General features: G+C 66.7%; 40 protein-coding genes, 3 tRNA genes and 1 pseudogene. 31 read left to right on the top strand and 13 right to left on the bottom strand.

Annotation, left to right across the window (positions count from 1 at the left end; genetic code table 11):
- From BM252_RS31270 to BM252_RS27805, 16 genes and pseudogenes are all read left to right on the top strand, one after another.
- Positions 1 to 417 (top strand): annotated as a pseudogene (locus BM252_RS31270) (hypothetical protein); the annotation flags it as partial.
- A 547-nt stretch (positions 418 to 964) separates the two neighbouring features.
- The gene (locus tag BM252_RS27875) at positions 965 to 1,303 is read left to right on the top strand and encodes a hypothetical protein (RefSeq protein WP_093390947.1); all 339 of its coding nucleotides are present in this window, start codon (positions 965 to 967) and stop codon (positions 1,301 to 1,303) included.
- Positions 1,304 to 1,377: 74 nt separating this feature from the next.
- Positions 1,378 to 2,124, top strand: coding sequence for an SDR family NAD(P)-dependent oxidoreductase (locus BM252_RS27870; RefSeq protein ID WP_093390945.1), 747 nt, complete (start codon positions 1,378 to 1,380; stop codon positions 2,122 to 2,124).
- Positions 2,125 to 2,420: 296 nt separating this feature from the next.
- On the top strand, positions 2,421 to 2,864 hold the full coding sequence (gene ybgC, locus BM252_RS27865; RefSeq protein ID WP_425442385.1) for a tol-pal system-associated acyl-CoA thioesterase: 444 nt from the start codon (positions 2,421 to 2,423) through the stop codon (positions 2,862 to 2,864).
- 40 nt (positions 2,865 to 2,904) lie between these two features.
- Positions 2,905 to 3,594, top strand: coding sequence for a protein TolQ (tolQ, locus tag BM252_RS27860; RefSeq protein ID WP_093390943.1), 690 nt, complete (start codon positions 2,905 to 2,907; stop codon positions 3,592 to 3,594).
- Positions 3,595 to 3,609: 15 nt separating this feature from the next.
- Positions 3,610 to 4,047 carry an ExbD/TolR family protein gene (locus BM252_RS27855; RefSeq protein WP_093390942.1) on the top strand — a complete coding sequence of 146 codons (438 nt, stop codon included), beginning with the start codon at positions 3,610 to 3,612 and terminating at the stop codon, positions 4,045 to 4,047.
- A 22-nt stretch (positions 4,048 to 4,069) separates the two neighbouring features.
- Positions 4,070 to 5,017, top strand: a complete 948-nt coding sequence (tolA, locus tag BM252_RS27850) for a cell envelope integrity protein TolA (protein WP_093390938.1) — start codon at positions 4,070 to 4,072, stop codon at positions 5,015 to 5,017.
- Positions 5,018 to 5,025: 8 nt separating this feature from the next.
- On the top strand, positions 5,026 to 6,294 hold the full coding sequence (tolB, locus tag BM252_RS27845; protein ID WP_425442386.1) for a Tol-Pal system beta propeller repeat protein TolB: 1,269 nt from the start codon (positions 5,026 to 5,028) through the stop codon (positions 6,292 to 6,294).
- 30 nt (positions 6,295 to 6,324) lie between these two features.
- Complete coding sequence (gene pal / locus BM252_RS27840; protein WP_093390936.1) at positions 6,325 to 6,852, top strand: peptidoglycan-associated lipoprotein Pal; 528 nt, start codon at positions 6,325 to 6,327, stop codon at positions 6,850 to 6,852.
- 107 nt (positions 6,853 to 6,959) lie between these two features.
- Positions 6,960 to 7,715 (top strand): tol-pal system protein YbgF, encoded by a 756-nt coding sequence (gene ybgF / locus BM252_RS27835; RefSeq protein ID WP_093390934.1) that lies wholly within the window; start codon positions 6,960 to 6,962, stop codon positions 7,713 to 7,715.
- 138 nt (positions 7,716 to 7,853) lie between these two features.
- Positions 7,854 to 7,929: transfer RNA gene (locus BM252_RS27830), tRNA-Lys, on the top strand.
- 63 nt (positions 7,930 to 7,992) lie between these two features.
- Positions 7,993 to 8,068: transfer RNA gene (locus BM252_RS27825), tRNA-Lys, on the top strand.
- A 68-nt stretch (positions 8,069 to 8,136) separates the two neighbouring features.
- On the top strand, positions 8,137 to 8,394 hold the full coding sequence (locus BM252_RS27820) for a hypothetical protein (protein ID WP_093390933.1): 258 nt from the start codon (positions 8,137 to 8,139) through the stop codon (positions 8,392 to 8,394).
- 124 nt (positions 8,395 to 8,518) lie between these two features.
- A complete protein-coding gene (gene relB, locus BM252_RS27815; RefSeq protein ID WP_093390931.1) occupies positions 8,519 to 8,722 on the top strand; it encodes a type II toxin-antitoxin system RelB family antitoxin in 204 nt (67 codons plus the stop codon).
- The gene (locus BM252_RS27810) at positions 8,697 to 8,972 is read left to right on the top strand and encodes a type II toxin-antitoxin system RelE/ParE family toxin (RefSeq protein WP_093390930.1); all 276 of its coding nucleotides are present in this window, start codon (positions 8,697 to 8,699) and stop codon (positions 8,970 to 8,972) included. Before relB ends, BM252_RS27810 begins: the two co-directional genes overlap by 26 nt.
- 157 nt (positions 8,973 to 9,129) lie before the next feature.
- Entirely contained in the window at positions 9,130 to 9,717 is a 588-nt protein-coding gene (locus BM252_RS27805; protein WP_139236786.1) for a hypothetical protein, read from the top strand.
- A gap of 68 nt (positions 9,718 to 9,785) precedes the next feature.
- Here the strand turns inward: BM252_RS27805 and BM252_RS27800 are convergent, their stop codons facing one another.
- A complete protein-coding gene (locus BM252_RS27800) occupies positions 9,786 to 10,079 on the bottom strand; it encodes a BrnA antitoxin family protein (protein ID WP_093390927.1) in 294 nt (97 codons plus the stop codon).
- 213 nt (positions 10,080 to 10,292) lie between these two features.
- Here BM252_RS27800 and BM252_RS27795 point away from each other — a divergent pair, with 213 nt between their 5' ends.
- On the top strand, positions 10,293 to 11,390 hold the full coding sequence (locus BM252_RS27795) for a tetratricopeptide repeat protein (RefSeq protein WP_139236785.1): 1,098 nt from the start codon (positions 10,293 to 10,295) through the stop codon (positions 11,388 to 11,390).
- Positions 11,391 to 11,604: 214 nt separating this feature from the next.
- Positions 11,605 to 13,791, top strand: coding sequence for a hypothetical protein (locus BM252_RS27790; RefSeq protein ID WP_093390924.1), 2,187 nt, complete (start codon positions 11,605 to 11,607; stop codon positions 13,789 to 13,791).
- A gap of 153 nt (positions 13,792 to 13,944) precedes the next feature.
- Here the strand turns inward: BM252_RS27790 and BM252_RS27785 are convergent, their stop codons facing one another.
- Positions 13,945 to 14,526, bottom strand: coding sequence for a TetR/AcrR family transcriptional regulator (locus tag BM252_RS27785; protein ID WP_217429976.1), 582 nt, complete (start codon positions 14,524 to 14,526; stop codon positions 13,945 to 13,947).
- Positions 14,527 to 14,626: 100 nt separating this feature from the next.
- Here BM252_RS27785 and BM252_RS27780 point away from each other — a divergent pair, with 100 nt between their 5' ends.
- The 3 genes from BM252_RS27780 (at position 14,627) to BM252_RS27770 (ending at position 19,229) form a co-directional block, all read left to right on the top strand.
- Entirely contained in the window at positions 14,627 to 15,211 is a 585-nt protein-coding gene (locus BM252_RS27780; RefSeq protein ID WP_217429975.1) for an NAD(P)H-dependent oxidoreductase, read from the top strand.
- Between the two features lie 297 nt (positions 15,212 to 15,508).
- Positions 15,509 to 18,553 (top strand): M12 family metallo-peptidase, encoded by a 3,045-nt coding sequence (locus BM252_RS27775; RefSeq protein ID WP_245774487.1) that lies wholly within the window; start codon positions 15,509 to 15,511, stop codon positions 18,551 to 18,553.
- A gap of 94 nt (positions 18,554 to 18,647) precedes the next feature.
- Positions 18,648 to 19,229 carry a cohesin domain-containing protein gene (locus BM252_RS27770; protein WP_093390920.1) on the top strand — a complete coding sequence of 194 codons (582 nt, stop codon included), beginning with the start codon at positions 18,648 to 18,650 and terminating at the stop codon, positions 19,227 to 19,229.
- 71 nt (positions 19,230 to 19,300) lie between these two features.
- Here the strand turns inward: BM252_RS27770 and BM252_RS27765 are convergent, their stop codons facing one another.
- The gene (locus BM252_RS27765; RefSeq protein ID WP_093390919.1) at positions 19,301 to 21,298 is read right to left on the bottom strand and encodes a helicase-related protein; all 1,998 of its coding nucleotides are present in this window, start codon (positions 21,296 to 21,298) and stop codon (positions 19,301 to 19,303) included.
- Positions 21,299 to 21,403: 105 nt separating this feature from the next.
- Between BM252_RS27765 and BM252_RS27760 the strand changes: the two genes are divergently transcribed.
- Positions 21,404 to 21,479, top strand: a tRNA-Lys gene (locus BM252_RS27760).
- Positions 21,480 to 21,588: 109 nt separating this feature from the next.
- Here BM252_RS27760 and BM252_RS27755 read toward each other — a convergent pair.
- Together BM252_RS27755 and BM252_RS27750 are read right to left on the bottom strand one after the other, a co-directional pair.
- Positions 21,589 to 22,401 (bottom strand): substrate-binding periplasmic protein, encoded by an 813-nt coding sequence (locus tag BM252_RS27755; RefSeq protein WP_174900708.1) that lies wholly within the window; start codon positions 22,399 to 22,401, stop codon positions 21,589 to 21,591.
- A 63-nt stretch (positions 22,402 to 22,464) separates the two neighbouring features.
- Positions 22,465 to 23,319: a lipase family protein gene (locus tag BM252_RS27750; protein ID WP_174900707.1), complete on the bottom strand. Its 855-nt coding sequence runs from the start codon at positions 23,317 to 23,319 to the stop codon at positions 22,465 to 22,467.
- 195 nt (positions 23,320 to 23,514) lie between these two features.
- Between BM252_RS27750 and BM252_RS27745 the strand changes: the two genes are divergently transcribed.
- Positions 23,515 to 24,129, top strand: coding sequence for an IMPACT family protein (locus tag BM252_RS27745; protein ID WP_093390914.1), 615 nt, complete (start codon positions 23,515 to 23,517; stop codon positions 24,127 to 24,129).
- 7 nt (positions 24,130 to 24,136) lie between these two features.
- Here the strand turns inward: BM252_RS27745 and BM252_RS32075 are convergent, their stop codons facing one another.
- Positions 24,137 to 25,768 (bottom strand): methyl-accepting chemotaxis protein, encoded by a 1,632-nt coding sequence (locus BM252_RS32075; RefSeq protein ID WP_093390913.1) that lies wholly within the window; start codon positions 25,766 to 25,768, stop codon positions 24,137 to 24,139.
- A 322-nt stretch (positions 25,769 to 26,090) separates the two neighbouring features.
- Here BM252_RS32075 and ppk2 point away from each other — a divergent pair, with 322 nt between their 5' ends.
- Both ppk2 and BM252_RS27730 read left to right on the top strand, forming a co-directional pair.
- Complete coding sequence (ppk2, locus tag BM252_RS27735) at positions 26,091 to 26,999, top strand: polyphosphate kinase 2 (RefSeq protein ID WP_093390950.1); 909 nt, start codon at positions 26,091 to 26,093, stop codon at positions 26,997 to 26,999.
- A 183-nt stretch (positions 27,000 to 27,182) separates the two neighbouring features.
- Entirely contained in the window at positions 27,183 to 28,883 is a 1,701-nt protein-coding gene (locus BM252_RS27730) for an alkaline phosphatase family protein (protein WP_093390911.1), read from the top strand.
- Positions 28,884 to 28,888: 5 nt separating this feature from the next.
- On the opposite strand, the gene BM252_RS27725 is transcribed toward BM252_RS27730, so the two are convergent.
- Both BM252_RS27725 and BM252_RS27720 read right to left on the bottom strand, forming a co-directional pair.
- Complete coding sequence (locus BM252_RS27725; RefSeq protein ID WP_139236783.1) at positions 28,889 to 29,368, bottom strand: hypothetical protein; 480 nt, start codon at positions 29,366 to 29,368, stop codon at positions 28,889 to 28,891.
- On the bottom strand, positions 29,365 to 29,835 hold the full coding sequence (locus tag BM252_RS27720; RefSeq protein ID WP_093390908.1) for a hypothetical protein: 471 nt from the start codon (positions 29,833 to 29,835) through the stop codon (positions 29,365 to 29,367). The genes BM252_RS27725 and BM252_RS27720 overlap by 4 nt, the downstream gene beginning before the upstream one ends.
- Positions 29,836 to 30,091: 256 nt before the next feature.
- Between BM252_RS27720 and BM252_RS27715 the strand changes: the two genes are divergently transcribed.
- A complete protein-coding gene (locus BM252_RS27715) occupies positions 30,092 to 31,501 on the top strand; it encodes an L-cystine transporter (RefSeq protein ID WP_093390907.1) in 1,410 nt (469 codons plus the stop codon).
- Positions 31,502 to 31,626: 125 nt separating this feature from the next.
- A complete protein-coding gene (locus BM252_RS27710) occupies positions 31,627 to 31,887 on the top strand; it encodes a hypothetical protein (protein ID WP_093390906.1) in 261 nt (86 codons plus the stop codon).
- 90 nt (positions 31,888 to 31,977) lie between these two features.
- Here the strand turns inward: BM252_RS27710 and BM252_RS27705 are convergent, their stop codons facing one another.
- The 4 genes from BM252_RS27705 to BM252_RS27690 all read right to left on the bottom strand — a co-directional run bounded on the left by BM252_RS27705 (position 31,978) and on the right by BM252_RS27690 (position 38,961).
- A complete protein-coding gene (locus BM252_RS27705) occupies positions 31,978 to 33,393 on the bottom strand; it encodes an OmpP1/FadL family transporter (protein WP_093390904.1) in 1,416 nt (471 codons plus the stop codon).
- Between the two features lie 422 nt (positions 33,394 to 33,815).
- Positions 33,816 to 37,040, bottom strand: coding sequence for an efflux RND transporter permease subunit (locus BM252_RS27700; RefSeq protein ID WP_093390903.1), 3,225 nt, complete (start codon positions 37,038 to 37,040; stop codon positions 33,816 to 33,818).
- A gap of 3 nt (positions 37,041 to 37,043) precedes the next feature.
- Positions 37,044 to 38,237 carry an efflux RND transporter periplasmic adaptor subunit gene (locus BM252_RS27695; protein WP_093390901.1) on the bottom strand — a complete coding sequence of 398 codons (1,194 nt, stop codon included), beginning with the start codon at positions 38,235 to 38,237 and terminating at the stop codon, positions 37,044 to 37,046.
- 301 nt (positions 38,238 to 38,538) lie between these two features.
- Positions 38,539 to 38,961 (bottom strand): divergent PAP2 family protein, encoded by a 423-nt coding sequence (locus BM252_RS27690; RefSeq protein ID WP_093390900.1) that lies wholly within the window; start codon positions 38,959 to 38,961, stop codon positions 38,539 to 38,541.
- Positions 38,962 to 39,138: 177 nt separating this feature from the next.
- On the opposite strand from BM252_RS27690, the gene BM252_RS27685 reads away from it, so the two are divergent.
- From BM252_RS27685 to BM252_RS27675, 3 genes are all read left to right on the top strand, one after another.
- The gene (locus BM252_RS27685; protein ID WP_093390898.1) at positions 39,139 to 40,203 is read left to right on the top strand and encodes a DUF475 domain-containing protein; all 1,065 of its coding nucleotides are present in this window, start codon (positions 39,139 to 39,141) and stop codon (positions 40,201 to 40,203) included.
- A gap of 81 nt (positions 40,204 to 40,284) precedes the next feature.
- Entirely contained in the window at positions 40,285 to 40,656 is a 372-nt protein-coding gene (locus BM252_RS27680) for a hypothetical protein (protein WP_093390897.1), read from the top strand.
- A gap of 20 nt (positions 40,657 to 40,676) precedes the next feature.
- A complete protein-coding gene (locus BM252_RS27675) occupies positions 40,677 to 41,636 on the top strand; it encodes a hypothetical protein (protein WP_245774486.1) in 960 nt (319 codons plus the stop codon).
- A 221-nt stretch (positions 41,637 to 41,857) separates the two neighbouring features.
- Here BM252_RS27675 and BM252_RS27670 read toward each other — a convergent pair whose 3' ends face one another.
- Positions 41,858 to 44,215, bottom strand: coding sequence for a coiled-coil domain-containing protein (locus BM252_RS27670; protein ID WP_093390896.1), 2,358 nt, complete (start codon positions 44,213 to 44,215; stop codon positions 41,858 to 41,860).
- A 315-nt stretch (positions 44,216 to 44,530) separates the two neighbouring features.
- On the opposite strand from BM252_RS27670, the gene BM252_RS27665 reads away from it, so the two are divergent.
- Positions 44,531 to 44,750: transposase domain-containing protein (locus tag BM252_RS27665; protein ID WP_174900706.1), on the top strand; the 220-nt coding region annotated here is incomplete at its 3' end.

Genomic DNA, 44,750 nt, shown 5'->3' with positions numbered 1-44,750 from the left:
CTGCCCGGCCTGGCCGAGGGCAAGTACGAGCTGCAGGCCGAGGCCGACGGCGTCAAGAGCCTGGTGCGCCCGGTCGAGCTGGTCTTCGCCAAGCCCGCGCTCGACATCACCGCCAGCGTCACCACCTACAGCTCCGGCCTGAGCTTCAACCGCGCCACCCAGCAGTTCAGCGGCACGTTCAGCGTCACCAACGCCACCGGCGCCGCGCTGAAGGGGCCGTTCCAGGTGCAGTTCGACGCCCTGCCGGCCGGCATCACCCTGCTCAACGCCAGCGGCAGCCACGACGGCTCGCCCTACGTCAGCGTCAACGACTCAGGCCTGGCGCCCGGCGCCAGCTTCAGCTTCCCCGTGCTGTACCTCAACCCGGCCAAGCTGGGCCTGCCTTACACCAACAAAATCTATTCCGGTAACTTCTAAACGGCGCCCAGCCCCCCGGCCATCGACCGGCGTCGCAACGGCGCTGTTCGATGGCTCCTTCCCGACCGCGGAACAAGCGCCCCAGCCAGTCACTCGGCTGCCATGTTTCGGTGGTTTTTCGCAAGAAAAACATCGGCCATGGCCAAGCCAGCGCAAACGTGTCTCGAGATTAACGCCATCCACGTCACACTTCTCCCGCCGCGCGCCTCAGCAATCACAGATTTAAATCGGATGAGCCCACAGCGCATAGCCGCAACTAAATGCCTTACTCAATAAAATTTCCAGCAAGAAACTAATTTCGTGATAAGATTTCTATTGAGAAATACTCGAAACAACAAGAACCGGCCACAAGCCGCATGGATAGGCGATGCAACCCTCTGCGGAGGCTGGCACCTAAGCTCGCGCCGGTCGAATGGTTCAACAAGCAACGAGTCGTAATTAAAATGCATTTAGAATATATTTATTGCAAGCAAAGAGACAATCAAGCAACTCAATAGATATTGTCGCAATTAATAAATTAATAATGAATATTATAGAAGGATATAGTTTGCAGCATTCCTCGTTCTCTCAGGCCATCCTGGTGCTGACCCTACTCACCGCCGCCACCGGCACTTTGGCGGCTCCCGCCACCGCCAGCGCACCCCAGCTCGACAGCAAACAGGTCGACAGCAAGCAGCCGCCCGCCCGGCGGCCGGACCTGGTCCTGGCCCAGATCGACGAGCCGGCGGCGCGACCGCGCCAGCCGGGCGCCGACGCGCCAGCCGCCCCGCAGGCCAAGGCGCCGGCCCTTGAAAGCCAGCCTTCCGCCTGGCTGATCCTGTTGCTCGGCGCCATGGTCATCGTCCTGCGCTGGGCCGCCCAGGTGCGCAGCCGCCCCTTCGAATAGGCATCCAGCGGCCCCCGCCTGCCGCTTTCGGCTACAATTTTGTGCATCGCTCCCACCACGCACAAGGATTCCACATGATCGTCTTCATCACCGGCGCCACCGCCGGCTTCGGCGCCGCCATGGCCCGCACCTTCGCCGGCCACGGCCACCGGGTCGTCATCAGCGGCCGCCGCGCCGAACGCCTGCGGGCGCTGGCCGCCGAATTGGGCGAGGCCGCCCACGCCGTCGAGCTCGACGTCACCGACAAGGCGGCCATCCGCGCCGCCCTCGACGCCCTGCCGGCCGGCTGGCGCGACATCGACGTGTTGGTCAACAACGCCGGCCTGGCGCTGGGCACCGCGCCCGCCCACGAGGCCTCGCAGGACGACTGGGACACCATGATCGCCACCAACTGCACCGGCCTGGTGACGATGACCCGCGCCGTGCTGCCGGCCATGGTGGCGCGCGGCAGCGGCACGGTGATCAACATCGGCTCGACCGCCGGCAGCTATCCCTACCCGGGCGGCAACGTCTACGGCGCCACCAAGGCCTTCGTCGAACAGTTCACGCTGAACCTGCGCGCCGACCTGGTCGGCACCGGCGTGCGCGCCACCAACCTGGCGCCCGGCCTGTGCGGCGGCACCGAGTTCTCCAACGTGCGCTTCAAGGGCGACGACGCGGCCGCCGCCAAGGTCTACGAGGGCACCACCCCGCTGACCGCCGAGGACATCGCCAACACCGCCTACTGGATCGCCACCCTGCCGCCCCACATCAACATCAACAACATCGAGATCATGCCGACCTGCCAGGGTTTCTCGCCGTTCACCATCAAGCGCGTCTAGCCCGCCCCGGCGCCGGCGGCGAGCGCCAACCGGCGCGAACCAGCCGCCATCGCCCGCGCAAGCGCCGCCAACGCCGCCAACGCCGTCATTCGCGGCGCTGCGCGGCGGTCCCGGCAAACATTTCAGCTATGAAGCAAAACGTAAGCGGTTGTTACAATGCTTGGCAATTTGCCTGTCATCGGCTTTACTGCTCGAGCTACAACTTTAAGCGCCATTCTTGAAGAAAACACGGAATTTTCGGCATTTGCGGGAATTTAGCCGTCGAAGCTTCAATGATTATGACAAACTGGCGTAAAATGTTGCTCAATCTCATTAGTAGTGAATCAATCATGTCTGCAGAGTTCACCTGGAACGTCCGTGTCTACTATGAAGACACCGACGCCGGCGGTATTGTCTATTATGCAAATTATCTGAAATTCTTCGAACGCGCCCGCACCGAGTGGCTGCGCGCGATCGACATCGGCCAGCACGCCCTGCTGCAGGAGCACGACGCCATGTTCGTCGTCAAAAACGTCAGCGCCGACTATCACGCGCCGGCTCGGCTCGATGATGTACTAAAATTAACGCTGAAAATCGAAAAACTGGGCCGCGCCTCCATCCTGTTCGTGCAGCAAGCCTGGTGCGGCGATGTTCTGCTCAACACGGCGCGCGTCAAGGTCGGCTGCGTCGACTCGGCGTTGCGCCCGCGCGCGGTTCCGCCTGCGGTGGCGGCCAAAATGGCCGGCGTCGTCGCCGGCTGAACCGCCACCACACACCATAAGCACACCTGACTGATATCCAATGAACGTCACCCAAGACCTGTCCTTCCTGTCCCTCATCACCAACGCCCACCTGATCGTCCAGCTGATCATGGCGCTGCTGCTCGGCATTTCGCTGACCAGTTGGACCTATATCTTCCGCAAGATGTACGCGGTGCGCGCGGCGCGCCGCCAAACCGTCGAGTTCGAGAAGAACTTCTGGGCCGGCGGCAACCTGCACGCGCTGCACCAGAGCGCCGGCAAGGACCGCGCCCACAACGGCGCGCTGGCCCGCATCTTCGAGGCCGGCATGGGTGAGTTCATCAAGGGCAAGGCCTCCTACGGCACGCGCGACGCGCTCGACGTCGGCGCCGTGCTCGACGGCGCCCGCCGCGCCATGCGCGCCGCCTTCCAGCGCGAGATGGACGTGCTCGAAGCGCACCTGGCCTTCCTCGCCTCGGTCGGCTCGGTGTCGCCCTACATCGGCCTGCTCGGCACCGTCTGGGGCATCATGAACGCCTTCCGCGGCCTGGCCAACGTACAGCAGGCCACCCTGGCCGCCGTCGCGCCCGGCATCGCCGAGGCGCTGATCGCCACCGCCATCGGCCTGTTCGCCGCCATCCCCGCCGTGGTCGCCTACAACCGTTTCGCCCACGACATCGACCGCCTGGCGATCCGCTTCGAGAGCTTCGTCGAGGAATTCTCCAACATCCTGCAACGCCAGTCGCGTTAATGAGGCACTGAGACCATGGCATCCTCCTTTTCCAGCAGCATGCGCGGCGGCCGCGGCCGCAAGTTCAAGTCCGAGATCAACGTCGTGCCCTACATCGACGTGATGCTGGTGCTGCTCATCATCTTCATGGTCATGCCCTCGTCCAACAACCCGAGCGTGGTCGACCTGCCCAACGCCGAGAAGACCACCCGCCCGCCCGACGACTACATCCAGATCGTGCTCAAGCCGAACGGCGCCCTGTCGATCGGCGTGCAGGGCAAGGAACAGGAGGCGCCGGAGACGGCGCCCAACCGCGACGCCCTGCTGCGCAAGCTGCGCGTGCTGCACGAGGGCCATCCCGAGTACCCGGTGCTGATCGCCGGCGACAAGGAAAGCAAGTACGACGACGTGATCCAGCTGATCTCCGAGTCGAAGAAGATGGGCATCAACCGGGTTGGCCTGGCCACCAAGTAAGGCGATAGAACCAGTGCAGACGATGAATCCCGCAACCACAGGCGGCCCCTACAAGGTGCCGCGCGAACACGACGGCTGGCGCGCCATTGCGCTGGCCGCGGCCATGCACGCCGGTCTGGTGTTCTTCCTGTGGGTCGGCGTGCATTGGCAGAGCAACGAGCCGGTCGCGGTCGAGGCCGAGGTGTGGGACATGAAGGTGCAGAGCGCCGCCCCGCCGGCGCCGCCGGCGCCCGAGGCGCAGCCGGAACCCGAGCCGGAGCCGACCCCGGCCGTCAAGCCGCCGCCGGTCGCCCCGCCGGTGGAAACGCCGCCGACGCCTAAGGAGCCGGACATCGCGCTCGAGCGCCAGAAGGCCAAGTTGAAGGCGATGAAGGAAAAGCAGGAAGAACTGAAGCAGGAGCGCCTGAAGCAGGAGGCCGAGGACAAGCTGGCCAAAGTTAAGGCCAAGGAGCTGGCCGACAAGAAGGCCGCCGAGCAAAAGCTCAAGGATGAAAAGCTGAAGAAGGAACAGGCCGAGAAAGACAAGAAGGAACAGGCCGAGAAGGACAAGAAGGCGGCCGACAAGCTGGCCAAGACCAAGGCCGACAAGGCGTCCGACAAGGCCGCCGAGAAGGCGCGCGCCGCCGAAATGAGCCGCCTGACCGGCGCGGTCGGCGCCGGCACCAGCGGCACGGCGGCCAAGTCGACCGGCCCACGCTCGGACGGCAGCTACGAGGCGGCCATCCGTGGCAAGATCAAGGGCAACCTGGTCTACAGCAGCACCGACGACTCGCTGGTCGCGACCTTCAAGATTACCCAATTGCCCACCGGCGAAGTACTGTCGGTGCGCAAGACGAAAAGCAGCGGCGTGGCCGCTTATGATAGCGCGATAGAAAATGCGATCTTCAAATCCTCACCGCTGCCGAAGAAGAAGGACGGCACGGTCGAACGCGAATTTGAGGCCGTCTTCAACCTAAAGGATTTGCATTAATGGCTACCATGAACAAACTGAACCACTACATCATCTACGCCGGCCTGGCGATCGCCGCCAGCAGCGCCCAGGCGCAGATGCGCATCGAAATCTCCGGCGTGGGCAGCAACCAGATCCCCGTCGCCGTCGCCGCCTTCGCCGACGAGTCCGTCGCGCCGGCGCAGATCTCGGCCATCATCAAGGCCGACCTGGAGCGCAGCGGCGCCTTCAAGATCATCGACGCCGGCACCATCAGCGACGTCAACAACATCGACTACGGCGCCTGGAAGTCGCGCGGCGCCGACGCCCTGGTGGTCGGCAGCGTGCAGGCCCTGGCCGACGGCCGCTACGACGTGCGCTACAAGCTGCTCGACACCATCAAGGCCGGCAAACTGTCCCAGCTCGACCAGTCGCTGGCGCCGCAGTTCACCCGCCTGTCGGCGCACCGCATCGCCGACGACATCTACCTGAAGCTGACCGGCGTGCGCGGCGCCTTCTCCACCCGCATCGCCTACGTCACCCAGGAGGGCCGCAGCTACCGCCTCGAGGTGGCCGACGCCGACGGCGAGGGCGTGCAGGTGGCATTGCGCTCGAACGAGCCGATCATCTCGCCGTCCTGGTCGCCCGACGGCACCAAGGTCGCCTACGTCTCCTTTGAGCAGAAGAAGCCGGTGGTCTACGTGCAGAACCTGATCACCCGCGCCCGCACCGTGGTGGCCAACGAGAAGGGCTCGAACTCGGCGCCGTCCTGGTCGCCGGACGGCAGCAAGCTGGCCGTCGCCCTGTCCAAGGACGGCCACACCCAGGTCTACACCGTCAACGCCGACGGCAGCGGCCTGCGCCGCGCCAGCAACAGCAACGGGATCGACACCGAGCCGCAATGGTCGGCCGACGGCCAGAGCATCTACTTCACCAGCGACCGCAGCGGCGGCCCGCAGATCTACCGCATGAACGCCGGCGGCGGCGACGCCAAGCGCGTCACTTTCGGCGGCAGCTACAACATCAGCCCGCGCATCAGCTCGGACGGCAAGACCCTGGCCTTCATTTCGCGCCGCGACGGCGGCGCCTTCCAATTGTTCGTGCTCGACCTGGCCAGCGGCCAGGAGCAGCGCCTGTCCGACACCACCAGCGACGAGTCGCCCAGTTTTTCGCCGAACGGCAAGTACATTTTGTACGCCACCGAGTCGGGCCGCCGCAAATCGCTGGCCGTGGTGTCGGTCGATGGCCGCGTCAAACAACGCCTGACCACCCAGGCGGGCAATATCAAGGAGCCCACCTGGGGTCCTTTCATGCAGTAACCTTTTTAGTCCACAACCAGGAGAGTCAACATGCGTAAAGTAAGCAGCTTAGCCTTCATCATCACCACCGCCGCCGTTCTGTCGGCTTGCAGCAGCACCCCGGTCAAAGAAACCACCCCGGTCCCAGTGGTCGAGCGCGCCCCGGAAAAAGCCCCGGTGGCCGACACCCGCACCGTCGCCCCGGTCGAAACCAAATCGATCGATCCACTGGACGATCCAAAAGGCGTGCTGGCCAACCGCAGCGTCTACTTCGACTTCGACAAGTACGTCGTGCGTGAAGACGGCAAGCCAGTGGTCGAGAACCACTCGCAATACCTGAGCAAAAACAAAGCCCGCTCGATCCTGATCCAAGGTAACACCGACGAACGCGGCGGCGCCGAGTACAACCTGGCCCTGGGCCAGAAACGTGCCGAAGCCGTGCGCAAGGCGATGACCACCCTGGGCGTACCGGAATCGCAAGTCGAAGCCGTCTCGCTGGGCAAAGAAAAGCCAAAAGCCACCGGCAGCAACGAAGAAGCATGGGCACAAAACCGTCGTGCCGACATCGTCTACAAGTAATTTGATCTTCCCACTTGCCGGCTCACAGGCATAATACGGGGCGACATGCGGATCAGACCGCGTGTCGCCCCGTTTCCATTGCCCGATCCGTTTTGAAAGCGCCCGACATGATGACATTCTCCAAATCCGGCTTGGCCGCCGCCGCGCTGGCCGCACTGAGCTGCCTGCCGCTGCACGCCTCGGCCGCCCTGTTCGACGACGACGAGGCCCGCAAGGCCATCATCGACCTGCGCGCCAAGGTCGACGTCATCGCCCGCGACATCAACAGCCGCATCGACACCAAGGCCGACAAGTCGGCCACGCTGGACCTGCTGAACCAGAACGAAACCACGCTGGGCGAGATCGCCAAGCTGCGCGGCCAGCTCGAAGTGCTGGCCAACGAACTGGCCAACGCGCAAAAGCGCCAGAAGGACTTCTACGTCGACCTCGACACCCGCCTGCGCAAGCTCGAGCCGCGCCAGATCACCATCGACGGCAAGGCCGCCGAGGTCGACCCGTCCGAGCAGAAGAACTACGACGCCGCGCTGGGCCTGTTCAAGGCCGGCGACTACAAGACCGCCGCCACCGCGCTGCAGGACTTCGTGCGCCAGTTCCCCGCCTCCGGCTACGCCGCCAACGCGCAGTACTGGCTGGGCAACGCCTACTACGCCCAGCGCGACTGCAAGAGCGCCATCGCCGCGCAGCAACTGGTGATCAAGAACTACCCGGACAGCCCGAAGGCCGCCGACGCCATGCTCAACATCGCCAGCTGCCAAACCGAGTTGAAGGACAAGGCCGCCAAGAAGACGCTGCAGGAGCTCATCAAGCAATACCCCGACTCCAGCGCCGCCGCCACCGCCAAGGAGCGCCTGGGCGCCAGATAAGGCCGCCACGGGCCGCCGCCGCCGCACCTTGGTGCCGCGCGCGGCGCGGCGGCCGCGGCGTTGCTGCGCCGGGGTCAATAAATTCCGGCGAGCATTTGACAGTTCCGGTCATTACCCCCTATAATCTCGCTTCTTCGGGGGTCGTTAGCTCAGCTGGTAGAGCAGCGGACTTTTAATCCGTTGGTCGCAGGTTCGAATCCCGCACGGCCTACCACCGAATTCAGCAGTGAATAGAACGGCAAACCACCGCCTTCTTAGTAGTACAGCGCAATACCTTGGGTCGTTAGCTCAGCTGGTAGAGCAGCGGACTTTTAATCCGTTGGTCGCAGGTTCGAATCCCGCACGGCCTACCAAGATACATCAGAAAAGCCAACCCTCGGGTTGGCTTTTCTGTTTCCAGTGATCCCACGAAAGCATCGCCATGACCTACGAAGAATTCCTTGACGAGGTAACCACCCTCCTCGCCGAAATGTACGACCTCGACGATGCCGCCGCGATCAAGCTGGTGGTGGACGCGCAAGCCGCCGATTTCTTTGTCGCGCACGACGACAAAGAAGAGATGCGCACCGTCGAGCAAGCCAAGCTGGACGCCGCCACGCTCTTCCAGGCCAAGCAGAACAAGGTGCAAACCCAACGCAAACAGCAACAGCGCCAGACCCAAAAGAAAAAGACGCCTTGATCGTCAGCGGTGCGCTTGCGGGGCCAACGGGGAAACCAGGCGGAGCTGCGGGCTTTTAATGCCTTGGTTAGCGGCAGCGCTCTCGCAGGTTTGGCGTGCTGCCCTGCCGTATAATTGCCCAATCATGAGCGAAAACCCATCCCCGATCGAGTCTGAGTTCGCGACGGCTGAAGAAGCCGAAGCCTACGACCGTTGGTTTCGGGCGAAAGTTCAAATGTCGATTGACGATCAACGCCCCACCGCCTCCCACGAGGATGTAATGGCTGCCCTCCGGAAGCTGATCGAAACGAAGCGCGACATCAATGCTTCCGATCCGATGGCAAACTGAAGCGCAAGCAGATGTGGCGACGATTCTCGCCTATATCGCGGAGCGCAGCCAGCGGGCTGCAACCGACCTCTACAACGAGATCGATCGCGCCGTCTCGCAGCTTCCGCATCACCCATATCTATACCGTCGGGGCCGGGTAGCTGGCACGCACGAAATGGTTGTCCATCCAAACTACGTTGTCGTGTACCGTGTTGACGCGACTGCGATAGAAATTCTTTCCGTCATCCATACACGCCAACAGTATCCCTGAGCTGTTCCAGCAACGATGAATCGGCGGCAGCATAGCGGCTGGCGCTCTTGCAGGTTTGGCGTGCGGCCCTGGCGCACCGGTATGTGTGACAATAGGTGCGTTTGTCGGCGGCGCTCTGGCGGCCTTCGGCGCCGGCTTTATATGGTAGAGCAAGCTCGTGAGATTACTTTCGACCTCAGAATTCACCGCACGGCTGGCGTCGCCCTATACGGATGCGAAGCTGGCGGCTTCCGAACTGCTGTTGGACGGCAAGCCCACCGGGCTGATCGTGACCGGAGCGGCGCTGGAAGCGGCCCTGGACTGGCAAGGCTGTCGCATCGCCTTCTTCACCGATGACATTCCCTTCGAAGACATGCTGCGGATCTATATGTTCGACGCCAGCATGACATTGGTCGATGCCGCTGTGCTCGGCGCGATGTACTCCACCGGCACGTTTGCCGAGCTAACCCTACAGCCACCGAATGCGCTGACGTTTCGCTTCTTCGGTGGCACCGCCTGGCGCATGGTGCTGCTCGGCGAACAGGAATTTTCCCTGCCCTTCCTCTCCGATCCGAGCGGCGTGAGTCGAGAGTTCAAATTCTTCAGGCATTTCCGGATTGAAGGCAAGCCGCAGCCTGGCGGAGCGCGGGACATTTCAGGTCAGGCCGAAACGATCACACGGAGGCAGACCGCCACAGCGCTACCGCGCCGCGCCTCGCGAAAACGCATTTCAAAATGGTATGACTCGTTCCTGATGAACGGCTGACGGTAGATTGCAACGCCCGTGGCCAGCGGCCGTCAAACTCGGTGACTCCTCAGCTGCGCAAGTTACCTTCAATGGGAACTGAGCCACTCCTTCAGCGCGTCATTCATGCGCGTCTGCCAGCCATCGCCGGTGGACTTGAACGCCGCCAGTACCTCGGCGTCAAACCGGATAGTCGTACTGACCTTGGTCCCGCTCCCCGCTGGCCTGCCGCGCCGTTTTCCCGCCTCCGCTTGCGCCTCGTCGCGTGACACAATTTTGTCGCCTATCCGCCAGACAGCCCTCTCAAAAAAATCGTCTGTCAGTTCCGGCGCATCGTCCGGATCAATCCAAATCTTGGGCGAATGTTGCGATTTCACGCTCATTTTCTTTCCTCATGCTGATGATTCCGCGCACTTGACCGCGCCGCGTCCAAACGACGACGACGACGACCCGCCCATCGAGATAGCCAACGATTAGTGTAGTAACAAATAATTAACGCTGCCAGGATTATTTGCAGTACCGAGTCGTCTACTTGACGATGTCAAACGCAGGCCGAAGCTGTATAGTTCGGACAACTCATCGTTACTTCCTGCGCCTTGAAAAAATCCATCACTGCTCTCTTCGCCGCGTCGCTGACCTGCCTGGCCTTCGCCGCCGATACACCGAGCCCGCCGCCTCCCCCAGCCTCAATCAATCCCTTGCAGCCCAGCGACCTCAGCGCGCCGGTGCTGGTGAAATGGAGCGACCGCAGCCTCGACAACGTCAGATTGTTTGCCGCCAACGGTCGGCCGTCCGCCGTCGGCGAGCTCTGCTCTCGTTACCGCCACGGCCGGGGCACGCCAAAGGATAACGCGGCCGCACTGCAATGGTGTACCAAGGGCGCGGCGCTGGAGCGGACCAGCGCGCAGGTCGCGCTTGCCGAAATGTATTACGACGGCATCGGCGTCAAGCGGGACCGCCAAACCGCGCTGCGCTGGTATTTGGCTGCGGACGAAACAGGCGGCGACGATGAGGCGCAGTACATGCTGTACACCATGTACGACAGCGGCCGGGCAGTTGCAAAGAATCGTCAAAAGGCGCTGGCCTACCTCAGCCAGGCGGCCAACGCGGGACATGAGCGCGCCATCGCCAAATCGAAAGAGTTAAACCCCGCCTGGCAACCGGACGCGGAACGGCCGCCCGAAGAATCGATTGCGCCGACGCCGGCCATGCCAACACAGCGCTTCAGGGCCAGAACCGGCCACTATTACGAGGCGCATTTCCGCTTCGACAAAAGCAAACGGCGCAGCTTCGAGCTGACGCTGGACAATCCCGGCCAGCACGAGCAATGGGCGCCGATGCTGTCCGTTTGCCTGACGGCCGAGTCGCCAAGCGACGCCGCCTGCCTGATGTTTGCCCGCAATATGCCCGGCGATGCTCGGCTGTACGCGTCCGCCAGCACGCTCGCCAGCGACAACCAGTCCCGCAGCGACGAACAAGAATTGGACGAGACCTTCAACGTCGGGGACAAGATACGCCTGGAGGTGTTCGTCGAAGGTCCGCAGATACACTTCCTGATCAACGGCACGCAGGAGTTGGTCCAGGATATCGTCTTCCAGCCAGAGCTGCTGCAACTCACCTGCTCCACCGCCGAGTGCGACATCAAATTTGAATCGGGCGGGCAGACTTCGCCAAACGATTTCCCCGGACGTTAGAAACGGCTTTCGTTCTTCAAGGCGCGTTGCCCCGGAATCCCATTGCTTGCCGCCAATGGAAATAAAATATACGGAAACAATATTATCTTGACAATAATACCCTGAAAACACATACTTGCCGCCCTAAAAGGATCAAGATCGCCTGCGGATTACTTCGCTAAACAGCCAAGCCGATGGCGATGCTACCCCTGAGACAACCTTCAAAGGCGCCGCCATGCTCCCATTTTCCATTCGCAACCTGACCGTCGCAGTTCTTGCCGCCATCATCGCGGGCTGCGGTGGTGGCGGCGGCGGTGGCAGCGATGCACCACCACCTCCTGTCGCGATTATCGACACCGACAAGGATGGCGTGGCCGACAGCGCCGACGCCGCCGCCAACGACCCGCTGTGCTCAGCGGCATCCGACGCCAGCAACGGCATCTGCTATCTCAGAACGCTGGCCAGTCCGCGCCTCAAAATCGTCGGCAACGCGGATGGGAAAATCGTTTTCAATTCCGAAGACGACGCATTGCGCCTGTACACGTACGACCTGAAGACGAAGCACTTCCTCGGCCGCGTGAACATCAGCGGTTATACCCCTAAGACCTATGCGTACTCCGCCGATCACGCGCGGGTGTATGTGGGAGATACGGATGGGAAGATACACAGCTACTCCGAATCGCTGCAGCAAAGCGCGACCATATTTGCCAGCGTGCCCGCCAGCGTCAATGGACTGGTCGCCGTCGGAAAATACCTCATGGCGCAGGACGATACCGGCGCCTGGGAGTCTCATCACTTGTTCGACAAGCTGGGGGCAAAGGTCGACAGCAAGGATTGGAACTACTACTCGCGGCATTACGACTGGAACCAAGCGACATCGACCCTGTACTTCTTCCGCGACAACAGCTCTCCCAACGACCTGATGTTCGAGGTGATCGACCAGGCCACTGGAAAAATCACCTCGTCCGGAGAATCGCCTTACCACGGCGCTTATTCAATTATCGGCCCGATTCGCTCGAATCCGGCTGGCACCAAAGTCTTGCTGGGAAGCGGAGACATTTACGCCGCGCCGGGCCTGACATGGCAAGGCAACATCGGCACCACCCCGGCCGATGCAGTCTGGATCGCCAACGACGAACTGCTGACCCTGTCTCCGTCCGCTGACAAGACGCGGCTGACGCGTTTTAGCGCGGCCCGGACCAAGGTGGAAGAGCTGTTGGTGGATGGCGAAGTGTTGGGCGTGTCGATCATTGGAAGCGCCAATTACCTGGTCGTAAAAAAAACCACCCACATCGAGATCGTCAATTACGTCCCGTCCGACGATACGGATGGCGATGGCGTCGCCAACCTCGCAGACAAATTCCCGCTCGACAAAACCGCCGCCGTCGATTCGGACAACGACGGCTACCCCGACGCCTTCCTGGGAGGCTTCACCGCCGCCGACAGCACGACCGGCTTGAACAAGGACTTCTATCCGAACGACGCCAGCTGTCACGCGTTCGACCAAGGGGATGGCGTGAACTGCAATGCCGCGCTGACGACGCCGGCTTACGTACCCGACCAGGTTTTCTCGGACGGCGCCGACACCATCTATCTTCTGAGCCGTCAACATGGGCGCCTGTATCGCTGGTCGAAGGCCACTGGCGCGTATCTCGCACCGCTGGTGATCGGCCAGAAGGTCAATCAGGCGACAGCGGTGCCGGACGTCGTCACCCTGTCGGCCGAGCACAAGCGCATCTACTTCGGCTATCAATCGGGCCTGATCACCTACATCAGCCTCGCCGGCGATCCACGCGAGACCCCCTTCGCCGTGCTTGCGACCCGGGTTGGCGGGCTGGCCTCGGTGGGAAACTACCTGCTGGCGCAAGACGACAGCGGAGCTTGGGCGAGCCATTACATTTTCGATAGCGCTGCGAAACTCACGGACAACAAGGAGTGGAACTATTTCTCGCGCTCCTACGCATGGAACCCTTCGCAATCGCGGGTGTACTTCTTCCGTGACGATACGAGCCCCAATGACCTGATGTACGAAACAATCGATCAGGCCACCGGCAAGATTGTTGGCAATGGTGACTCGCCGTATCATGGCGACTATCCCATTCAGGGTCCTATACGCGTTTCAGGCGGGGGCGGCCGCATCGTTATCGGCAGCGGCATTATTTACAGCACGAGCGATTTAACGATCGTCAAGTCGCTGGGATCGAGCTTTGTCGATGCCCAGTGGCTCGACGATGGCTCGCTGGTGACGATCGAAAGCATCGGCACGGGCAGTACCAAGGTGACCCTCTACAACGCCAGCTTGGCGATGGTCAAAAACCAGGTCTTCGCCGGCGCGCCCCATGCCCTGGTCAAGACCGGGGGCCGTATCTACGCGGTAACCGGCGTTGACGGCAAACCGATGATCAATTTCTTCGTTCCCTGACCTGCCCGCCGGATGCCAAGCACGGCGGCGGCGACCTGTTCGTCAGCCAGCATCCGTGCGGCTTCTTGCCCAGTAAAATCGAGGGCTTTCAATCCGCCGGGGAGCACCGAACGATAGCGCGGCGGCGCTGGCCCGCCGGCGGCGGCCGGCGCGCTACGAGCTCGGCAACAACCATGCCCGAAGATAGGCCAGATAGCGCTCCCGCAGCGGCAGCGTATTGTTGAGCGCGCAGAACCTGAGGGCGACGACCTGCATCGACAGCGCCTCGAAGCCCTCGATCAAAATCTCCGGCGCCACATCGGTGCGAAACCATCCGCAGGGCAACCACTTGCCGACGATCTGCCCGAGCCGGCCGAAGGTCATGGCGATCGGGCCGATCTCTTCCATCGCGGCGGCGCCGGAACGGCGCAAAATCACGTCGAAGACGTAGCGTTCCGCAGCCATGAACGCCAACAGCGGCAGCATGGCGTCGGCGAGCTGCTGCACATCCCGCGGCGCCGGCAGCGCGTCGAGCCGATCCAGGCAGAGGTTGATGCGCTCGCCGATCAGCTGGTCCATGAGCGTGTCCTTGTCCGCGAAGTGGGCGAAGAAAGTCCCCTTGGCCACGCCGGCGCGCTGCACCAACTCCTCGATGCGCAGCGCCTGGTAGCCGCCGGCGGACACCAACTCGCGCGCCGCCGCCATCAGGCGCACGCGCGTTTCGATCGTTCTTTGCTGCAAAGCTTTTTTCATCATCCCACTATCGCATAAAAAATGACCAAGGTCAAAATTTCCATTGACCACGGTCGTTTTTTACTAGAATATGACCATGGTCAATTTTTAGGAGATGGCGAAAGTGAAACGCATTTACATTCTGAACGGACACCCCGCCGAAAAATCGCTCTCGCGCACCTTCGCCGAGATCTACGCGCTGGCCGCCCGTGGCGCCGGCCACGAGGTGCGCCTGACCCACTTGCACGACCTGGCCTTCGACAGCGATTTCGGCTTTGCCGGCTACACCCAGTTAAAGCCGCTGGAACCCGACCTTGAGCAAGTATTGGCGGACATGGCGTGGAGTGAACACTTCGTCCTTGCCACACCGATGTGGTGGGGCGGCCTGCCGGCCAAGCTCAAGGGGCTGATCGACCGCGCCTTCCTGCCCGGCCGCACCTTCGACACGCACGACATGAAGTTCGGCCTGCCCGCGCCCATGCTCGGCGGGCGCAGCGCGCGCGTCATCCTGACCTCCGACACGCCGGGCTGGTTCATGCGGCTGGCCTACAAGAACGCCCTGCTGTGGCAACTGCGCCGACAAATCCTCGGCTTTGTCGGCTTCAAACCCTCGCGGTTCACCCATTTTTCGATGGCCAGCCATGTCAAGTCCGCCGTGCTTGACCGCTGGCTGGACCAGGTAAGAAAGATCGGCGCGAACGCCGGCTGAAGCTGGCCTGGCGGAACACGCCGACCACCTGCGACAGGCTGGCTGCCGCTGCACGCTAGCGGCGGCGGCCTGCTCGACCAGGGCCGCGTGCGGTGGGGCGGCTAGCAAGACAGTATCGAAAAATACACAAAACAGCGAAATTATACTTGTGACAAGTTGCCAATTCTGAAATACTCGGATTGCGCTCAATTCATTGCCATATTCATAAGGATTATTTTGGATGCGGCAATTCTGTTCAGTGGCACAGGGAGAGTACGTAGTTCTTTTTAATAATTCCAAAACCTTAAAGGACACCGCATGAGACTGAGAACTTCCGCAAATCCGTCGACCATCGCCAGCCCCACCCGGGCCGGCGACCTGCTGCGCCGCTCCGGCGCGGGCGGGATGTTGACCCTGTGTGTGGCGTTGGCCTGGGGCTTCGCCAGCCCGGCCGCCGTGGCCGCCCAGGGCAAGGTCAGTCCCGTGCAAGCACAAGCCAGCGGCGCCTTCTGGCAGGACGTCGCCGACGCGCCGGCCCGCCGCGGCGCCGCCAAGGCCGCCAAGGCCGCCGTGGGCAACGTCAACGCCGTCAACCCGCGCAGCTTCCACGGCGCCACCTTGGACCGCGCCGGCCTGGCCGCGCTGGCCGCCGGCGCGCCGCTCGAACGCAGCGCCGCCGCCGCCGTTACCCAACTGACCATCGCCCTGCCCCACCCCGACGGCGGCTACCAGCGCTTCGCCATCGTCGAGTCGCCGGTGATGGAGGCCGGCCTGGCCGCCAAGCACCCCGAGATCAAAACCTTCGCCGGCAAGGGCATCGACGACCCCAGCGCCAGCCTGCGCATGGACCTGAGCCCGCTCGGCCTGCACGCCTCGATCCGTTCGCCGCAGGGCGCCTGGTACGTCGACCCGTATATCCATCTGGACGACAGCCTGCACGCCAGCTACCACGCGCGCGACCTGCCGAACCCGCACGGCGCACTGCGCGAGGGCCTGATCAACGAACCGCAGGTGGTGCTGGCGCGCAGCTTCTACCACGCCGGCGACGCCCTCGAGGTGCGCGCCATCGGCTTCGCGCCCGGCGCCTCGGTCAGCATCAACGTGCACAACCCGGACAGCGATGCCGGCCCGCGCCAAAGCGTGGTGGCCCTGGCCGACCAGAATGGCATCGTCTCGGTCACGCTGCAGGCCGATCCGTCGCGCAACAGCGGCGCCTACGAGGTGACCGCCTCCGACGGCAGCAACAGCAGCAGCGCCTCCTACCACGTCGTGCCCGACGAGGCCGCCACCAACGCCGCCAGCGGCACCCAGCTGCGCACCTATCGGCTGGCGCTGCTGACCGATCCGTCCTACGCCAGCTACTTCGGCGGCGCCGCCAACGTGACGGCGGCCAAGGTGTCGCTGATCAACCGCGTCACCCAGGTCTACGAGGACGAGACCTCGATCCGCCTCATGCTGATCAACAACAACGACGCCCTCAACCTGGACACGGCGGCGCAAATGACCGGCAGCAACGGCCCCTGCGGCGGCGCGGCCTGCTTCACCGCCAGCCAGGCGACCGGCTGCAGCAGCGCCACGCTGAGCCGCAACCGCGTGGTGGTCGGCCTGCTGGCCGGCGCCAGCAACTACGACATCGGCCACATCGCGCTCGGCCTCAACGGCGGCGGCATCGCCAGCCTGGGCGTGGTCGGCGCCGGCTCGAAGGCGCAGGGTTGCACCGGCGTGCCCACCCCGGTCGGCGACTACTACGCGGTCGACTACGTGGCGCACGAGATGGGCCACCAGTTCGCCGGCAACCACACCTTCAACGGCGTCACCGGCAGCTGCAGCGGCGGCAACCGCAACCCCGCCACCTCGGTCGAGCCGGGCAGCGGCTCGTCGATCATGGCCTACGCCGGTATCTGCGGCGGCGACAACCTGCAGCCGCACAGCGACGCCTACTGGTCGCAGCGCAGCTTCGACGAGATCGTCGCCTACACCTCCTCGGCCGAGAGCAACATCAACGAGGTGCAGATGGCCGCGCTGACCGGCTTCGCCAACAACGGCCAGCAGTTCCAGCTGCGCTACAACGGCGCCGACTCGGCGCCCATCGTGCGCGGCACGAACTTCACCACCAGCGGCATCAAGGCCGCCATCCAGGGCATCGCCGGCTGGCCGGTCGGCGCCACCGTCACCGTCAGCACGCTGGGCGACAACGCCTTCACCATCACCTTCGGCGGCGCGCTGGCGGCCAACAACGTCGCCACGCTGCAGCTGGTGAACTGCTCGGCAGGCTGCAGCGGCTACGTCGGCGAGATCACCGCCGGCGGCCAGACCAGCCGCCGTGGCGCCGCCAGCGCCAGCGGCAACGCCGCGCCGCTGGTCAGCGCGCCGGCCGGCTACACCATCCCCGTGCGCACGCCGTTCGCCCTGAGCGGCAGCGCCAGCGACGCCGACGGCGACGCCCTGAGCTACATGTGGGAGCAGAACGACGCCGGCGCCGGCAGCGGCACCGGCCTGCTCAGCAACAACAAGCTCAACGGTCCGCTGTTCCGCCAGTTCGGCGTGCGCGCCGTGGTCAGCGAGGACGACGCCATCCAATACGGTTCGCCCGGCCAGAACCACGCCAGCACCAATCCGACCCGGGTCTTCCCCGACCTGGCGCAGATCCTGGCCAACAACACCAACGCCGAAACCGGCGCCTGCCCGACCCCGGCCGCCACGCCGACCCCGGCCCACATCGAGTGCTATTCGGAGTTCCTGCCGACAGCCAGCTATGTCGGCACGGCAGCCGGCAACGCCAACCCGGCCGCGCTGAACTTCCGCCTGACGGCGCGCGACGGCCGTGGCGGCGTCAACAGCGCCGCCACCACGCTGGTGCTGGCGCCCAACGCCGGCCCCTTCCTGGTCACCTGGCCCAACAGCGCGGTGGTGCTCGACGCCGGCTCGACGCAGACGGTGACCTGGTCGGTGGCCAACACCAACGTCGCGCCGGTCGGCACCACGGACGTCAAGATCAGCCTGTCGACCGACGGCGGCGCCAGCTTCCCGCACGTGCTGGCGGCCAGCACGCCCAACAACGGCAGCAAGGCGGTGACGCTGCCGCTGCTGGCCAGCGACAAGGCGCGCATCAAGGTCGAGGCGGTCGGCAACGTCTTCTTCGACCTCTCCAACGCCGACTTCAGCATCCGCCTGGCGGGCGACTTGAACGCCGACGGCGCCGTCAACTGCGCCGACCTGGCCATCGTCAAGGCGGCCATGGGCAAGCGCAGCGGCCAGCCGGGTTATGATGCGCGCGCCGACCTCAACCACGACGGCGTGGTCGACATCCGCGACCTGAGCGCCGTGGCGCAGAAGGTCGCCGGCGCCAAGTCCTGCAACTAAAGCTCCACGGCCGGCCGGCGCCAAGCGGCGCCGCGCCGGCCGCTCACCCGATATGCACCGATACCAACGCCCCGAGGGCAAGGAGAATTTTGTTATGAAGATTTGGACAACCCGCAAGACCCAGCTGGCCATCGCGCTGTTGCTGGCCGCCGCCGCCGGCCAGGCCGCCGCCGATGCCGTGCTGTCGCTGCACGCGTCGAAGAACCCGGCGGTGCTGGGATCGACGGTCGAACTGGACGTGGCCATCGCCGACGTCACCGACCTGTACGCCTACCAGTTCTCCTTGTCGTTCGACCCGACGCTGCTGCGCGCCACCGGCGCCAATGTCGGCTCCTTCCTCGGTGCCGTCTCCTTCGGCGACACCGGATCTGTCGACAACACGCTGGGCAAGATCTCCTTCACCTTCGCCACCTTGCTCGGCGTGCGTCCTGGCGTCAGCGGCGGCGGCCAGCTGGCCCACTTCAGCTTCAACGTGATCGGCGTCGGCAGCGGAGCGCTGAATTTCTCCGACGTGCTGTTGCTCGACCCGAATCTGAAGGAGCTCCCGGCGACGCTCCAGCCGATGTCGCTGCAAACGCTGGCCGTGCCCGAACCGGAGGCCTACCTGATGTTGGGCGTCGGCCTGGTCGGCCTGGCGGCGCTGCGCCGGCGCCAGCTTAAACAGCCGGCCGCCTAAGCCCCCCCCAGCGAGCGGCCGGAACGCCGCCGGGTTAAACAAAACCCGGCGGCGTTTCGCCTTCGGCAGGTTTACGGCCGCCGACGTTTCAAGCTGGAGGCCTTCGGCGCGCGCCGCCGCGCCGTGGCGTTCTGCAGCTGCAGCAGCTGGTCGACCCGGCTCGAGGCCTCGCGCGACAGCAGTTGCGCCAGCTCGGCGTCGGGGAAGTAGTCCGGCAGGCGGTAGGCCAGCCAGGCGTAGGCCGAGTACAAGCGGCAGGTGTCCTCCACCTGCTGCAGGTTGAGCTGGCCGATCTGGTTACGCTCGCCGCCCAGGCGCATGGTCTTCTTGCGCGACAGCGCCGTCGCCCAGCCCTCCCAGGCGTGCTGCAGCGAGGCCACCTTGGTCGACACCGGCACCAGCGACAGCACGAACTTCTCGGCCACCGTCAACTCCAACGTGTCGAGCCAGGCGGCGCGGTCGAACTGGTCCTCGGTGATGCGCGGGTAGAAGAAGCCGTCCGGCACGTCGATGTTGTGGACGAAGCGCTTGAGCAGCTTGGCCAGCGCCTGCTCGCCGGTGGCCGCCGCGATGCGGTGCAGGTGCTCCAGCGTGGGCGCCACGGCGAAGCCGTTGGCCTTCAGCGGCACCGGCTTCTCGCGCAGCAGCTCGCGCATCACCTTGTGGGTTTCCTCGTCGTAGCCGGCCACCAGCCCCTCCTCGTGCACGCCGTAGCGGCCGGCGCGGCCGGCGATCTGGCGCGCCAGCGCGGCCGGGATCTCCTCCTCGTCAACGCCGTTGTACTTGACCGTGGTGGTCATGACGATGCGGGCGATCGGCATGTTCAGGCCCATGGCGATGGCGTCGGTGCCGACCACCACGTCGGCCTCGCCGTCGCGGAAGCGCTGCGCCTGGGCGCGCCGCACCTCCGGCGACAAGTTGCCGTAAACGGTGGCCACCGACAGGCCCATCTCCGTCACCAGGTCGCACCACTTGAGCACCTCGCGGCGCGAGAAGGCGATCACCGCGTCGCCCCGGCGCAGGTTGCGCACCTTGCGCACGGCCATCGGCTCCATCGCCAACGGCCCCTTGCGCTTGAGCAGGTGCACCTCCAGCGGACACTCCAGCCGCGCCGCCAACGCCTCGATGGCGGCGCGCGCCTCGGGCGCGCCGACCAGGTAGACGGTGCGCGCCGGCGCGCCGCAGACGGCGGCGGTCCAGGCGGCGCCACGGTCGCGGTCGCCCAGCATCTGGATCTCGTCGATCACTGCCACGTCGACCGGGGTGCGCGTGTCGAGCATCTCGACGGTGCTGGCGACGTGGCAGGCGCCGGGCGTCAGGCGGCGCTCCTCGCCCGTCACCAGGCTGACGGCGAGCGGCTTGCCGTGCCGCTGCACGGCCTGCAGGCGCTCGTAGTTCTCCAGCGCCAGCAGGCGCAGCGGCGCCAGGTAGACACCGCTGTCGGCCTTGGCCAGCGCCTCGATGGCCTGGTGGGTCTTGCCCGAGTTGGTCGGCCCGAGCAGCGCGATGAAGCGGCGCGGCAGGCGCCGCGCCATCTCGAACGAGGCCGGGTACTCGGCCAGGTTGATGCTCTGCTTGGTGCGCTCGGCGTGGCGCTCCTCCACCTCGCGCTCGACGGCGTGCTCGAAGCGCTGGCGGATGCGGTCGAACACGGCGCCGGCCGGCTCGGCCAGCGGCGTGTCGGCCAGCGCGCGCAGGAAGGGCGCCGGGTCCATCTCGCAGTCCTCGCACAGGCCGAGCAGCTCGGCGACGAAGTCGGCGGCGGCGGCGTGCAGCTCGGCGACGGCGTCGGCGCCGGTGCGCTCGGCCAGCAGCGCGGCGCGCGCCCCGGCGTCGAACTTGCGCCACTTCGACGGCTTGGCCAGCACGCCCTGCGCCGGCACCAGCTCGTAGGGCACCTGGCGGCCGTCGCAGTGCACCGTGCCGGCAAAGCGCAGGAACACCCGGCCCTCCATGCGCGCCAGCGAGATGCCGCGCGCCTCCAGGCCGAGTTGGCGGCACAGGTCGTCGTCGTCGCCCTGCTCGGGGTCGTGGCTGGCGTGGGGCGGGAGGGGGATCGGCTGGGTCATGGCGGGCTGGGCAAGTTGATACGCGGCGGATTATAACGCGCCGCGCGCCGCCGCCGGGACGCCACTTGCGGATTCACCAAAGCGGCGTTACAATAGCGCCCCTCCGGGTCGTTAGCTCAGCTGGTAGAGCAGCGGACTTTTAATCCGTTGGTCGCAGGTTCGAATCCCGCACGGCCTACCACGGATTCAGCAGCACAGAAAAGGGTTAGTGAGCGCAAGCTTGCTAACCCTTTTTGCATCTGCGCGAAAAACATTCCCTCGCCGCAGGCATGGCGGCGCGGCGCCGCAGCTCAGGGCGCGCTGCCGAGGTACTGCTTGACGATAGCGTCGTAGGTGCCGTTGGCGCGGATGATCTTCAGGCCGGCATTGAAGCCGTCGCGCACGCGCGCCTCGCGGAACACCGCCTTGCGCGGGCTTTCCGGGAAGATCCTGTGCTGGGTCACCGCTTGCGTGCCATCGATCTGCGCTTCGAGCTTGCCGCTGAAGTAGCGGAAAATCAAATGGTCGCCCACCACCACGTCGATCCGCCCCATGAAGAGCAGCTTGTCCTGCGTGATCTGCGAGGCATATTCCCTGTAGCCCTGGTGCTTGCTGGCGACCAGGCGGAAGCGTTCGCCGAGCAACATGCTGGCGCTCTGGAACGCCGCCACCGAATAATTCGCCAAGTCCTCGATGCGCCGGATGTCCAGATGGCGGCTGCTGAGCGTGGTCGCGACGTTTTGGTAAACGATATACGTGTCGGTGAAGTAGTCCTGGCCGCCGATCCCCTCGTTGGTCGACAGCATGCCGTCGAGCTGGCCGCCGCGCAGCATCGCCAGGGCGCGCGTCTGCGGCAGCAACTGGCCGACCAGCTTGTAGCCGCCGGCGGCCAGCGCCTGCTTGGCGATGTCGTAGTCCAGGCCGGCCTCGCCCGACTCCATGATGTAGGGCGGCTTGGGCAGGCCCATGCCGACATGCACGTCCTGCAGGCCGGCGCCGTGCGCGCGCGCCGCGCAACCCAACGCGCCGGCGCAGGCGACGGCGCGCGCGATGGCGCGGGTGAGGGCGAAAAGCGAGCGCTTCCCCGCTCGCGCTGGCGACTGTGACGGACGGTGCAAAGGCATGCTGCCCCCATGCTGTGGCTGGTAGCCAACACAATACACCATGCCGCGCGGCAGCCCGCCCCCTCAGCGTACGAAGGCGCGCACGTAGTTGATCGGCGAGTGGTCGGCCAGGTCGCGCACGCCGACGTTGTGGCGCCGCCAGGCCTGCTCGAGCAGGTAGTGCATGCGCGCCGACGCCCGGTCGCGCTCGATGGCGTCGGCCGCCGGCGTGGCGCCGTGCAGCTCGCCGGCGTGGTCGATGTAGGACAGCTGGTCGATGTGCGCGTAGCCCAGGCTGACGTCGGGCGGCATGAACACCACCACGTCGCAGCAGTTGACGTAGCGCTCGACCCGGTCCGGCTGGAAGGTCGCGGCGAACGCGCGGTCGCCCACGCGCGGCGAGCCGAAGGTCACCAGGCGCGCGTCGGCGCGGCCGGCGCGCGAGGCGGCCAGGGTGGCCAGCGCGGCGCCCAGGCTGTGTCCGGTGAACCACAGCCGCGTCGCCGGGTTGGCGTCCAGCCAGCCGCGCACGGCGTCCCAGATGCTGTCGAGCGCGTTGAAGAAGCCGGTGTGCACCTTGCCGCCCTGCGGCCAGGCGTGCAGGCGGGAGTCGAGGTCGGTGCCGATGTCGGTGGGGTCGTCCATCTGCGTGCCACGGAACACCACGTAGGCGTCCTGGCCGTCCCGCGAGACGACGGCGAAGCCCTGGGTGCCGCTGCGCCGCGTCGAGAAGGTGTGCGCCTGGCCCAGCCCGCCCAGCGCCAGCGCCTGCTGCAGCGCGGCCTGCTCGGCGTCGCCGTTCTCGAAGCGGATGTAGGCCAGGCGCGACAGTTCGGCGCACAAGGCCGACGGCCGCAGGCCGGGGCCGCCAGCGCCAGCGAACACGGTCGGCTGGACTTCGGGGTGTTGCAGGGCTTCTCGCGTGGCGTTGTAATCCATGTCATCTCCGTCTGAAATTGGTCGAAGCACAAGGGTAGGCACTTTTCCGCCGCACATCAACGCACTTTGTAACGTTTTCATATTTACAACAAAAGCATGGCTTCCGGCAACACCGGCGCTGCGGCGCGGACGGCGGATACAATAGCGGCCGGGCCCGCCCGCCACCATTTGTCGAACCACCGTAATGATCGCCCCATGTCCTACACCATCGCCGCCGCCGGCCACCACGAACTGTTGATCAAAAAGAGCCGCTTCATCGCCTGCGTGCAACCGATGACAGACCGCGCCGCCGCGCAGCAGATCGTCGCCGGCCTGCGCGCCCAGCATCCGGACGCGGCCCATGTCTGCTGGGCGCTGCTGGCCGGCGGCCAGTCGGCGGCGGTCGACGACGGCGAACCGAGCGGCACGGCCGGCCGGCCCATGCTCGAGGTGTTGCGCCACCAGGACCTGGAGGGCGTGCTGGCGACGGTGGTGCGCTACTTCGGCGGCGTCAAGCTGGGCGCCGGCGGCCTGCTGCGCGCCTACACCGACGGCGTCGCCCAGGCCCTGCTGGCGACACAGAAGGTCGCCATCGTCCGCCTGCGCCGGCTGCGCTGCGCCGTGCCCTACGCGCTGGAGGGCCTGCTGCGCCACGAGATCGAGCTGGCCGGCGCGGCGCTGCACCAGGTGGCGCACGACGCCGAGGTGACGCTGGAGTTCAGCCTGCCCGACGATGCCGCCGCCGCCCTGCGCGCGCGGCTGGGCGAATCGGCCCACGGCCGCCTGCGCTGGCTCGGCGGCGACGAGGATGCCGCCGGCGACACCGCCTAGGCGCGGCCTAGACCGCGCGCAGGATCGCTTGCGTCGACGGGCGCGCCGCCGCCCCTGCCCGCGCCACGCGGCGCACGCCGGCCGCCACCACCACCGAACCGGCCAGCTTGAACACGCCGACCACCCGGCTTAACTGCACCGCCTGCTCCTCCAGCGAGCCGGCGGCGGCGGCGGCCTCCTCCACCAGCGCGGCGTTCTGCTGGGTGACGGTGTCGATCTGCACGATGGCCTGGTTGACCTGCTCGAGCCCGGCGCTCTGCTCGCGGGTCGCCGCCGTGATGTCGGCGACGATGGCGGCCACGCCGCGAATGCTCACCACCACCTCGTCCATCGTCAGTCCGGCCTGGTCGACCAGGCGCGCGCCCTGCGCCACCTGGTCGACCGAGGCGGAAATGAGCACCTTGATCTCCTTGGCGGCGGTGGCCGATCGCTGCGCCAGGTTGCGCACTTCCGAGGCGACCACCGCGAAGCCGCGGCCCTGCTCGCCGGCGCGGGCCGCCTCGACCGCCGCATTCAGCGCCAGGATGTTCGTCTGGAACGCGATGCCGTCGATGACGCCGATGATGTCGACAATCTTCTGCGACGAGGCGTTGATCATGCCCATCGTCTCGACCACCTGCGAGACGGCGCCGCCGCCCTTGACGGCGACGGCCGAGGCGGCGATCGCCAACTGGTTGGCCCGGTGCGAATTGTCGGTGTTTTGCTTGACGGTGCTGCTCAACTCCTCCATCGACGAGGCGGTCTCCTCGAGCGAACTGGCCTGCTGCTCGGTACGCACGGACAGGTCCATATTGCCGGTGGCGATCTCGGCGGACGCCGTGCTGATGGTCTCCGTGCTGGCGCGCACCTGTTCGACGATGCCGATCAGGCTTTCATTCATCTCCTTCATCGCCTGCAACAGCTGGCCGGTCTCGTCGCTCGAGTCCACCTCGATGTGTTGGCTCAGGTCGCCGGCGGCGACCGTCCGGGCGATCAGCACGGCGCGCCGGATCGGCGTGGTGATCGAAACGGTGGTGTACCAGGCGATGCCGGCGCCGAGCAGCACGGCGGCCGCACTGAGCAGCAACATCCACAGCCGCGCGCCGGCATAGCTTTCCTCGGCGGCCGCCTCGTCCCGCCCGCTTTTGTCCCTTTGCAGGACGATGAATTGCTCGATCGCCTCCTGCCACTTGGCGGTGGCGGGACCGGCCTGGTCGAGCAGGAACTTGGGCGCCGCCGCCTTGTCGGTGCGGCTGAGCTCGGCGAATTTGTCGTTGAGCGCGCGCGCCGCCAGTTGGTCGTCGTGGATCTTGGCGACGAAGTCGCGGCCGGCCTGGTCCAGCCGCATCTTCTGCAGCGTGTCGAAGGCCGTGTTGTAGCGCGAGCGCGCCTCGTCGATCTTCTTGTGCTCCTGCTCGGCCCGCGCCGCGTCGTCGAGCAGCGCGATGGTGCGCACGACGCGGGACACGATATGGGTCGACTTGGACATCTCCTCGAGCAAACCGATCTTGTAGGAATTGACGTCGACGATATGGTGGAGCTGCTCGTTGGAGCGGTGGATGCCGGCCACACCAAGCACAGTCACGCCAACCAGCAGCAGCAGGATCGCGGCGTAGCCGACCGCCAGACGCACACCAATTCTCAAGTTTGCGATTCGCATTTGAATTTCCTTTGAAGCGATAATTATGGACGAACAGGTTTGCAGATCAAACGGCGGGGGGGGCGAGGCAATTCGATGGATCGATGAAGACATCTTGCCTCGAACATTGATCAAAATCAACAAATTTATTAAAAAAAGTAAAAATATGTGTTTTTTGTGTTTTTCAATAAATTCAATGTTTTCTGCTGGCATGGCCTAAGGCACCGGTCGGCCCTGCTGTCACCGGTCGGTCATATTTGGCGAGTACATTCGTTCTGATCTCCAGGCCGCCAACCCCGCCGCCTGGCAGCCGACCATTCAGACGAAGGACGCCACCGTGAACTTGCAAGACCAGGAAATACTCAGCCGCATCCACCGCGACATCGCCGACAGCTACGACGAGGAGCTCGAACTGGAGCTGGAGGACCACCTGGAAGACGCCTACGCCGACCCGGCCGGCGGCCGCAGCGAGGCCGACAAGGCGGCGCGGCGCGCCTACTTCCGCGAGCTGTTCCGCCTGCAGGCCGAGCTGGTCAAGCTGCAGGACTGGGTGGTCGCCACCGGCCACAAGGTGGTGATCCTGTTCGAGGGCCGCGACGCCGCCGGCAAGGGTGGCGTCATCAAACGCATCACCCAGCGCCTCAATCCGCGCGTCTGCCGCGTCGCCGCCCTGCCCGCCCCCAACGACCGCGAGCGCACCCAGTGGTATTTCCAGCGCTACGTGTCGCACCTGCCGGCCGCCGGCGAGATCGTGCTGTTCGACCGCAGTTGGTACAACCGCGCCGGCGTCGAGCGGGTGATGAACTTCTGCACCGACGAGCAGTACGAGGAGTTCTTCCGCACCGTGCCCGAATTCGAACGCATGCTGGCGCGCTCGGGCATCCAGCTGGTCAAGTACTGGTTCTCCATCTCCGACGAGGAGCAGCACCTGCGCTTCCTTGGCCGCATCCACGACCCGCTCAAGCAGTGGAAGCTGAGCCCGATGGACCTGGAGTCGCGCCGCCGCTGGGAGGAGTACACCAAGGCCAAGGAGATCATGCTCGAACGCACCCACATCCCCGAGGCGCCTTGGTGGGTGGTGCAGGCGGTCGACAAGAAGCGCGCCCGCCTCAACTGCATCCACCACCTGCTGCAGCAAATGCCCTACGAGGAGGTGGCGCGCAGCAGCATCGACCTGCCGCAGCGCGAGCGCCACGACGACTACGAGCGCCAGCCGGTGCCGCAGGAAATCCTGGTGCCGGAAATCTACTAGCCGGCGGCCGGCGGCTAAGAAGGGTCAGACCCTAGGGTCTGACCCTGGATCTCGGCCTCTGGGTGGTGTGGAAGCCGCCGGCACCTTGAGGGGGCGGCATGGGCGGCGGACGCCTGTCACGCGGCCGTCACGATCTTGCGCTACACTGGGGGCCGCCCAAATTCCCCCCAGACAAAATCGCATATGACCCGGAAACTCCCCGCCCCACAACACCTGCTGAGCGCCCTGGTGCTGGCCTCCTGCATGGGCGGCGCCAACGCCGCCACCGCCGACAGCAAGCCGGCCGCCGCCAAGCCGGCCGCCAGCGCCGCCGCGCAACCGAAACTGATCCTGGTGCTGGTGGTCGACGGCCTGCCGCAGGAACAGGTGCAGCGCTACCGCGACCAGTTCGGCCAGGGCGGCCTGCGCCGCCTGCTCGACCAGGGCGCCTGGTTCAGCAACGCCCACCAGGCGCACGGCATCACCGTCACCGCCATCGGCCACGCCGCCGTGCTGTCCGGCGCCTACCCCTACCAGCACGGGGTGATCGGCAACAACTGGATCGACCCCGTCAGCCACGAGCAGGTCTACTGCACCGAGGACAGCGCCCACCGCTACATCGGCGAGGAGACCAAGGCGCACGACGGCACCTCGCCGGCCAAGCTGCGCGTCGACACGCTGGGCGACCAGCTGCGCTACGCCAGCGGCAACCGCGCCAAGGTGGTGGCCGTGTCCGGCAAGGACCGCGGCGCGATCCTGCTCGGCGGCAAGAGCGGCACCGCCTACATGTACATGGACAAGACCGGCAACTTCGCCAGCAGCAGCTACTACATGCAGTCGCACCCGGAATGGGTGCAGCGCTACCAGGCCGGTAAGCCGCAGGACCGCTACTATGGCAAGACCTGGCGTCCGCTGCTGGCCGACGCCGCCTACGCCGGCGACGCCAGCGAGGATCTGGTGCAGGCCAAGCCCGGCGTGGCCACCCGCTTCCCCTTCTCCTACTACAGCGACAACGGCCAGCTCGACGCCGACTACTACAACCGCCTGAAGGGCAGCCCCTTCCTCGACGAGCTGACGCTGGACTTCGCCCGCGCCGCCGTGGCCGGCGAAAACCTGGGCAACAACCCGGCCGGCGTGCCCGACCTGCTCGGCGTCAGCCTGTCGGCGCACGACTACGTCAACCACGCCTTCGGCCCGGAAAGCAAGATGTCGCACGACCACTTGCAACGGCTGGACCGCATGCTGGCCAGCTTCTTCGGCTACCTCGAGCAGCGCGTCGGCATGGACAACGTGGTCGTCGTGCTGACCGCCGACCACGGCTTCCCCAACACGCCGGAGTTCGCGCAGGGCCAGCACATCGACGCGCAACGGGTCGACGGCGACAAGATGGTGGCGGCGCTGAACGCCCAGCTGGAGGCCAAGTTCAAGGCCGGCAAGCTGGTCACCAGCTGGTCGCTGCCGAATCTGCACCTGGACTATGCCGCCGTGGAAAAGGCCGGCCTGAAACGCGACGAGGTGGAGAACGCCGCCGCCCGCTTCCTGCTCGACACCAAGGGCATCGCCCAGGTCTACACGCGCAGCCAGCTGGAGGCCAACGGCGCCGGCGAGACGCGCATGGGCACGCTGATGCGGCGCGCCTGGCACCGCCAGATTTCCGGCGACCTGATGGTGGTCACCAAGCCCTACTGGTATTTCGGCAAGGGCGGCAGCGGCACCTCGCACGGCTCGCCCTACGCCTACGACACCAACGTGCCGCTGATCATCATGGGCAAGCAGTGGATCAAGCCGGGCGCCTACAGCCAGTACGCCGAGGTGGTCGACATCGCGCCGACCCTGGCCCACCTGCTGCGCGTGCGGCCGCCGGCCGCCGCCGAGGGCCGCGTGCTGACCGAAACGCTGCGCTAGGCGGGCTACTCGACGCGCTGCACGCGCGGCCGGCGGTGGGCGCCGTCGATGTCGAGGTAGATCGCGCCCAGCAGGCCGCGCTGCAGCGTCGCGGCGGGGCTGTCGGCGTCGAGCACGTCGTCGCTGCCGTCGACCACGCGCCACAGCTGGCCGTTGGCCAGACGTATCGTCTGGTTGGCCACCCAGCCGTCGAAGCGGCCGGCGACGCGGGTCGTCAGCGAGGCCAGTCGCATCGCCTGCAGCGCCGGCGGCTCCTTGCCGAAGGCCTGCTCCAGCTGCGCGCGGCTGGGCGCCTGGGCCGGCGCGGCGAACGGCGCGCCGGCGTTGGCGCCGACCGCCGGCCCGCTGCCGGCCGGTGCGACGACAATCGCGTTATAGCAGGCCAGGCGCTGCGGGCCGTCCGGCAGCGCGCGGCAACGCAGCAGCGCGGCGTCGTCGGCCAAGGCCGCGCCGGACACCAGCAACAACATCAGCGCCGTCCTCATTTCAGCCTCGCCACGCGCGGCGCGTGGTTGGTGCCCTCGATCTCCAGATAGTGGCCCGAGCCGAGCAGGCCGCGCACCACCCTCACCTTCGGGTTGTGCAGGTCGAGCACGGCCTGGCTGTCGTCGCTGACCCGCCACACCTGGCCGTTGGCCAGGCGTATCGTGCCGCGCGGCCCCCAGCCGTCGAAGTCGCCCTCGATATGGCTGTCGAGCGACTTCACCTGCTCCTGCTCCGCCTTGGGCGCGCGGTTCTCCAGGCCGAAGCGCTCCTGCTGCTGCTGGACCGACAGCGCGCCCGTGGCGGGCGCCGTGGCGGCGGCGCGCGGCGCGCCCAGCTCGATGGCGTCGTAGCAGGCCAGGCGGCCGGCGCCGGCGTCGATGCTGCGGCAGCGCGACATAGCCGCGTCGTCGGCGGCGGTGGCGGCGGCGCTGCCGGCAAGTAGTAACAGGCCAAACAATGTTCTCATCGTGGTGCTTTCCTTTTCATCTGCGTCGGCGCGCCCGGCGGTCGCCGGGGGGGCGCAGCGATTATAGCGCCGGGCTCGACAAAAAGGGGGCGGCCGCCGGACGCCGATATAGCGGTGCCGGATATCCATATGCGGAAATATTCATCGCCGCGCCGTTGGCCGCCGCGCCACGGCGCGGTACAGTGGAGGCCGCCAACGTGCGCGCCGGTCCGATAGGCGATAAAATGCCCGACAATTCCAGAACCCAAGGCCGCCCATGGCAATCTATGTAATCCTCAACCTGCTGGCCGCGCTGGCCGTGCTCGCCTTCCTCTACCGCCAGCAGCGACGCCACGCCTCGTTCTCGGTACGCGTGTTCAGCGGCCTCGGCCTGGGCATCGTGCTCGGCGCCGGCCTGCAGGCGCTCTACGGCGCCGGCGCGCCGGTGCTGGCCAGCACCGGCGAGTACCTCGACATTGTCGGCAGCGGCTACGTCAAGCTGCTGCAGATGGTCATCATGCCGCTGATCATGGTGTCGATCATCTCCGCCGTGCTCAAGTTGAAGAACGCCCGCTCGCTGGGCAAGATCAGCGCGCTGACCATCGGCACCCTGATGCTGACCACGCTGGTGGCGGCCGGCATCGGCATCCTGATGGCCAAGCTGTTCGGCTTGACCGCCGTCGGCCTGACCGCCAGCGCCGCCGAGGTGGCGCGCGGCGCCTACCTGCAGGGCTCGGTGGCCACCGCCAAGGCCATCTCGCTGCCCGGCATGCTGCTCAGCTTCATCCCGGCCAACCCCTTCCTCGACATGACCGGCGGGCGCAAGACCTCGACCATCGCGGTGGTGGTGTTCTCGCTGTTCATCGGCATCGCCGCCACCGGCATCCACGCCAAGCAGCCAGCCGTGTTCGCCTCGTTCGAGCAGTTCGTCAAGGTCGCCCACGCCATTGTCATGCGCATCGTCACGCTGGTGCTGCGGCTCACCCCCTACGGCGTGTTCGCCCTGATGGCCCAGGTGGTGTCGAGCTCGAGCTATGCCGACATCCTCAAGCTGATCAGCTTCGTGCTGGCCTCCTACAGCGCGCTGGCGCTGATGTTCGGCGTGCACCTGGCGCTGGTCGCCGGCGCCGGCCTGAACCCGCTGCGCTACGTTAAAAAGATCCTGCCGGTGCTCACCTTCGCCTTCACCTCGCGCACCAGCGCCGGCTCGATCCCGCTCAGCGTGCAAACCCAGGTGCAGCGCCTCGGCACGCCCGAGGGCATCGCCAACTTCGCCGCCTCGTTCGGCTCGACCATCGGCCAGAACGGCTGCGCCGGCATCTACCCGGCCATGCTGGCGGTGATGATCGCGCCCACCGTCGGCGTCGACCCGTTCACGCTGGCCTTCATCGGCCCGTTGCTGGCGATCGTCACCATCGGTTCGGTCGGCGTGGCCGGGGTCGGCGGCGGCGCCACCTTCGCCGCCCTGATCGTGCTGTCGGCGCTGGACCTGCCGGTGGCGTTGGCCGGCCTGCTGATCTCGATCGAACCGCTGATCGACATGGGCCGCACCGCCCTCAACGTCAGCGGCTCGATCACCGCCGGCACGCTGACCAGCCGCCTGCTGGGCGAGACCGACATGGCCGTGTTCAACGCCGACGCCGAACTCAGCGTCGACAGCGAGGGCGACGCCAGCCGCGCCGCCTGAGCGGTGGCGCGGCACCGGGCGCGGGCATTTCCGCGCCACAAATTTTCCTTTTCGCCTAGCATGGGCACTCCTGGCCGCGCACCGTCCGGCGCGCCGCCCCCACTGCGAAGCGAAAGGAAAACACCATGAACACCATGACCTCCCTGCCCCGTCGTTCCACCCTCCTGCTCGGCGCTGCCCTGGTGGCCGCGCTGCTCGGCGCCTGCCGCGACCGGTCCACCGACGAGGTGCCGGCCAACACCACGCCCAACACCAACAACGCCACGCCGGCCACGCCGGTGCCGGCGCCGGAAGCGACACCGGCACCGGCGCCCGAGACAACGCCGGCACCGGCCACGCCGCCCGCCGAGGACAAGAGCGCCACGCCGCCGCCAAGCGGAAAGTAAGCCGGGGCAGGCGGGCGGAGCGTGGCGCGCCGCCGCCGGACGCAAAAAAGGGCCCGAAGGCCCTTGTGCGGATCGGATCGAACTAGCCGATCAGAACTTGTAGTTGTAGGCGACGCCCAGCAGTTGCAGGTGGGTCTGGTAGAGGCCACGGGTGGTCTCGCCGTTGCCGGTGCAGGTGGTGCCCAGCGGGCTGCAATTGTTGGTGTAGTTGGTGCGCGCGTCCTTGAAGTTCAGGTAGCTGTAGGCCAGGTCGATGGTGGAATTGTTGTTCAGCTTGTAGCTGGCGCCGAACGACAGTTGCACGCGGTCGCTGTCCGGCAGCGCTGGATGGCGCAGCTCGTCGCTGGCCACCGGCGCCTGGTCGTAGGCCACGCCGCTGCGCAGGGTCAGCGCCTCGTTGTACTTGTAGGTGCCGCCCAGCGAGACGCGCACGGTGTTCTTCCAGTTCTGGCGGATCACCTCATCACCCTCGCCGGTGCCGGGGAACTCGATGTGCAGCTCGCCCATGCGCGCGGTGCGGGTCCAGGTGACGTCGGCCATGCCGGCCCATTTCGCGTCGAACTGGTGGAAGGCGTTGACCGACAGGGTTTCCGGCGTGCGCAGTTGCACCAGCGCGGCCGAGTTGACCTTGCGCGAGGCCTTGGCCAGCACGGTGTTGGTGATCGCGTCGGAGGTGATGCCGCTGAAGTCCCAGGTGGTGTCGCCCTTCAGCTTGTGCACGATCGACGAACGGTAGGCGATGCCGAAGCGGGTCGCCTGGTCCAGCGTGAACATATAGCCCAGGTTGAAGCCGTAGCCCCAGTCCTTGCCGTTGTTCTCGGCGCGGCCGTCCTTGATCGGCTGGGCCAGCACGGCGGGGTTGCCGCCCAGCGCGGCGATCTGCTGCGCCAGATGCTTGCCGGTGGCCGAGCCGGCCAGCGCCATCACCGAGCCCTGCACGTCGACGGCCTGGCCCAGTTCGGCCTTCATGTGCTCGGCGGTGACGCCGAAGCCGAAGGCGTGGTGCTCGTTCAGTTTGAACGAGGCCGACGGGTTCAGCGCGATCGCCTCCAGCTTGATGTTGTTGAGCGCGTAGCGGCCGGTCCAGGTGCTGCCGTAGTTCAACTTGGCGCCGTAGGGCACGAACATGCCCATGCCCACGCTCCACTGCTCGTTCAGTTTCTTGCTCAGGTAGAACGACGGCGCCACCACCGACTCCGGCGCGTAGTCCTTGGTGCCGGTGCCGCCGGCCGGGGTCTTGGTGAAGCGGGTCGAGCCGGTGTCGTTGTAGGTCGAGTGCGGCACCACCACGGTCAGGCCGCCGTTGATCTGCATGCCGTCCAGACGCGACAGGCCGGCCGGGTTGTAGAAGATGGTCGAGGCGTCGTTGGCTTCGGCGGCGTTGGCGTCGGCCACGCCCTGCGCGGTGACGCTCTGCGAACCGAAGCGGTAACCGGAGGCCAACGCGCTGGCGGACATGGCGCTCAGCGCGGCGGCGACGAGCAGGGGCAGGTACTTTTGTTTCAATTTAGTCTCACTTTATAGGATTGGCTTATGTGTGCCAGGTGGTCTGGTTCCAGTGTCGCGACGCAGGCTGGCGGAAGCCATGAGCGGCGCTGGATGGCCAGCAGCTTACTACATTTATAAACTAAGATTGTAGAGGGCGGCCACTAAATATCATGCTAGTCGGAAATAGAAAATTCTGTGCAAAAACACCCCACCGGGCCGTGCGCGGGCCTGCCCCCCCCCTTGGCCGGCGCGCGGCGGCGCCGGGCTAGCGTCATGCAAGCCCGGCGCCGCCCCAATCCCCCCCCCTTGCCGCAAAGGGGTCTGACTCCCCGGCTTGCGCGTCGCCGGCTTGGGGTGAAAAAGAACAGGCCCGACTAGTACGCTAGGCGGGCCTGTTTGGGTCGACGGCGGCGCGCCGCGCCGTCGTCAGTCCGGCGCGTTCACTTGCTGCCGAACACGGCGCCGGGCGGCAGGTCCTTGCCGCCACGGCCGGTCAGCTTCAACACCACCCACTTGAGCAGGCGGTAGACCAGGCGCACCAGCAGCAGCGCCAGCACCGCCTCGCCCAAGGTGACGAAGAAGGCCGGCAGCACGTGCCAGCGCTCGCTGCGGCGCTGGAACTTGGCCAGCGCGCGGTCGCGCGCGATCTCGATGCTGTCGTAGAAGGTCGGCACCACCAGCAGGGTCAGGATGGTCGAGGTGATGGTGCCGCCGATGATGGCGATGGCCAGCGGACGGTAGAACTCGCCGCCCTCGCCCAGCCCCAGCGCGACCGGGAACATGCCGGCGATCAGCGCGAAGGTGGTCATCAGGATGGGACGCAGGCGCATGCGGCCGGCGTACATCAGCGCGTCCTCGCGACCGTAGCCCTCGGCCTCGCGCTTGCGCGCCGCGTCGAGCAGCAGGATGGCGTTCTTCGCCACCAGGCCCATCAGCATGATGATGCCGATGAAGCTCATCAGGTTCAAGGTGCTCTTGGTGAGCAGCAGCGCCAGCACCACGCCGATCAGCGACAACGGCAGCGACAACATCACCGCCACCGGCGCCGTGAATGAGCCGAACTGCATCACCAGGATCAGGTACATCAGGCCGATGCCCATCACCAGCGCCAGCGCCATCTCGGTAAACAGCTCGTTCTGGTTCTTGCCGTCGCCGCCCAGGTCGAGGCCGTAGCCGGGCGGGAAGTCGATCGCCTTGGCCAGCTTCATGGCGTCGCCGGTGACCTCGCCGGGCGAGCGGCCCTGGGCGTTGGCCGACACGGTGACCACCCGCTTGCCGTTCTTGTGCTCGATGGTCGACGGACCCTTGCCCATGGTGATGGTGGCGATCTGGTCGAGCGGCACCATCTGGTTGCTGCCGCTGACGGCGATCGGCAGGCGCTCGATGTTCTCGGCGCTGACCCGGTCGTCCGGGTGCAGCCGCACGGCGACATCGCGCGACTCGCCGGTCGGGTCGACCCAGTCGCCCACCTCGACGCCGGCGAAGGCCACCCGCAGCGCCTGCGCGGCGTCGTTGACGGAGATGCCCATCGAGTTGGCCAGGCCACGGTTGAGTTCGATCTGCAGCTCGTTCTTCGGGTCCTGCTGCGACAGGCCGACGTCGACCGCACCGGGCACCTGGCGCAGCTTGGCCATGTAGGCGTTGGTCAGCTCCATCAGCTTGCGCGAGTCGGGGCCGGTGAATTCGATCTGGATCTGCTTGCCCTGGTTGCCCAGGTCGTCGACCACCGAATACTCGGCGCCGACCAGGTGGCTGAGCTTCTCGCGCAGCTCGGCGCCGATCTCGAAGGCGGTGCGCTGGCGCGTGTTGCGCTTGCCGATGTCGAGGTAGACCCGGCCGCCGCCGGCGCTGATGTTCGAGTTGGTGTCCTTGGTCTCGGGGATGGCGCGGGCCAGCTCGGCGACGCGTTCCATCTTCAGGCGGGCGTACTCGACGCTGCTCGACGGCGGCGTGCGCACGTCGACGGCGATGGTGCTGCGGTCGGCCGCCGGCAGGAAGCTGGTGCCGCCCCACTTGGCCTGCACCGCCAGCGCGGCGACGAAGCTGGCCAGCGCGATCACGCCCATCCAGCGGCGGTGGTGCAGCGCCCAGGCGATGACCCGGCCGTAGCGGTCGGACTGGCGGTCGAACCAGGCGTTGAAGCGGTCCAGCTTGCTACCCAGCCAGCCCTTCTTGGCCGTGTGGTGGTCGGCCGGGTCGCCCCAGTAGGCCGACAACATCGGGTCGAGCGTAAACGAGATGCCCAGGCTGACCAGCACCGAGCAGGTCACCGTCAGCGCGAACGGGCGGAACCATTCGCCCGAGATGCCCGGCATGAAGGCCACCGGGATGAACACGGCGATGATCGAGAAGGTCGTCGCGGCCACGGCCAGGCCGATCTCGGCGGTGCCGTTGAGCGCCGCCGTGCGGCGGTCCGAGCCCATCTGCATGTGCCGCACGATGTTCTCGCGCACCACGATGGCGTCGTCGATCAGCACGCCGATCGCCAGCGACAGGCCGAGCAGGGTCATGAAGTTCAAGGTGAAGCCGCACAGCCAGACGGCGATGAAGGCGGCGATCACCGAGGTCGGCAGGCTGAGCGCGGTGATCAGGGTCGAGCGCCAGGAATTGAGGAAGGCGTACACCACGAAGATGGTCAGCACGGCGCCGAACACCAGCGACTCGATGACGTTGTTGAGGCTCTGCTGCGACTCGTCGCCGCCGTCGCGGGTGACCTGCAGGATGGTGCCGGGCGGCAGCGTGGCGTTGATCTCCTTGACCAGCTCGCGCATCTTGGCGGCGACGCTGACGGTGCTGGCGTCGCGCGAGCGGCTCACCGAAATGCCGACGTTGGGCTTGCCGCTGCGGATGCTCACGCTGTTGACCTCGGCGAAGCCGTCGGCGATGCTGGCCACCTGGGCCAGGCGGACGATCTCCTCGCCGCGCCGCTTGACCACCACCTGTTCGAACTCGGCCGGCGACTCGATGCGGCCGACCAGGCGGATGCCCTTCTCGTCCATCGCGCCGCGCACCTTGCCGACCGGCGCGTTGGTGTTCTGGTTGCGCAGCGCGGTGACCACCTCGCTCACCGAGACGTTGTACTCGCGCAGCTTCTCGGCGCGCAGCAGCACCGACAGCTCGCGCTTGAGCGCGCCGCTGACGTTGACCGTGGCCACGCCGTCGATGGCGCGGAAGCGGTCGGCCAGGCTGTCCTCGGCCAGCCGCGAGATGGCGGCGTGGCTCTGCGCGGTCGACGACAGGGCCAGTTGCATCACCGGCTGGGCCGCCGGGTCGATGCGCTGCAAAATCGGCTCGCGCATCTCGGTGGGCAGCTTGTAGCGCACCGAGGCGATGGCGTTGCGGATCTCGTCGGAGGCCTCGATCAAATTCTTCTTGAAGGCGAACTCGATGAAGATCTCGGCCGAGCCCTCGTTGGCGGTGCTGTCGAGCCGGGTCACGCCGGAGATCGCCTGCAGCGGTTTTTCCAGCCGGTTGACCACCTCGCGCTCGACCGTGTCGGGCGAGGCGCCCGGATACGGCACGTTGACGATGATGAAGGGCACCTCGATGTCGGGGTTCTGGTTGACCCGCAGCTTCTTCAGCGCCAGCAGACCCAGGCACATCATCGCCACGATCAGCACGATCGTCGCGATGGGCCGCTTGATACTAAAATCGGATAAGAACATGGCTCAGTTTCCTTTCGGTGCGGCGTTGGCGGCGGCCGGCGCGGCCGGCGCCGAGGCCGAGGCCACCACCTTGCGCGCGCTCATCTCGATGGTCTGGCCGTCCTTCATGCTGGCGCTGGGCACCCGCAGCACGCTGTCGCCGGCGGCCAGGCCGCTGCGCACCTCCCACTGGCCGCTGCGGGCGTCGCGCGCGCCGATGACCAGCACGGCCTTCTTCAGCTTCTTGCCGTCGACGCGCCAGGTGTAGGACTGGTCGCCGCTCTGCACCAGGGCCGAGTCGGGGATCATCAGCGCGTCGGTGCTCTCGGCCTCGATGCGGCCCTCGGCGTACAGGCCGGCCACCTTGGGCAGGCCCTGCTCGGCGAAGGCGACCAGCACCTCGACCTGGCGGGTGACGGCGTTGGCCGACGGGTCGACCCGCTTGACCTTGCCCATGAAGTCCTGGCCCGGGTAGCCGTTGATGCGGAAGCGCACCGGCTGGCCGACCTTGACCAGGCCGATCTTGTCGGCCGACACCAGGCCCTCGAAGCGCATGCTGGCCGGGTCGATCACCTTGATCAACTCCTTGCCGATCTGCGCCGTGTCGCCGTTGGACACCTTGCGCTCGCTGACGATGCCGTCGAACGGCGCGCGCACGCCGGTGCGGCTGAGTTGCTGGCGCGCCTGCACGGCGCGCGACTTGGCCGCCACCACCTCGCTTTGCGCGGTGTTGCGGCGCAGCTCGGCGTCCTCCAGCGCCTGGGTCGAGGCCATGCCGGAGGCGCGCAGCGTCTTCTGCCGCGCCAGCATGCGCTCGGCCTGCTCCATGGTCTGCTGGGCGGCGCGGGTGGCCTCCTCGGCCGAGTTGAGGGCGTCGCGGATCGAGGTCTCGTCCAGGCGCACCAACAGGTCGCCCTTCTTGACGGCCTCGCCGTTCTCCTTCATCACCTGCAGCACCACGGCGCCAACCTCGGCGCGCAAATCGGCCTTGCGCTCGGGTTGCACCGAGCCGGTGATCACCGGGCCGGAGGCCAGCGCGTTGCTCTGCACCGTCAGCAGGTCCTCGGCGGCGATCGCCAGGGTCACCGGGGCGGCGTCCTTGCCGTCCTTGCCGGCCACGGCGCTGGCCGAGGCGGCGGCGTGCTCCGGCTCCTTGGACTTGCCGCAGGCGACCAGGGCTGAGGCGACGGCGAGGGCTAGCAGGGTTTTGCGCAACATAAAAATCTCCGAGAGGTATGGGACGGCGGTGCCATTGGAATTTTAATAATTTGGTAAGTCTACAGGCGCCAGAGTATCCCCGAGCGCGCCCGCAGCGTCAATCCGCCTTCGACGGAACGCCGCTTTGCGGGCCTGAGTTGCGGTATCGGCGGACAGAATGCAATTCTACGGAACGGCGCGGCGGGGCGGCGCGGCCGGCGGGCTGGGCGCGGCGGCGCAGGCGGGGGCGGCGATGTTGCAAAAATGCAACATCAGGCCGCAGCGGATGGGGCGGGAGGGTGCGGGACGGTGCGGGGCGGTCTCAGCCGCGCGCGAACAGGGCGAACACCAGGTGGCCGATGGCGACGCCGGTGGCCAGGCCGCCGCAGATCTCGACCACGGTGTGGCCCATGCGCTCGCGCAGCCAGTGGTAGCCGGCCCCGTCCTTGGCCAGGCGGTTGATCGCCGCCGCCTGCTTGCCGACGTGCTGGCGCAGGCTGTTGGCGTCGATGACGACGATGAAGCAGAGCGTGACGGCGACGCCGAAGGCCGGATGGGAGATGCCCTCGCGCAGGGCGATCAGGGTGGCCATGCTGGAGACCACCGCGCTGTGGTTGCTGGGAAAGCCGCCGTTGCCGACCAGATTAAAGGCCCACTGGCGCGCCTTGGCGCTGTTGATGAGGAATTTGATCGGTCCGACGGTGATCCAGGTGATCAGCGGGGTGAGCAGGTAGGCGAGGTCCATCGGTCTGTCCTTGTGTCCGGGTTGCGGTGTGGGCGGCCGCCGGCTGGGCGGCGGCGAAATATCGAGGCGCAATTATCGCAGAAGGCCTCCTTGCAGCCCAAGCAAGTACTATAAAATTGGCGCGATGACAAAAATGAGCCTTTCTAGCGCTTAACCATCTACTTTTAGGGATCGCACATGCAGCATTTCAGAATTTCCTTCGCCGTCACAGCGATACTCATGGGGCTGGCCGGCTGGTGGGGCTACAGCCACGGCGGCACGACCGGCCTGCTCCAGGCCCTGTGGATCACCGCCGTGCTCGGCGTGATGGAGGTCTCGCTGTCCTTCGACAACGCGGTCGTCAACGCCTCCGTGCTGCGCCACTGGAACGCCTTCTGGCAAAAGCTCTTCCTCACCGTCGGCATCCTGGTGGCGGTGTTCGGCATGCGCCTGCTGTTCCCGCTGCTGATCGTCTCGGTCGCCACCGGCCTCGGCCTGGTCGAGGTGTGGACCATGGCCACCACCACGCCGGACATCTACTCGGCCCACCTGACCAACGCCCACGCCGAGGTGGCGGCCTTCGGCGGCGCCTTCCTGCTGCTGGTCTTCCTCAGCTTCCTGTTCCACGAGGGCAAGCAGCTGCACTGGCTGGGCTGGATCGAGCGCAAGGTCAACCAGCACGGCACCGACAGCCTGGCCGTGTTGCTGGCCGTGGTGGCCGTGTTCGGCTGCGTGGCGCTGGTGCCGGAGGCGAAGAAATACAACGTGCTGGCGGCCGGCGTGCTCGGCGTCGCCGTCTACCTGGCGGTCGGCTGGATCGGCGAACTGCTCGAGGAGGACGAGCCGGAGCAGGCCGCCGAGACGGCCGGCGGCGCCGGCCCCAACCCGGGCAACGTCATCGCCAGCGTGGCGCGCGGCAGCATCGGCGGCTTCCTCTACCTGGAGGTGCTCGACGCCTCGTTCAGCTTCGACGGCGTGATCGGCGCCTTCGCCATCACCAGCGACGTGGTCATCATCATGCTCGGCCTGGCCATCGGCGCCATGTTCGTGCGTTCGCTGACGGTCTACCTGGTGCACAAGGGCACGCTCGACGAGTTCGTCTACCTCGAGCACGGCGCCCACTACGCCATCGGCATCCTGGCGCTGATCATGCTGGCCAGCGTCAAATACCACGTGCCCGAATGGTTCACCGGCCTGTCCGGCGTGGCCTTCATCGCCGTCTCGCTGTGGTCGTCGGTGCGCCACCGCCGCCTGCACGGCTGAGATTCGTAGCAAGCCGGCCCATCCAGGGCCGTATCCAATGCTATATTGGCGCATTGGCCACGGCCCCCAACCACCTATCCCATGACTATTCCAAAACGCCTCGTCGTATCCCTGCTGGCCCTACTGGCCGCCGCCCTGCTGCTGTTCTGCGCCTACGCCTGGCTCACCCTGCACATGTCCTATTCCGAGGGCGAGCGGGCCGGCTACCTGCAAAAATTCTCCAAACGCGGCTGGATCTGCAAGACCTGGGAGGGCGAGATCCTGCTCTCCTCGATGCCCGGCGCCATCCCCGAGAAGTTCGAGTTCAGCGTGCGCGACGACGAGGTGGCGCGCCAGCTGACGGCCGCCACCGGCAAGCGCGTGCTGCTCAGCTACGAGCAGCACAAGGGCGTGCCCGGCTCCTGCTTCGGCGAGACCGAGTACTTCATCAGCCGCGTACAAATTTCACAATAACAAGATTGGATGCACCTGCAATGCGTTTCACCATCAGCAACAACGCCGCCCTGCCCGTCGGCGCCGCCCTGCTCGCCCTGTCGGGTGCGCTGCAGGCCCAGGACGTCTCGGTGCAGGCCGGCCAGCTGCGCGTCAGCGACACCGGCGACAAGAGCTTCGCCGTCGCCGTCGCCTACGCCCACCCGGTGGGCGACTACCTGGCGCTGAGCCTGACCTATTTGAACGAGGGCCACCCGCCCAACCACCACCGCGACGGCGCCGCCGGCCAGGTTTGGCTGCGCTCGAAGATCAACCAGGACGGCCTGTCGTTCGGCGTCGGCGCCGGCCAGGACTACTACTTCGACACGGCGCGCACCGCCACCGGCTACAGCAACGACCACGGCTGGGCGCCGATCTACAGCCTGCAGGCCACCTACCACCACCAGAACCGCTGGTACACCCAGGTGCAGGTCAACCGCGTGGTGCCGCGCGAGAAGGAGGCCACCACCCAGTTGCTGGTCGGCTTCGGCTACCGCTTCGACGGGGTGCGCGGCAACAAGCTGCACCTCGAGGAGGCCTCGACCGACGACACGGTGACCCTGCTGAGCGGGCGCGCCATCGTCAACAGCCTGAACTCGGAGCAGTCGCGCGCCTACAGCGTGGAGTACCGCCGCGCCGTCGGCAAGTACATCGACTGGACCGTCACCGGCCTCAAAGAGGGCACCACGGCGCGCACCCGGCGCGCCGGCGTGGCCACCCAGGCCTGGCTGATCCGCTCGCTCAACGACAAGATCGAGCTGGGCATGGGCCTCGGGCCGTACGGCGTGATCGACCTGCACGACGTGCCGGGCCGCCAGTCGCACCTGGCCGGCCTGCTGTCGGTGGCCACGCGCTACCACTTCAACAAGCGCGTCGTCGGCCAGCTGCTGATGCAGCGCGTGATCACCGACTACCACCGCGACGCCGACGTGCTGCTGCTGGGGCTGGGCACCACCTTCTAGCTCCCGTGTTGCCGGCCCCGACGCCGGCGATGGAAACGACAAAGCCGGCTTCGCGCCGGCTTTGTCGTTTTGGGGGAGGTGTCAAGGCGCCGGGGATGCTGGCAAACCCCTGCGGCGAAGAGCCGGGGTCAGACCCGCTGGGTCTGCCCCCAGGTTGTGCCGTGGGGTTTTGCCGGCACCGCCGGCAAGCGATGGAAAGGCACGGAGGAACCCGGCCGGACTCAGGCGCGGGCGCGCCAGACGGCGCCGGCCGATTCGGCCACCTGGGTCAGCCGGCCGATCACCTCGCGGGTGATGCTTTCCGACTGCTCGCGCTCGGCCTTGGCGCGGGCCGCCGCGCGCAGCGCGATCTGGGCACCCTGCTCGGCCTGGGTGCAGCCGCTGTCCTCGGCCTCGACCTTGGCCTGCAACGCGGCCAGCGCCTTTTGCGCGGCCTGCAGGCGGCGCGTCTCCAGCGCCAGCAGCTTGTGCTTGGCCGCCGTCATGGCGGCGGTGGTGTCGGCCACCTTGCGCTGCATGGCGGCGTGCGCCTGGGCCGTCTCCAGCAGGGCCTTTTGTTCGTTCGTCTTGTCGGCGGCGGCCTGCAGCGCGGCCTGTTCGGCGACGGCGCGCTGCGCCATCGCGTTGGCCTGCTCCTGCTCGGCGGCGGCGCGGGCGGCGGCGGCGGCGGCGATCTGCTGCTCGGCCTCCAGGCGGCCGGCGATGGCCTTGGCGGCGCGCTGCTCGGAAGCGGTGGCGGCGCGTTGCTGCGCCAGCTTCTGGTCGATCTGTGCCAGCGTGGCGCGCTCGGCCTCGACGAAGTCGCGCTCGGCCTGCAGCAGCGCGGCGGCGGCGGCGGCCTTGTCCTGCTCGACGCGGCTGCGCTCGGCCTGCACCTCGCCCAGCTCGACGGCCAGGCGGGCCTGCGCCGCCAGCGCCTGCGCGGCGGCGGCCTTCTGTTCGCCCTCCAGCGCCAGCTGGTCGGCCATCATGCGGGTGGCGGCGGCCTCCTGCTCGCTGGCGGCGCGCAGCTTGTCCTCGGCCTCGCGCTGCAGGCGCAGCGCGGCGATCTGCTGCTGCTCGGCGACGACGCGGGCGGCGGCGGCGGCGGCGGCGGTCTGCTCGGCGGCCAGCTTCTCCTTCAGCGCGGCCAGGGCCTGCTGCTCGGCGGCGGTGCGGGCGCGCTCGGCCTCCAGCGCGGCGGCGGCCTGGGCGGCCTTGTGTTCGGCCAGCGCGTTGGCCTCGCGCTGGGCCTGGGTCTGCTCGGCCAGCACGGCCACGGCGCGCTGCTCGGCCTCGTTCTGGCTGGCGGCCAGCGCGGCCGCTTCACGCGCCAGCGCGGCGCGCTCCTCGGCCAGGTGGGCGGCGCGCTGCTGCTCGGCGCTGTCGGCGTGGGCCGCCTCGGCGGCGGCGTAGTCGGCGGCCTGGCGCAGCTTGAGCTGGTCGAGCGCGTCCGATTCGGCTTCGACCTTGGCGTGGGTGGCCAGTTCGGCGTCCTGCTCGGCCTCGACGCGGGCCAGCGCCACGGCGCGCAGTTGGCGGTCGACCTCGATGCGCGCCTCGGTGGCGGCGAGGATGCGGGCGTCGGCGTCGCGCCGCGCCTGGGCGGCGGCGGCGGCCACCTTCTCCATGCGCTCGCGCTGCACCGCCGTGTCGCGGATTTCCTTTTCGGTTTGCAGGCGCAGGTGCAGCGACTGCGCCGCGCTGCGCTCGGACTCGGCCTGGGCCAGGGCGATCTGCTCGCGCTCCTGCTCCAGGTGGGCCAGCGCGCGCGCCTCCTCCAGCGCGCGCACCTCGGCGGCGGCGCGGTTGAAGGCCGACTCGAGGGCGACCTGGTCGGCCCGCTCGCGCTGCATGGTCAGCTCCAGCGCCTCGCCCTCGGCCTGCTCGAGCATCTGCGCGGTCTGCCGCGCGGCGTAGGCGTGGCGTTCGCGTTCGCGCGCCATGGTGGCGACGCGGGCGTCGGCCGTGGCGATGCCGACCATCTCGTCCTTGGCCGCCTGCACGGCGGCGACCCGCTCGACCGCCTGCAGGCGGGCTTGTTCGGTATGCACCTGCAATTCCTCGGCGGCGCGGGCGGCGCGCTCGGCCAGTTCGGATTCGACGGCGATCTGCTCGCTGGCGCGCTTGCGGCTTTCCTCTTCCTGGCGGGAGCGCTGTTCGGCGGCCAGGCGGATCTGGGTGTCGGTCTCGGTGCGGGCGCGCAGCTCGGCGGTCTCCTGCTTGACCGCCTCCAGCCGGGCCATGCTGGCCTGGGCGGCGGCGCGCAGCGATTCGAGGCGGTCGCGGTTGGCGACGATGGCGTCCTCCGAGGCCTGGGCGCTCTCCAGCGCGACGGCGGCGGCGGCGGCGTCGAGCGCGGCGCGGTCCTCGGCCAAGGCGCGGGCGCGGCTCTCGGCGTGGGCGCGGCTCTCGGCGGCGCAGGCCGCCTTGGCCTCGGCCTCGACGCGGGCGATGCCCTCCTGGATCGCCTTCATCTCCATCGCGGCACGGCCCGGCAGCGGCGCCGGCTGCTCCAGCAGCGGCTGCTCCGGCGCGTGATCGGCCGAAAATGCGACTGTGAGGGTGGCGCCTTCGCGCTGGGCCAGTTGTGCTTGCATGGAAATTCTCGCTTATGGATACGTCCCGGCACGCACCGGGACTTCTGAATACCCATTATCAAACAGTGAACCGGTGTTCGGAGCCGCAAGGAGAGAGGGAAAAGGCCGCCATTTCGGCCGATGGCCGGCGGCGCGTAACCCCTTAACCCCGGGGTCAGTGCCGACATTCGGACACAAGCTCAACCATAAGCCGCGCCAGCGAAGCCTTTTGTTGCTGAGTCCGTGTCCGAATGTCGGCACTGACCCTAATGCCGTTGACTTAAGCAATCGATAGCGGTTGTAAACGCGTTTTCGTTGTGTTAACTTCTCGGCATGATGCTATCCGATGCCATACTGTTCGCCAATGAAGTGCCTGATCCGTTCGACTGGAACCGATTCGGCGAGCATTTACCTTACGAAATGATTGAAGCCGCACTGGCCGAACATGGCAAGGCCAGCATTCGCCGCCGCCGTCTGCCGGCCCAGCAAGTTGTTTGGCTGGTTATTGCGCTGGCGCTGTATCGACATCGCTCCATCGCTGAGGTGCTGGGGGAGC

The organism is Rugamonas rubra, assembly GCF_900114705.1.
GTDB lineage: Bacteria > Pseudomonadota > Gammaproteobacteria > Burkholderiales > Burkholderiaceae_D > Rugamonas > Rugamonas rubra.
Note: the sequence above shows the minus strand (reverse complement) of the source record. Positions and strands in the feature narration are given on the sequence as shown.

Coding starts and splice junctions, on each gene's coding strand:
- BM252_RS27870 (WP_093390945.1), top strand. CDS start 1,378: ATGATCGTCTTCATCACCGGCGCCACCGCCGGCTTCGGCGCCGCCATG.
- ybgC (WP_425442385.1), top strand. CDS start 2,421: ATGTTGCTCAATCTCATTAGTAGTGAATCAATCATGTCTGCAGAGTTC.
- tolQ (WP_093390943.1), top strand. CDS start 2,905: ATGAACGTCACCCAAGACCTGTCCTTCCTGTCCCTCATCACCAACGCC.
- BM252_RS27855 (WP_093390942.1), top strand. CDS start 3,610: ATGGCATCCTCCTTTTCCAGCAGCATGCGCGGCGGCCGCGGCCGCAAG.
- tolA (WP_093390938.1), top strand. CDS start 4,070: ATGAATCCCGCAACCACAGGCGGCCCCTACAAGGTGCCGCGCGAACAC.
- tolB (WP_425442386.1), top strand. CDS start 5,026: ATGAACAAACTGAACCACTACATCATCTACGCCGGCCTGGCGATCGCC.
- pal (WP_093390936.1), top strand. CDS start 6,325: ATGCGTAAAGTAAGCAGCTTAGCCTTCATCATCACCACCGCCGCCGTT.
- ybgF (WP_093390934.1), top strand. CDS start 6,960: ATGATGACATTCTCCAAATCCGGCTTGGCCGCCGCCGCGCTGGCCGCA.
- BM252_RS27820 (WP_093390933.1), top strand. CDS start 8,137: ATGACCTACGAAGAATTCCTTGACGAGGTAACCACCCTCCTCGCCGAA.
- relB (WP_093390931.1), top strand. CDS start 8,519: ATGAGCGAAAACCCATCCCCGATCGAGTCTGAGTTCGCGACGGCTGAA.
- BM252_RS27810 (WP_093390930.1), top strand. CDS start 8,697: ATGCTTCCGATCCGATGGCAAACTGAAGCGCAAGCAGATGTGGCGACG.
- BM252_RS27800 (WP_093390927.1), bottom strand. CDS start 10,079: ATGAGCGTGAAATCGCAACATTCGCCCAAGATTTGGATTGATCCGGAC.
- BM252_RS27790 (WP_093390924.1), top strand. CDS start 11,605: ATGCTCCCATTTTCCATTCGCAACCTGACCGTCGCAGTTCTTGCCGCC.
- BM252_RS27785 (WP_217429976.1), bottom strand. CDS start 14,526: ATGATGAAAAAAGCTTTGCAGCAAAGAACGATCGAAACGCGCGTGCGC.
- BM252_RS27775 (WP_245774487.1), top strand. CDS start 15,509: ATGAGACTGAGAACTTCCGCAAATCCGTCGACCATCGCCAGCCCCACC.
- BM252_RS27770 (WP_093390920.1), top strand. CDS start 18,648: ATGAAGATTTGGACAACCCGCAAGACCCAGCTGGCCATCGCGCTGTTG.
- BM252_RS27765 (WP_093390919.1), bottom strand. CDS start 21,298: ATGACCCAGCCGATCCCCCTCCCGCCCCACGCCAGCCACGACCCCGAG.
- BM252_RS27755 (WP_174900708.1), bottom strand. CDS start 22,401: ATGCCTTTGCACCGTCCGTCACAGTCGCCAGCGCGAGCGGGGAAGCGC.
- BM252_RS27750 (WP_174900707.1), bottom strand. CDS start 23,319: ATGGATTACAACGCCACGCGAGAAGCCCTGCAACACCCCGAAGTCCAG.
- BM252_RS27745 (WP_093390914.1), top strand. CDS start 23,515: ATGTCCTACACCATCGCCGCCGCCGGCCACCACGAACTGTTGATCAAA.
- BM252_RS32075 (WP_093390913.1), bottom strand. CDS start 25,768: ATGCGAATCGCAAACTTGAGAATTGGTGTGCGTCTGGCGGTCGGCTAC.
- BM252_RS27730 (WP_093390911.1), top strand. CDS start 27,183: ATGACCCGGAAACTCCCCGCCCCACAACACCTGCTGAGCGCCCTGGTG.
- BM252_RS27725 (WP_139236783.1), bottom strand. CDS start 29,368: ATGAGGACGGCGCTGATGTTGTTGCTGGTGTCCGGCGCGGCCTTGGCC.
- BM252_RS27720 (WP_093390908.1), bottom strand. CDS start 29,835: ATGAGAACATTGTTTGGCCTGTTACTACTTGCCGGCAGCGCCGCCGCC.
- BM252_RS27715 (WP_093390907.1), top strand. CDS start 30,092: ATGGCAATCTATGTAATCCTCAACCTGCTGGCCGCGCTGGCCGTGCTC.
- BM252_RS27710 (WP_093390906.1), top strand. CDS start 31,627: ATGAACACCATGACCTCCCTGCCCCGTCGTTCCACCCTCCTGCTCGGC.
- BM252_RS27700 (WP_093390903.1), bottom strand. CDS start 37,040: ATGTTCTTATCCGATTTTAGTATCAAGCGGCCCATCGCGACGATCGTG.
- BM252_RS27695 (WP_093390901.1), bottom strand. CDS start 38,237: ATGTTGCGCAAAACCCTGCTAGCCCTCGCCGTCGCCTCAGCCCTGGTC.
- BM252_RS27690 (WP_093390900.1), bottom strand. CDS start 38,961: ATGGACCTCGCCTACCTGCTCACCCCGCTGATCACCTGGATCACCGTC.
- BM252_RS27685 (WP_093390898.1), top strand. CDS start 39,139: ATGCAGCATTTCAGAATTTCCTTCGCCGTCACAGCGATACTCATGGGG.
- BM252_RS27680 (WP_093390897.1), top strand. CDS start 40,285: ATGACTATTCCAAAACGCCTCGTCGTATCCCTGCTGGCCCTACTGGCC.
- BM252_RS27675 (WP_245774486.1), top strand. CDS start 40,677: ATGCGTTTCACCATCAGCAACAACGCCGCCCTGCCCGTCGGCGCCGCC.
- BM252_RS27670 (WP_093390896.1), bottom strand. CDS start 44,215: ATGCAAGCACAACTGGCCCAGCGCGAAGGCGCCACCCTCACAGTCGCA.